Consider the following 57,671-nt stretch of genomic DNA (forward strand, 5'->3'; position numbering starts at 1 on the left):
AGCAATGGGACTGATTCAGACAACAAGATCAGGTGATATGGACAATCCTGAGAAATCTACAGTTGTGGGCAAGGTTGGATTCTACAGCTCTCCATCAATTGAAGAGGGTGGAGCACCTGCTTCGTTGTATGCAACAGCTGGTTATTCAATATCTGCATTTACAGAGCAGGATCCGGATCTTGTATTCCAGACAATGTGTAATGCACTTACAGAAGATGTTATGAAAGAGGGTGCATCAACTGGTATGCCAGTCAGAGAATCCCTTTTGAATGATACATTATTTGCAGAAAGACCAGATTATAAAGCTGCATGGGAAGCGATTCAGGTTGGTGCAAAGATGAGACCTGCAATTCCTGAGTTCTCAGAAATTATGGAAATTTCCATGACCGCATTATCTGATGCATTATCTAATGGAACAGATGTACAGGCTGCAATGGACAAAGCAGCAGAAGAATGTGAACAGATACTCTCTGATGCAGGATACTATGAATAATCTTATGAATTAGAATAATGAATTAAAGTGAAAAAGACAATACAGTATAGCCTAAATGTAAAAACATCTGCGTGGTCATGACAGCATGGTGGTGCTGTATTGTCTTTTTTGAATAATATTTAAAGAAAGGGTTGAGGTGATGGATCGAAAAAGTAAATACCTGTTATTTGCATTACCAAGTTTTATTTTGATTTTTACAGTTATGCTTTTTCCGGTAGGCTATGCGATCATATATAGCTTTACGGATTTCAGACTTGGTAAGAGTGCAAAATTTATAGGGCTTGAAAATTATATCAGTATATTCCAGGATTCCGAATTTCTCAGCGCCCTGGGCTTTACACTTATACTTACTTTAGTTGCGGTATTAAGTCAGTTTGTAATAGGAATGATATTAGCATTACTTTTGGATAATATTCATCACTTTAAAAAACCAATCAGTATTATGATCTATATTCCTTATTTCATAACAGCAGCTGCAATGGGTGTTATTTTCAGATGGATGTTTATGTCAAACTGGGGAATTATTGATCAGATATGCCGCATGATAGGAATAAGTACACCAGGATGGTTGGATTCACCGTTCTGGTCACGTGTGGTGATTATTCTGGGCGAAGTATTTCAGAATACACCGTTTTCAGTAATTATTTTATATGCAGGACTTCAGTCAATGCCGTTGGATCAGATTGAAGCAGCTAAAATTGATGGAGCCAATAACTGGCAGTTATTTACCAAAATAAAACTTCCGAATCTGAGACAGTTAATTATTATCATTTTTATGATGAGGACAATGGACGCATTCAGATTATTCGACAGAGTAAATGTAACGACAGGTGGTGGACCGGGAATTTCGACAGAAACTCTTGCAATCTATAATTATACAACTACATTTACAAAACTCAGAGTAGGAAGAGGATGTGCAATTGGTGTTATAACGTTGATCATTCTGGCGGTGATCATAAACGTTATAATGAAAGTTTTGAGAGTTAAGGAGGTGGATTGATGAGAGCGAAAAAAAGAATGATCGTAGTAATCAGTTATGTAGTTCTTATTCTTGTTGCACTCATTTCAATCTTTCCGCTTGTTTACGCAGTTATGATTGCAACAAAAAAACCGGTTGACGCATTTTCCATGTCGTTTAAGTGGATATATACACCTATTTTTGATAATTTTAAAACCCTTTGGATTGAAAAAGGATTTACAAAATATTTGTACAATACAGTAGTAGTTACCGGTTGCTGCGTATTGATTTCAGTACCTACTGCTACGTTGGGTGCATATGGTCTTATCAGAAATGGTGGAAAATTTGCGACCAGGATCTTAAATTCGACATTGTTGTTAAGGATGTTTCCACAGATGTTGTTGGCGATTCCTTATTTTATAATTGCAACTAATTTTGGACTGGCAGATACAAAATTTATTCTGGTTGTGATTGTAGTAGCATCCAATCAGCCATTTGCATTATGGTTGATGAGAGGATTTCTGATAACGATTCCTCCTGAGTTGGACGAGGCCGCACGAATAGACGGTTGTAATATGGTTCAGACGGTTACAAAAGTTATTTTACCGGTTGCTAAACCAGGTATCGCAACTGCATCTATATTTACATTCTTGCTTTCATATAATGAATATTTATTTGCATTGATTCTTACTCAAAAGAAAGCGATGACTCTTCCGGTAGCTATCGGACAGTATGGAGCAGAAGATCTTTCTTATTGGACATTATCGGCAGCGGGTGTTGTAAGCATTGTCATACCGATATGTATTGTAATGATATCCCTTCAGAAATATCTGGTAAAAGGAATGGTAGCAGGAGCCGTAAAAGGATAAGAGAACATACTTGATGGAGGAAAAGATATGAATAGTATTACAGTAAAAGTATTAGAAAAAAGATGCGAATATAAAGAAAATCCATTAGGAATTGATACCCCGAAACCAAGATTTTCATGGAAAATCAAAGCACTGAAAAGGGCTGCCGGTCAGGTGGCATATAATATTCAGGTCTGGGATGAAACAGGAAAGTGCATCTGGGATACCGGAAAATGTGAGAGTGATAATACTGTAAATGTACAGTATGAAGGTCAGCCACTGGAATCAAGAAAAGAATATCGGTGGACTCTGAAGGTCTGGGACAAACAGGGAGACGAATACGAAACAGATGCGGAGAAATTTGAGACTGCAATTTTAGAAGACAGCGAATGGAAAGCTGAATGGATTCGGGGCGGTAACCTTCTGAGAAAAGAGTTTTCAGCAGATAAGAAAATTAAAAAATCCAGAGTATATATATCTGGCCTTGGTTATTATGAGCTTTATATTAATGGAGATAAGATTGGGAATCATGTACTTGATCCGGCGTGGACAGACTTTGATCAGAAGATATATTATTCTGTATATGACGTTACAGAAAGTGTGAAAAAGGGAAAAAATGCTGTTGGTGTTATGCTTGGAAATGGACGTTATTCCCCATATGAGACAACTATTGCGAAGAACTGGCATCCATTAAAAAAATATGGAGAATCCCCGGTACTGTTTTACCAGCAGTATGTATATTATGAAGATGGAAGTGAGGATATCATTGTATCTGATCTGTCATGGAAAGTATCGGATGGTCCGATTGTATTTGATGATATTTATGATGGGGAACGATATGATGCACGTCTTGAAAAAGATGGATGGGATATGCCTGATTATGCTGACAAAGACTGGGCAGATGCCTGCAAAGTAAGTGAAAAGATGGGCAGACTGGTTTCTCAGGGAACATTTCCTGCTGTAAAAGTAATCAAACCGAGAATTCCAGTTTCTATGACCCAGCCACAGGCGGGGGTTTACCTGTATGACTTTGGACAGAATTTTGCTGGCTGGGTACATCTGACCGTACAGGGAAAGCCTGGCGATGTTATTTCTGTACACTATGCGGAGCTGAAAGATGAAAAAACAGGAATGCTTTGTCCGAATACAAACAGAAATGCAGAAGCACTTGATACGTATACATGCAAAGGTGATGGAACAGAAATCTTTGAGCCACATTTTACATATCACGGATTCAGATATATTGAACTTCGAGGATATCCGGGAACACCATCTATAGATAGCGTGCAGGCAAGAGTGGTACATTCTTCAGTAGAAAGAATTGGAAGCTTCAGCTGCGGAAATGAACTTATTAATAAAATCCATTCAAATTATGTGTGGACTCAGGTAAGTAATTTGCATAGTGTTCCGACAGACTGTTGTCAGCGAGATGAAAGAATGGGATGGGTCGGAGATGCACAGATGTCAGCAGAAGCAGCAGCTTATAATTTTGACATGGCACAGTTTTATAGCAAATTTGAAGGTGATATCAGAGAATCACAGCTTGAAACGGGAAGCGTGGCTGGTGTTTCTCCGGCATATTGGAGCTGTTATCCGGCAGATCCTACTTATGCAACAGCGTGCGTTGAATTTCCGTGGGTTGTAAGCAGATATTATGATGATGATAGAATCGTTGAGGAAAGTCTTGAGACAATGACGAAGTGGGTAGATTACCTTGGAAGTCAGGAGGATGAAGATGGTATTGTTTCATTTGGACTCTTTGGTGACTGGTGCCCACCGATGCATGCAAATCCGGTTGATACACCATTTGAGATTACATCTACATGGTATTATTGTCATGATGCTCTGATGGTATCACGTATGGCAGCAAGAATTGGCAAAGCAGATGTAGCAAAGAAATACCGTGAAGTGGCAAATAAAGTAGCAGACGCATTTAACAGACGTTTCCTTAAAGTAGACAGATATTCTGCATCTAAGTTTTCTGATGAAGAACTTGCAGAAAAAATTAAATCTTGGCTGAATGTTCTTCCGGAAGATCAGAGACCGGCAGTTATGAAACGATATGCAACATTGTATTCATCCAGTAGCCAGACTGCAAATCTCCTTCCGCTCTGGTTGGATATTACACCGGAGAAAAATGTAAAAGATGTACTGGAAACACTGGTGCAGGATTTGGAAGTTACGCGGGCATGGCACATTAACACTGGCGTAGTCGGACTTAAGTTTATGTTTGATGTTCTGATTAAATATGGATATGAAGATCTGGCATACAGACTTATTACACAGACTTCTTTCCCGTCATTTGGATATCAGATCGAAAAAGAAGGCGCTACAACACTTTGGGAAAGATGGGAATTCCTCAATAATGATAAATGTTTTAACTCTCACAGTCATCCATTTGCAGGAAGTGTAGATGTATATTTCTATAAAATACTTGCAGGTCTGGGATTGGACGAAGAAGTTTCTGGATTTAAGAAGATTATTCTGAAACCGATTATGTCAGGAGATCTTCCATATGCATCAGCATCAGTGAATACCATTCGTGGTAAAGTGGTATCGGCATGGGAGCGAAATGATGAAGAACTCAGATATAAAGTAGAAGTTCCGGGAAATACAACAGCAGAGTTGTACATTCCGAAAAATGCGTGGGACAAAATTGAGATCACCGAAGGAACAAAGAGCTGTTGGAATGGAGAAAATGCAGTAGATGTTGAAGGAATGACTTATTTAAGAGAAGAAGAAAAATATGTTGTTTATCAGATTGAAGCCGGCAGTTATGAGTTTAAAGTGGCACCAGTGAAATAAAGGAGGGACAGGCTTTGAAGAGAACGGGAAAAAAGCTGCAGGGAATCATTCCTGCTATTGTAACTCCAATTGATGAAGATGGAAAATTAAATTTGAAATTGCTTGAAAAACAGGCGGGATATTTACTTGACGGAGGTGTTCAGGGACTATTTGCCTGCGGTGGAACAGGTGAGGGAGCTTATCTGAAAACAGAAGAGAAAAGACTGGTATTCCATACATTAAAACAGATGCTGCCGGAAGATAAATTTCTGTGTGCTGCCCTGATTAATTCAAATACCAGAGCTGTGGCTGATGAAATCGCAGCTTTGGGAGATCTGGAAGCGGATTATATAGTGGCAACTGCACCTTATTATCATGCAGCGTCCCAGGCAGATATTCTGGAACATTATATGACAATTGCGAAGAAATCACCTGTTCCGCTGATCGTATACAATATTCCGTCTACAACCCATAATTACATAGAACCTGAAACGATCAATAAGCTGATTGCAGTTAAAAATATTGCAGGAGTAAAAGATTCATCAGGAAATTTTATGAATTATACAAGGGGATTATTTGAGAATCAGAATAAAGAATTTGCATGGATACAGGGAGAAGATTATCTTTGCGGGGCAAACTTTCTTGCAGGGGCAGATGGAGTTGTTTCGGGACTGAGCAATGTAAGAATTGAACCGTATGTGGAAATGTATGAAGCTTTTTTGAATAATGATGCGCGGAAAATAAAAGAATGTCAGGTCAAAATCAATAAGTTATATAAGCTGATTCATTTGTATGGAAATGGCAATGCATCTATTAAGGCTGCAACGGAATTATATGGCAGAGGAAGCCGGTGGATGCAGCAATCCAGTATGAGTCTGGATGATACACAGATGGCAGAAATTAAAAAGATTCTGGATGAATACGAGCGATAGGAGGAGCCTATGAGCAAAAACTTCAACAATGGTGTATGGCCGGTTATGCTGACACCATTCACAGACGACAACAGAGTAGACTATGATTCTCTGGAAAAACTGATCAACTGGTATATTGAGAATGGCGTTGCGGGCCTTTTTGCAGACTGCCAGTCCAGTGAGATGTTCTTCCTATCGCTGGAAGAGCGTGTAGAACTTGCTCGTTTTATTAAAGAAAAAGCAGCAGGAAGAGTACCGGTTGTGGCTTCTGGTCATATTTCAGATATGATTGAAGATCAGGCAGAAGAACTGAATGCAGTAGCCGGGACAGGTGTCGATGCGGTGATTCTTCTTACAAACCGCCTGGCGGCAGAAGAGGAAAGTGATGAAGTATGGCTTGAAAATCTGAAAAAACTGCTTGCACTGCTTCCGGAAGACCTGGCACTGGGATTTTATGAATGCCCGTATCCATATAAGAGAGTAATTTCTCCGGAACTTCTGGAATGGTGCGCAAATACCGGAAGATTTTATTTCATTAAGGACACAAGCTGTGATATCCACAATATGGAAGCAAAACTTGCAAAGATCAAGGGCAGCAACCTCAAACTTTTTAATGCGAACTCATCTACGTTATTAGAAACTTTGAAGCTTGGAGGAAGCGGATTCAGTGGTGTAATGGCAAACTTCCATGCAGATCTTTATGTATGGCTGTGTGAAAACTATGAGAAAGAACCAGAGAAAGCAAGAACGGTTGCTGATTTTCTGACAATAGCTTCTATGATTGAAAGACAGGTTTATCCGGTGAATGCAAAGTTCTATCAGAAGAGCATTGGCAATTTTGCATCGATCCATACTCGTACGAAGCCAGCAGAACTGTTAAATGAAACTGCTCGTCTTGAAGTGGATCAGCTTACCAGACTGACTGATTTTATCAGAAAAGAACTTGATGTATAAAGCAGGAGGAAATGCACATGAAGGTACTGGTAACAGCAACGAATTATTCTAAGTATTGTCAGCCAGGTAAAAAGTTACTGGAAGAGGCTGGCTGTGAGATTATTGAAAATCCGCATGGAAGACCATATACGTTTGAGGAGCTTAAGGAAATTGTAGGAGATATTGACGGCGTAGTCGTTGGAGTTGATACATGGAATGAAGAGGTATTCCGTCTTGCACCGAAATTAAAAGTTCTGGCAAGATTTGGCGTAGGCGTGGATAATATAGATCTGAAAGCGGCAGAAAAAAGAGAAATTGTTGTCTGCAACAGTCCGGGAATCAATTCATCGGCAGTTGCGGAGCAGGCTGCAGCATTGATCCTTTCTTCAATGAGACAGATTCCGCAGATGAACAATGCAGTGAGAGATGGAAAATGGCCTCGCCCGATGTTTCATGAACTTAAGAGCCGTACAATTGGATTTCTGGGATTTGGAGCAATTGCAAGAAATCTTGCAGAACGTCTTGCAGGATTTCATCCGGAAATGATCGCATATGATAAGTATCCGAATCAGGAGATGGCAGATAAGCTTGGAGTAAAGTTGGTTTCACAGGAGGAAGTTCTGAAAAAGGCAGATATTATTTCGATTCACCTTCCGGCAACGGACGAGACAAAACATCTGATCAACCAGGAAACTCTTAATAAGATGAAAGATGGTGTTTATGTAGTAAATACAGCAAGAGGCAGTATCGTTTCTGAAAAAGATATGGCAGAAGCGTTAAGAACAGGAAAAGTAGCTGGATTTGCATCGGATGTATTTGAAACGGAACCGATCGATCTTTCTGGTTCGCTGTTTGGCTTTGAAAACTATATTGCAACCCCTCATGTTTCAGCAGAGACATATGAAAACTGTGAGACGACTTCTGTGGTGACAGCGAAAGCAATCCTAGCAGTTTTTGATGGAAAAGAACCAGAGCATAAACTTGTATGATCGTACAAAATAAAGGCAGAGGATGACCTGTTTACCGGGAAAATCTATTGATGAAAAAATTTATTGATGCTATACTATTACTATTAACAGTAACGCTATATTTGTTATATTGTTATATAGGTTTTGACCAGCTAAATGGTAAAATAAAATCTATGAGGAGGGGTAATGGATGACAATAATGAAATTAAAGTAAAGAGTCTTCAGAAGGCTTTGGAAATTCTGAATCTTTTTACTGTGAAACCTGTTTTGGGAGTGACGGAAGTCAGTGAGTACTTTGGATGGTATAAGAGTACGGTACATAATATTCTGTGTACCCTTAAATCTATGGAGTATCTGGAACAGGATGAAGAAACAGGAAAGTATCGGTTAGGGATTCAGGTTTTCAATCTGAGTAAAGCTCTGGGAGATAATTATTCTATTACTAAAATTGCCGGACCTTACATGCAGGAGTTATCAAATATTACCAGAGAAAGAGTTTATCTGGCGGTTCCATATCGAGAGGAAGTATTGTATTTGGATGCAATGTATCCAGCAGAATCTGTTGAGCTGATGCGTTCGATCCTTGGAGAGAGGGCTCAGATGTATTGCACTGGTATCGGTAAAGCGATGCTGGCGAATATGAATGATCGTTCAATTGACGAATACCTGACTGTACATGAACTGAAAGCATTTACAGAGAACAGCATTACAGATAAAGACGTGTTCAGACAGGAACTTATGCGTACTCGTCAGAGAGGATATGCGATTGATGATATGGAGCATGAATTTGGGATAAAATGTGTTGCAATGCCGATATTTGACCGTAACAGAAATCTGTATGCGGCAATCAGTATCAGCGGGCTTGCAAGTCATTTTACAGAAGAGAAAATGTCTGAATGGGCGATTCTTCTGAAAAAATATGTTACCAAAATTGAGAGCAGATTATAAAAAGAAATAAAAAACTGTCATTGCATATGCAGTGGCAGTTTTTGCGTGAGGTAAGAGCAGGACAGGAGAAAATAAAGACAAGAAAAAAGACAGTCACTGACGGTTGTGACTGTCTTTTTAATTATAAGCTTATAATTAAAAATGTATATTTCCTGAATTAGCCAATGCTGTTGACAGCTTTAGACAGACGGGAAATTTTTCTTGCACAGTTATTTTTGTGATAAACACCTTTAGATGTTGCTTTGCTGATTGTAGAGATAGCCTCTGTAAGAGCAGCCTGTGCAGCAGCTTTATCGTTTTTCTGAACTGCAGTTTCTACTTTTTTGATGGAAGTTTTAACAGCAGAACGGATAGATTTGTTTCTAGCAGCTTTAGTTCTGTTTACTAAAATTCTTTTCTTTGCAGATTTGATGTTAGCCAATTGGTACACCTCCATTTCAGATTTATAATAATGTGTCGTTGTTACAGAAACAGACACGGGCGCTTCTGTAAACATGCTTATATATGATAGTATATTTATTTTTACTTGTCAATAGTAAAATGCGGAAATGTTAAAAAAATATAAACATAATATTACTGTGAGAAAAATCTTCCATACATAATATAGGCTTAAAACAGAGACATTAATGATAAAGTGAAATATTGTAGACAGATAAGAAACAAAATTTTACAGATGATAATCGGATATCAATAATTCAGATGATCAGGAGGAAGAGAGATGGCAGTCAGCAAAAGAATCAGAACAGACCTTGCACTGGAAACAACAGAACGTTTTAAAGAAGAAAACACAGAGATTCGTGGTGTAGAGATTCAGGAGGACTATGATGAAGAAAAGGATGTACGAACGACTGTCGTCAGGATCGTGACAGAAAACGGTGCAAAGGCGATGGGAAGACCGCAGGGAACTTACATTACAATAGAAGCTCCGGATCTGTCTGTACCGGATGAAGATTATCATCGTGAGATATCAGAGGAGATTTCCAAACATCTGAAACAACTCATTGATCTGAAAAAGGAAAAATCCATTCTTGTGGTGGGGCTCGGAAATGCAGGAATCACTGCTGATGCACTGGGACCGCATGTGGTAGAAAATTTAAGGATGACCCGTCATATCATAAGGGAATACGGCCTTCGAGGAATTGATCATGAAAAAATGCACCGTGTCAGTGGAATTGTGCCGGGAGTGATGGCACAGACCGGTATGGAAACTGCAGAGATCATACAGGGAGTGGTTGCGGAAACGAAACCGGATGTAGTAGTTGCAATTGATGCACTTGCGGCCAGAAGTGTCCGCAGACTGAATCGAACGATCCAGATTACAGATACAGGAATTCATCCTGGGTCAGGCGTGGGAAATCACAGAAATGGACTAACGGAGGACAATCTGCAGGTAAAGGTGATTGGAATCGGTGTTCCGACGGTTGTGGATGCGGCAACGATCGTTCATGATTCGATGGCACATCTTCTGGATGCACTGGAAGAAGCGGAGCAGAAAGAATTTTTGGAAGAAATGATTGCTCCGAATCTCTACAGCATGTTTGTGACACCAAAGGATGTGGATGAGACGGTAAAATATCTGAGCTTTACAATATCTGAAGGATTGAATACAGCGTTCGGTGAAATCTGATATAAAAATATGGAAGTTGTTTTTTCATATTTAAATGGATATTTTGTGGGGAATAATCCGGAAAAATTTATCATAGGATACTTTGAAAGGGGTGATCCTGTGACAAAATTCCGGAAAATACTGTATTTGGTAGTGGAAGGCTGTGTGCTTGTGACGCTATCCGTGACAGCGGGCATTCTTGTGATGCACGAAAATGTATTTCGCCAGCTTCCATTGTACTGTTTTCTGGAAGAGAAGGCACAGGAGCGTTCAGCTGGACAGGACCGTGAGACTTATGAAAAGCTGATGGAGAGCAATGCACGTTATCTTGGCAGGATGGTTGTGGATGAAAATAAAGAAGTTGGCAGTAAAGAAACTGATAGAGAGACTGAGGACAAGCAGTCAGAGCGTGAAGAGGATGTTGAGAAGGATGAACGACCGGAAAAGCCAACGATAACTTCAATTGAGGAACCAGAGATTACAGCGACTCCAATAACTCAAAATACAGAAGAGCAGAAAGCAAAAAATGCAGATAAACAGACAGAGCCAGAAGAAAATTTAGCCGAAGAATCTCCCGGGGAAGAGGAAGTTACTACGGCAGCCGCTCAGGTACAGCCGATGCCGGAAATTGACCTTGCACCGGAAAGACTGGCAGATTACGATTATCTGATGAATCATTTTTTTATTCTTGATCCTAATACAGAAACCAGTGCGCAACAGTTGAATGCGGCTGCTCTTCTTGGGGAGGATCTGACGCTCCGTAAGGAAAAAGCGGAGCCACAGATTTTGATCTATCATAGTCATTCGCAGGAGACTTTTGCAGATTCCAGAGAAGGAAAGACAGAAGATACGATCGTGGGGGTGGGGGATTATCTGGCTCAGCTTCTGACAGAAAATTATGGCTATCAGGTTATGCATGTAACGGAAGCATTTGATCTGGCTGGAGGGGAACTTGACCGGAGTAAAGCATATGACTATGCAAGAGCGTGGCTGGAACCTGTTCTGGAAGAGAAGCCATCTATACAGATTCTGATAGACCTGCACCGGGATGGCGTACCGGAAGACCGCCATCTGGTCACCGAAATTAACGGAAAACCGACAGCGCAGATCATGTTTTATAATGGCTTGAGTCATACAATAAACAGCGGTGATCTTTCATACCTTCCAAATCCGTACATACAGGATAATCTGGCATTTTCTTTCCAGCTTGAGTATCAGGCGGCTCTGTACTATCCTGAATTGTACCGTGGCATTTATCTGGCAGGATTACGTTATAATCTGCATCTGCGTCCACGAGCCCTGCTTTTGGAGGCAGGGGCTCAGACAAATACTGTCCAGGAGGTAAAAAATGCAATGGATCCTTTTGCGGATATCCTGAACCGGGTGCTGCAGGGGGAAAATTAAAAAAATAACGCTTGCAATTCAGAACAAATGTTCGTATAATGAAAACACAGATCAGCAATACAGACGTGAACCGCGTCATAACGGTGTGTCAGCAGAAATATCCCTTTACAAGAACTGGACTAAAGGTAAAAAGCTATGCTATAATGCCTCGTAGTATGATTTTCTATACTTTATTATATAAGGAATAGTTTTTTGGAAAATAAAGAGAAGTACATAAGGAGGAATTTCGCAGAATGATAGACCAGAGCAAAATTCGTAATTTCTGCATTATTGCACATATAGACCATGGCAAGTCCACTTTGGCTGACCGTATTATTGAGAAGACGGGTACACTGACAGAACGTGAGATGCAGTCTCAGGTGCTGGATAATATGGAGCTTGAGCGTGAGAGAGGTATCACGATCAAGTCTCAGGCTGTACGAATCGTTTATAAGGCTAATGATGGAGAAGAATATATTTTTAACCTGATCGATACACCAGGACATGTCGATTTTAATTATGAGGTTTCCAGAAGTCTTGCTGCCTGTGATGGGGCGATTCTGGTCGTAGATGCAGCACAGGGTATCGAGGCGCAGACACTGGCGAATGTTTATCTTGCACTGGATCATGATCTGGATGTTCTTCCGGTCATTAACAAGATCGATCTCCCAAGTGCAGATCCGGAGCGCGTTGTCAACGAGATTGAGGATGTGATCGGACTTGAGGCACACGATGCACCGAGAATTTCTGCCAAGACAGGATTGAATGTTGAAGAGGTTCTGGAGCAGATCGTTACGAAGATCCCAGCACCGCATGGCGATGTAAATGCTCCGCTGAAGGCATTGATCTTTGACTCTGTTTATGATGCTTATAAAGGCGTCATTGTTTTCTGTCGTGTTATGGACGGCCGTGTTAAGAAGGGTACACAGATCCGTATGATGGCAACAGGATTTACGACAGAAGTTGTGGAGGTCGGGTATTTTGGAGCCGGACAGTTTATTCCATGTGATGAGCTGACAGCCGGTATGGTTGGATATATTACCGCAAGCATTAAGAATCTTGGTGATACCAGAGTTGGTGATACAGTTACCGATAATGAAAGACCGTGTGCAGAAGCGCTTCCAGGTTACAAGAAAGTACAGCCAATGGTTTACTGTGGACTGTATCCGGCTGATGGCGCCAGATATGGTGATCTTCGAGATGCTCTTGAGAAACTGCAGCTGAACGATGCTTCTCTGTTCTTTGAACCGGAGACATCTATTGCACTTGGCTTTGGTTTCCGTTGTGGATTCCTCGGACTTCTGCATTTGGAAATCATTCAGGAACGCCTGGAAAGAGAATACAATCTTGATCTGGTAACGACAGCACCAGGTGTTGTTTACAAAGTATATAAGACGAATGGAGAAGTAATCGAACTGACAAATCCATCTAATCTCCCGGATCCATCTGAGATTGAATATATGGAAGAGCCAATGGTAAATGCTGAGATTATGGTAACGACTGAATTTATCGGTGCAATCATGGATCTCTGCCAGGAACGCCGTGGTCAGTATAACGGAATGGAATACATGGAGGAAACCAGAGCACTTCTGAAATATAAACTTCCACTGAATGAGATCATTTACGATTTCTTTGATGCATTGAAATCCCGTTCCAGAGGATATGCATCTCTGGATTATGAGCTCTGCGGTTATGAACGCAGTGAACTGGTTAAACTTGATATCCTTGTTAATAAGGAAGAAGTTGATGCACTTTCTTTCATCGTACATGCAGATACTGCTTATGAGCGTGGACGTAAGATGTGTGAGAAGCTGAAAGAAGAAATTCCGAGACAGCTCTTTGAAATCCCGATCCAGGCTGCAATCGGAAGCAAGATCATTGCCCGTGAGACTGTCCGCGCTATGCGAAAGGATGTTCTTGCCAAATGCTATGGTGGTGATATTTCCCGAAAGAAGAAACTTCTTGAGAAACAGAAGGAAGGTAAGAAACGTATGCGCCAGGTCGGAAACGTAGAGATTCCACAGAAGGCATTTATGAGTGTACTGAAACTGGACGATAAATAATTGACGGGAGAGACCGTGAATATGGAATGCATATTGTTGTGAACGGCGGACTTACAGAAGGGAGGCAGGGCCATGAAAAAAGGAACTGCAAAAGCTATGAGATATATTGTTGCGGGGAGTGCATTGACACTCTGTGTGATTATGACGGGATGTGGCTGCGGGCAGAAAAAGACAGATCCTGCTTCGGAACAGGTACTGAAGATCAGTATCACACCGGAACCATCACCAACACCGGCACCGGATACGGTAGATGCGGCAGCAGTTACTTCGAATGGAGATATCAGTATGGTGAATCTGTATCTGGCAGAAAATCCATCAGCGGTGACAAACAGTACAGATACGGGTGCGGGTGATGCGAATACTACAGATGCTTCGAATATGCAGAGCCAGGATCAGGATCAGTCGGAAGATACATCGGGTTCTTCTGATGAGGGTGGAGACAATGAAGAATAAGAATCGTATCCCACTGGAATTATATATTCATATACCGTTCTGTGTGCAGAAATGTCAGTACTGCGATTTCCTCTCCGGTCCATCGGATCAGGAGACAAGAGACAGATATATAAAGGCTCTGCGTGCTGAGATTCAGGCGGTGCAGGGTGTTGAAGCGTATGAGATCGTTTCTGTTTTTATCGGAGGGGGGACTCCTTCCGTACTGAAAGCAGAAGCGATTGCTTCTATTATGGAGACAATTCAAAAGAAATTCTGTTTCTCGCCGGATGCAGAAATAACAATAGAATCAAATCCTGGCACAGTTGATCTTGCGAAACTTAATGCTTACCGAGAAACAGGAATCAACCGTCTGAGTCTGGGACTGCAGTCCACGGATTCGAAAGAGCTGAGGATGCTTGGAAGAATTCATACATATGAAGAATTTCTTCAGAGTTATCAGTGGGCAAGAGAAGCAGGGTTTCAAAATATTAATATAGATCTGATGTTTGCAATCCCCGGACAGTCAGGAGAGGCATGGCGTGCTCACCTTCGTCAGGTCGCGGAGCTGAAACCGGAACATATTTCTGCCTATAGTCTGATCATCGAGGAGGGAACTCCGTTTGCGGAGTGTGAACTGGACCTTCCGGATGAAGATACGGAGTATCAGATGTATGAGGACACAGCGGGGATTCTTGCAGAGTATGGATATCAACAATACGAAATATCCAATTATGCAAAAGACGGATATGCATGTCGGCATAATATCGGTTACTGGAAACGTACAGAATATCTTGGCCTGGGGCTGGGAGCATCTTCTCTTTATGGGGAAAACCGTTTTTCCAATACGAGAGATATGCAGGAATATCTGGGATTTTCCGAAAACACAGAACGAATTCGTAAAGATGTTCTGAAACTTTCACTTAAAGACCAGATAGAAGAATTTATGTATCTGGGGCTTCGTATGACGGAAGGGATTTCAGAGATCGATTTTGAACAGAATTTCGGACAGAAGCTTGAGAATATTTATGGTTCTGTCCTGCAAAAATATAAAGAGACCGGATTCCTGGAGAAGACTGGTGCGAACTGGAGATTTACAAGAAAAGGAATTCATGTGAGCAATCATATCCTGGCAGAGTTTCTGTTGGATGAAGAATAAGTGCGAACATGCAGCGGATAAGAGGAGAAAAGATGTCTGAACGAACAACTGGAAAAAAGTTTATTAAGATTCGAGGAGCAAATGTCAACAATCTCAAGAATCTGAGTGTGGATATTCCGAGAGATGAATTTGTGGTTCTGACGGGAGTCAGCGGATCAGGAAAGTCTTCTCTGGCATTTGATACGATCTATGCAGAGGGGCAGAGACGTTATATGGAATCTCTGTCATCTTATGCAAGGCAGTTTCTGGGCCAGATGGAGAAACCGGATGTAGAGTCGATCGAAGGACTGCCACCGGCAATTTCCATCGATCAGAAATCTACCAACCGCAATCCGCGTTCAACGGTTGGAACAGTTACAGAAATTTATGACTATTTCCGACTTCTTTATGCACGTATTGGTATTCCGCATTGTCCGAAGTGCGGAAAGGAAATCAAAAAGCAGACAGTCGATCAGATGGTTGATCATATTATGGCACTTCCTGAAAGAACAAAGCTGCAGCTTCTGGCACCGGTAGTTCGTGGTCGAAAGGGAACACATGCAAAGCTTCTGGATCAGGCGAAACGCAGCGGTTATGTACGTGTACAGATTGATGGAAATCTGTATGAGCTGTCTGAAGAAATTAAACTGGATAAAAATATCAAACATAATATAGAAATTATCGTAGACCGTCTGGTAGTAAAACCGGGAATCGAGAAACGATTGTCTGATTCCATTGAGACAGTTCTGAATCTTTCGGATGGGTTGCTTATGGTAGATACGATGGATGGTACTGTGAAGACATTCAGTCAGAGCTTTGCCTGCCCGGATTGTCAGATCAGTATTGATGAGATCGAGCCGAGAAGCTTTTCGTTTAATAATCCGTTTGGAGCCTGCCCGGATTGTTTTGGTCTGGGATATAAGATGGAATTTGATATTGATCTGATGATTCCGGATAAATCTCTGAGTATTTCCCAGGGAGCTATTGTGGTCATGGGCTGGCAGTCCTGCACAGATAAGGGCAGTTTTACAAGAGCAATCCTTGATGCACTGGCGAAAGAATACCATTTCAGCCTGGATACTCCGTTCCAGGATTATCCGGATGATGTTAAGAATGTTCTGATCCATGGTACAAATGGACATGCTGTTAAAGTATATTATAAAGGTCAGCGTGGAGAAGGCGTTTATGACGTTGCTTTCCCGGGTCTGATCAAAAATGTGGAACAGCGATACCGCGAAACAGGATCCGATGCGATGAAACAGGAGTATGAGTCGTTTATGCGGATCACACCGTGTAAGACCTGCAAAGGCCAGCGATTAAAAAAAGAATCTCTGGCGGTGACGGTAGGAGATCGCAATATTTATGAAGTGACTTCTCTTTCTATAGAAAATCTGAAGAAATTTATGAGTGAGCTGAAACTTACTGAACAGCAGGAACTGATCGGTAAGCAGATTCTGAAAGAAATCCGTGCAAGAGTTGGTTTTCTGTCTGAGGTAGGTTTGGATTATCTGTCTCTGAGCCGTGCAACAGCGACGCTGTCCGGTGGGGAAGCACAGAGAATCCGTCTGGCAACACAGATTGGTTCCGGACTGGTGGGAGTCGCTTATATTCTGGATGAACCGAGTATCGGACTTCATCAGAGAGATAATGATAAGCTTCTTCGTGCACTGATGCGTCTTCGTGATCTGGGTAACAGTCTGATTGTGGTTGAACATGATGAAGATACCATGCGCGCAGCGGACTGTGTTGTGGATATCGGTCCGGGAGCCGGAGAACATGGTGGAGAACTGGTGGAAATTGGTACGGCAGAGGCGCTGATGAAGAATGAACGTTCAATTACAGGTGCTTACCTGAGCGGACGTTGCAAAATTCCGGTGCCGACAGAACGTAAACAACCGACCGGCTGGCTGAAAATCCGTGGAGCAGCAGAAAACAATCTGAAACAGGTAAATGTAGATGTGCCGCTTGGCATTATGACTGCGGTGACGGGAGTCAGCGGTTCTGGCAAAAGTTCCCTGATCAATGAAGTTCTGTATAAGACGCTTGCGCGAGACCTCAACAGAGCTAGAGTGATTCCGGGAAAACATAAAGAAATTCAGGGACTGGATCAGCTGGATAAGGTAATCAGTATCGATCAGTCACCGATCGGACGTACACCGCGTTCCAATCCTGCAACCTATACAGGTGTGTTTGATCAGATCCGTGATCTGTTTGCATCTACAGCTGATGCCAAAGCACGTGGCTATAAGAAAGGACGTTTCAGTTTTAATGTCAAAGGCGGACGCTGCGAAGCCTGCAGTGGTGATGGTATCATCAAGATTGAGATGCATTTCCTTGCAGATGTTTATGTACCATGTGAAGTCTGCAAAGGCAAACGATATAATCGTGAGACACTGGAAGTAAAATACAAAGACAAGAGTATTTACGATGTTTTGAATATGACGGTGGAAGAGGCTCTTGCTTTCTTCGAGAACATTCCTTCCATTAAGAGAAAGATTCAGACACTCTATGATGTAGGACTTTCTTATATCCGTCTTGGACAGCCATCTACCGAACTTTCGGGTGGAGAAGCGCAGAGAATCAAGCTTGCGACTGAACTCAGCAAACGCAGTACCGGTCGTACCATTTATATTCTGGATGAGCCGACGACAGGACTTCACTTTGCGGATGTTCATAAGCTTGTTGAGATCCTGCAGCGCCTGACAGAGGGCGGCAATACAGTTGTAGTCATCGAGCATAATCTGGACGTGATCAAAACTGCAGATTATATCATAGATATGGGACCGGAAGGCGGTGAACGTGGAGGTACTGTTATTGCAACAGGTACACCGGAAGAAATTGCTGTCTGCCCGGATTCCTATACAGGCCAGTATGTGGCAAAATATTTAAAGTAAACGGCCGGTTATTGTGCGTGTTAATATCCGCAGGTGTTTTGTTATGAATAAGGGACTTTTCAATTGCTGAAAAGTTGTTTATAATAAGCGTGATTATATGTATAACGAAAGAATATCAGATTTTTACAGGAAGCATATGGAAGGGAGATCTTATGCCTGCAAATGATATAGGAATAGATCTGGGAACGACAAACAGTCTGGTATATTCTACGGGCAGAGGCCTTGTTTTGAGCGAACCATCTGTAGTAGTATATGATAAAGATACAGAGAAGATCAAAGCAATTGGTGAAGAAGCCCGGCAGATGGCTGGGCATGTTACTTCCAATATGGAAGTAATCTGTCCGATTCGTCAGGGAATGATCATAGATTTTGTCGTTATGGAAAAAATGTTGAAATATTTTATCGCCAAGGCGATGGGGCGGCGGGCGTTCCGCAAACCACGGATCAGCGTGTGTGTGCCGAGTGGTATCACGGAGATTGAACGTAAGGCAGTGGAAGAAGCAACTTATCAGGCAGGAGCGAGAGAAGTGTTTCTGGTTGAAGAACCAATCGCTGCTGCAATCGGTGCCGGTGTGGATATTACCAAGCCTTTTGGCAATCTGATCGTGGATATTGGTGGCGGCACAACGGATATTGCTGTTATTTCGATTGGCGGTGTTGTTGTGTCATCAACGATCAAGGTTGCGGGAGATGCGTTTGACCAGGCAATCATGAGTTATATACGAAAGACGCACAGTTTGTTTATCGGATCGGATACTGCAGAAGCAATCAAAATAAAAATCGGCACAGCTATCGAAGAAGCGAATCCACAGGTGATGGAAGTAAAAGGACGAAATGTACTTACAGGACTTCCGAAAAAAGTAAAACTGACTTCCGAAGAAATCCGTGAGGCACTGAAAGATGCGACAGGACAGATTGTAGAAGCAGTCCATGGAGTGCTGGAAAAGACACCGCCGGAACTGGCCGCTGATATTGTGGACAGAGGAATTGTCCTGGCGGGCGGAGGAGCACTGCTTCGGGGAATGGATGCACTGATCGAGCAGAGGACAGGGGTAAATACTCTGACTGTTCAGAATGCGATGCATGTGGTAGCTGTTGGAACCGGCAAATATGCAGAGATAATGAGCCGTATGGAATCTTAATAACTGCAGACAGGAGCCAGGAATATTTATGATAGATCATAGATATCCTGGTTTTGCTGTTATAAGGCTGAAAAACAGTAGCAATTTTGGGGCCGGAAGAAAGAGGAAGAAATGAGCGAGAGCATTACAGGATATATTGATCATATTATTTTTCGAAATGAAGATAATGGATATACGGTTATGGTATTAAAAGGGGTCAGCGAGGAAGATGAGCTGACCTGCGTTGGAAGTTTTCCGGTGGTCACACAGGGAGCATCTGTAGAACTGGAGGGGAATTTTACACAGCATCCGGTTTATGGAAAGCAGTTTCAGGCAGTGCGGCTGACTGAAAAAATGCCGGAAGATGCACTGGCTATGGAAAGATACCTCGGTTCGGGTGCGATTAAAGGAATTGGCGCGGCGCTGGCGGGAAGGATCGTACGTCATTTTGGAGATGATACGTTTCAGATAGTAGAAAATGAGCCTGAAAGACTGTCTGAAGTTAAGGGAATCAGTGAAAAAAAGGCAAGAGAGATTGCCATGCAGATCGCGGAAAAGTCCGATATGCGGAAGGCAATGATGTTTTTGCAGAAATATGGGATTTCACTGAACCTTGGTGCCAAAATCTACCAGAAGTATGGAGACTCTGTTTACAGTGTTTTGCAGGAAAACCCGTATAGACTTGCAGATGATATCAGTGGTGTGGGATTCAAAATTGCAGATGAGATCGCCTATCGCATTGGAATTCATACAGATTCAGATTACAGAATAAAAAGTGGAATGGTATATACTCTTCTGCAGGCAACCGGGGAGGGACATGTGTATCTTCCGAAAGACGAGCTCTTTCAGCGTGCAGCAGAACTGCTCGGTGTAGATTCTTCTTATATGGAGAAGCATCTGGTCGATCTGGCGATGGACCGTAAGATCGTTCAGAAGGAACAAGGAGATCAGATACTGATTTATCCGGCTCAATATTATTATCTGGAGTTAAATACGGCAAGAATGCTTCGGGAACTTGATGTTTTCTGCCCGGAAGATGAGAAAATAGTGGAACGAAGAATTGTCCAGATAGAGAAAGAAACGGGAACGGTTTTGGATGAAATGCAGAAAAAAGCAGTGCAGGAAGCTGCCGGGCATGGCCTGCTTATTCTCACCGGCGGTCCCGGTACCGGAAAAACAACGACAATCAATGCGATCATCCGATATTTTGAGGGCGAAGGTGCAGAGATCAGGCTGGCGGCTCCAACCGGAAGGGCAGCGAAGCGTATGACAGAGGCTACCGGCTATGAGGCGCAGACGATCCATCGTCTTCTCGAACTTTCGGGAATGCCGGAAGATGACAGAGAAGGCCAGCCCATTCATTTTGAACGAAATGCAGAAAATCCTCTGGAAACGGATGTCATTATCATTGATGAGATGTCGATGGTGGATATACATCTCATCCATTCGCTTCTTATGGCAGTTACGGCAGGAACGAGACTGATCCTGGTAGGAGATGAAAATCAGCTTCCAAGTGTGGGACCGGGGAATGTACTTCGCGATATTATCCGAAGTGGACAGTTTCCGGTAGTTGAACTGAAGAAAATCTTCCGACAGGCATCAGAGAGTGACATTGTTGTGAATGCACATAAGATCAATAAAGGTGAGCAGGTGGAAATCAATAACAAGAGCCGGGATTTCTTTTTTCTCAAAAGATACGATGCGGATATCATCATTCGCGTAGTGATTGCACTGATTCAGGAAAAACTTCCCAAATATGTGGAAGCAAAACCGTTTGAAATCCAGGTTCTGACACCAATGCGAAAAGGACTTCTCGGTGTGGAACGTCTGAATCAGATCCTGCAGAGATACCTGAATCCGCCGGACGCTTCCAAGAAAGAGAAAGAAATAGGACAGGGACTTTTCCGTGAGGGTGATAAGGTCATGCAGGTTCGCAATAATTATCAGCTGGAATGGGAAATCCGCGGAAGATATGGAATACCGATCGAAAAAGGTGTTGGAGTTTTTAATGGGGACACCGGCATCATCAAAACAATCAATGAATTTGCAGAAACAGCAGAAGTTGAGTTTGAAGATGGCCGATGGGCGGAATATTCATTTAAACAGCTGGATGAACTGGAACTTGCTTATGCAGTAACCATACATAAATCACAGGGATCAGAATATCCGGCAGTGATCATTCCACTGCTTTCCGGTCCGAGAATGCTGATGAACAGAAATCTTCTTTATACAGCAGTAACACGTGCGAGAAAATGCGTTACTGTTGTGGGAAGTGAGGAGACTTTCCGTGATATGATCCGAAATGAGAAGCAGCAGAGAAGATACAGCTCGCTGGATCAGCGCATTCAGGAAACCGAATAAATCTCTGCAAAAGAACTCGATAACAGGAAAAGAGAGCATATCATCGGGGAGAAAGGCTTTCTTTGAAAAAAATAAAAGAAAAATGTCTGGATGTACTGTACCCTCCCAGATGTCCTGCATGCGGCGGTATTCTGGAGGATAAACAAAGAAGTATCTGTCCGCAGTGCGAATCGATTTTTCACCCTGTTTCAGAATATTATTGCATGAAATGTGGAAAACCGGTAAATGAGACGGAAGAATATTGTAGTGAATGTCGGCACAGAGAACGGAAATTTATTCGTGGAAGAAGTGTGTTTCTGTATAATGCGCAGATGAAGAATTCTCTTCTTCGGTATAAATATTACGGGAGTCGTGAATATGGGAAATATTATGCGGAATCGATGTGCAGATATGTGGGAAGAGATATAAAAAGCTGGAGACCGGACGTAATCATTCCGGTGCCGCTTCACAGGCGCAAAAAGAGAATGAGAGGGTTTAACCAGGCGGCCGATTTGGCAGAGCGCATTGGGAAAATCCTTGGAATTCCGGTTGCGGAAGATGTTATTTATAAGTCCAGGGAAACACGGTCACAGAAAAAACTGGACGCTGAAGAGCGAAAGAAAAATCTCAGAAATGCGTTTCAGGCAGCAGGGCCGGTAACAGGCCTGAGAATTCTTGTGGTCGATGATGTGTATACGACAGGGAGTACAGTGGAAGCCATGGCAGAATGTCTGCTGGAAAATGGAGCGAAAGCCGTATTTTTTGTAACTTTGTGTACGGGAAACATCTGAATGGGTACATCTTTGAACGAAGGTTGGACGGAAGCGGAAAAAATACTTTTCATGATTCGGGATATATGATACAATCAATCTATGTATGATTATTTCTGGTATTTTCAGGAAATATGGTTTGAACAAGTTACTGTGTACAGTAACAATGATTGTGAGGAGCAGGATATGATCAACGAAGAGAAGGTTAAGATTATGACAAAACTTGCCATGTATGAGCAGGGCAAGGGCAGAAAATATCTGCCGGTCAGCAAGTATTACCGAAGCGATTATATAGGGCTGGCACTGATCAAGAATTTTTTTCTGGTCACAATTGGATATTGTCTGAGCGTTGCAGCTGTAGCGGTTTATTTTGGAGAATATCTTCTGGAGAATATACACAAAATGAATCTGATAATGCTCGGTGTATATATTGTGATCGGCTATCTGATCGTACTTGTGGCATATTCAGTCCTGACGTATATACAGTACTCGGTTCAGTATTATCGGGCAAAAAAGAGTGTCAGAGAATACTACAGTCAGCTTACTGAACTGAATAAGATTTATGCCAGAGAAGAAAAAAAATCTTCCGGCAGAGGAAACGCAGGAGGGTATCGTAAATGACAGCATTACTGGAATTCAAACAGAAAATAAAAGGAATTTATGCACAGTACGAAATGTACCTGCTTCCTTTATTGAAATTTGTCCTTGCACTGGTTTATTTCATCTGGATCAATACCAACATGGGATATATGACTGCACTGGATAATATTTTTGTTGTATTGATCTTATCGCTGATCTGCTGTATTCTTCCATCCGGAATGATGATCTTCGCAGGATTTGCACTGATGGTGGGACATTGTTATGCACTTGGAATCGAAGTGGCAGCTTTTCTTCTGGTACTGATTCTGTTCATGATGATCCTTTTCCTGCGTTTCAGCAGCGGTAAAAATATCGTGCTTGTGTTTACACCACTCGCATTTGCATTTGATATTCCGGTGCTGCTTCCAATCGGATGCGGACTTCTCAGCAGTGCGGTATCAGCACTTCCGGCAGCTGGCGGCGTGATCATCTATTATTTTGTCCGTACAGTACGTATACAGTCGCAGGCTCTTCTTGGCATGGACTCAGACATTGTCGGTAAACTGACACTTCTGTCAGACAGCCTTATGAAGAATGGTGAAATGTGGCTTACACTGATTGCTTTTATTGTAGTGGTTCTTGCTGTGAATCTGATTCGTACCCGCATGTTTGATTATGCATGGAGAATTGCAATTGTTGCCGGTGGAGTGATCTATATTGTGATCATGCTGGCAGGAAGTATGAGTCTTGGAATTTCAATTTCCGTATTTTCACTGATCATTTATACTGTGGTTGCGGTACTGGTTGGAATCATACTGGAGTTCTTTGTGTTTGGTGGAGACTATACAAGAACGGAACGTCTGGAATATGAAGATGACGATTACTATTATTATGTGAAGGCTGTTCCGAAGGCACTGGTTGCTACTTCTGAAAGAAGTATCAAAAAGATCAACGGAGAATCTGCAAGAGAAGAACGAAAATCGGCAGAGCGCGTGGTAAATTATTCCACCCCTCTTTTTCAGGGGGAAGAGCCACCGAAAAAGAAAAAAAGAGTTCAGGAAACAGAAGCGGCGTCTGTAGTACAGAAGGCTGATATAGATGATATTGATTTTGAGAAAAAGCTGGAGGAATCCCTGAAGGATCTGTGATCCGGCAAAAGTAACCTGACAACAGCAACAGAAGGAGAGGAGAGTTTATGCGGAATATTACAGACATACTGGCAAGATATTTATCAGATATCAATCTGCCGTCTGTCAGTATTATCGATATCATTGAAATAATCCTGATTACATTTTTTGTATATCAGTTCATGGTGTGGATCAAATTTACACGCGCATATACTCTGCTTAAGGGACTTCTGGTCATTGGCGCATTTCTTATTATTGCTTATATATTTAAGATGAATACGATCCTGTGGATCGTATCAAAACTGGCCAGTGCACTGATCACGGCGATCGTTGTAATATTTCAACCTGAATTGCGAAAGGTCGTGGAACAGCTGGGACAGAAAAAAATCATGGCATCCATTTTTCCTTTTGATTCCGGCAAAGAAGTAAAAGAAAGATTTACAGATAAGACGGTCAATGAACTGATCAAAGCATGTTTTGATATGGCTGAGGTTAAGACAGGCGCACTGATCGTGATCGAACAGGAGATCAGACTTGATGAATATGTCAGAACGGGAATCAATGTGGATGCTCTTTTGACCAGTCAGCTGCTGATCAATATTTTTGAACACAATACACCACTCCATGACGGTGCAGTGATCGTAAGAGGAAATCGTATTGTTGCTGCAACCTGTTATCTTCCACTGTCTGACAATATGGAACTGAGTAAACAGCTTGGAACCAGACATCGTGCAGGTGTTGGAATCAGTGAAGTGACAGATTCTGTTACGATCATTGTTTCAGAGGAAACAGGACAGGTTTCTGTGGCACAGAACGGTCGGCTGTTGAGAAATATCAGCAGCAGTCAGCTTCGTGAAGTACTGGAAAAAGCACAGAATAAGAAAATTGTGGATAACAACAAACTGAGACAGTTGTTGAAGGGAAGAGTGAAACATGAAGAAAAAAATAGGAAATAATCTTTCTTTGAAAATTCTGTCTCTTGCAATTGCTATTCTGGTATGGCTTCTGGTTGTCAATATAAACAATCCGATCAGTACAAAGTCATTCATTGTGTCAGATGTGGAATTGCTGAATGAGGCATATATCGATGCAGACGGAAAAATGTGTATGCAGGATGAAGAACAGGTTCCCATCCGTGTGACGATCAAAGCTCAGAGAAAGATCCTGGACAGGATCTCACTCAATGATATTCGTGCGGTTGCGGATCTTCAGCAGGCGGTGAGCCTGAAAACAGATCCGGTCATGGTTCCGATCACTGTATCCTGTGGGCGGATTTCAGCAGACAATATTGAAGTGAGTCCGCAGAATATGAGCCTTCATCTGGAGGATAAAGATACACAGGAGTTTGTAGTAAATGTGAATACAAACAACACAAAACCTGACAGGGGCTATGAAATTGGAGCGCTGACTTCCAATCCGGAGAAAATCAAAATTACAGGTCCGGTGTCTCTGATCAATAAAATAGATAAGGTAAATGCTTCCATCGATGTAGATGGAGCAATGGAAGATGTGACTCAGGAGACCGATGTCAAGATCATTGATAAGAACGGTGAGGAATTTACCGATACAGACATGGGTTATCTGAATGTTTCGAAAGTATATGTAACTGCAAAATTATGGAAAGTTCAGTCGAATGTCAGAATCAGTGCAGAGTATTCCGGTACTCCGGCAGCAGGATATCAGGTGGAGAGTATTATGACAACACCGAATGTGATCAGTATTGCCGGAAGTGAAGATGCACTGGCATCACTGAAAGAGCAGAATAATACGATCTGGCTGCCGGGTTCTGTGGCAGATATTTCGGATCGAAACAGTGATTTTGAAGAGAAAATCAATATTTCAGATTATCTTCCGGATGGCCTGAAGCTTACCAGCGATTCCAGTGAAGATGTATTTGTCAGAGTAAATATTCTTCCGGAGGGAAGCAATGTATGTGAGGTTCCGACAAAGAATATAATTGTGAATGATTCACCTGAGGGAATGCAGGTTTCATTTGATACTGCAAAGATAGAAATTCGTGTTAAGAAAACTTCCGATGATCTTGCAGATCTCACAGAAGGCGATATTAAAGCGTCAATAGATCTTAAGGGAATGAGCGAAGGAAGTTATGAAGTGCCTGTCAGCATAGAAATACCGAAGGGATATGAGCTGGTAGACGAAGTAACGACAGGGGTGGAGATTTCCAAAATTTCTACAGCAGATGAAAGCAATTAACAGGAGATTTCAGAATGGTAAGTCAGAAGATAACAGTCAATAATCCATCGGGACTTCATTTGCGCCCGGCTGGTATATTGTGTAATGAAGCTATAAAATACAGTTCCGCGATCACATTCACTTTTGAAGGCGGTACAGCAAACGCGAAGAGTGTATTGAGTGTACTGGGAGCATGTGTAAAATGCGGAGATGAAATTGAACTGGTCTGCGAAGGGGCAGACGAACAGGAAGCATTGAAAGCTTTGACCGATGCGATCAGCAGTGGTCTTGGTGAATAGAAACATATGTAAAGAAGTTTAAGGAGGAGTAGTCGTGAAAAAACAAGTTGTGGCAGTAATGTTGAGCCTTGCAATGTGCGCATCTACCGGTGCAGAAGCAAGTATTGTCAGTGCAGCCGAATTTTCTTCTGAGGTGTCAGCAGCAGAGGAAACGGAATCTGATGAAGCGTCCGTTGCGGACGAGAACGATGGTTCTGCAGTAGTAGATGATTCCGCAGTAGTAGATGATTCTGCAGTCGATATCAATTCAGATGCGGCAGCAGATGATGCAGATCAGGCAGAAGATAGCGTTCCGGCAGATACGGAAAATCAGGCAGATGTTGATTTCAGTTCCGGTGAGGAAGAGGTTGTGACTGAAGAGGCAGAGGATGAGGCTCCGGCAGTGACAGAAGAAACTGCAGAAGAAGCTGGTAAAGCAAATGAATCATCTGATGCTAATGGTAAAGTAGCTTCCCTTGAGTATACAAGATGGAAATTTGTAAATGGCAAATGGAAACTGGAAAAGTACTCACCTTCCAGAATACAGGAAACTGCAGCAGCTGTCGGAACAGAAGAAACTGCAGAAGCAGCAGGAACTGATGAGAATGCAGCTGTTGATACAGCAGCAGAAACTACAGAAGCTGTAGCAGATGAATCACAGGCGGCTGTTGATACAACTGCAGAAACTACAGAAGCTGTAGTAGATGAATCACAGGCAGCTGTTGAGACAGCAGTAGAAACACAGCAGACAGATGAGACACAGCCGGCTGCAGATGAACAGCAGGCAGAGGAAGCAGGTGCAAGTGCTTATTATACATCAGCAGATGGCCTGGTAAAGATTACAACATTGAATGTTAATAACAGTGTTCTGGCTTCAGGATATTATGCATTTGATAAAGATGGATATCTTCTGACAGGAAGAAATGCTGTTGGAAATGATTTCTATTATTTCCGTACAGAAGGCGATGTTCAGATTGTGAATGCACTTTCTGCAGATAAGAAGACACCTTATAATTCTCAGCTCGGTCAGGCAATTTCCGATACATGGATCTGGGATGCAGGTCAGGGAGCATTTAACTATTATGGTCATGATAATGGTAAACAGGTAAATCTTGAAGCAAACAAGATTTACAGTATCAATGGAGCTTCTTACTATCTTCTGAATGGTGGTAAGCCATACGTAGGAGATCAGAAGATCAGCGGAGGCATCTGCTATTTCCAGCCCGCAGCATCTGCAGGAGATATTCCTGGTAAGATGGCAGTCAACGGATGGTTTGGAAAGAGTACCAATAAGGGTACACAGTGGCGTTATTTTAATGCAAACGGAGATTACCAGAAAAAAGGAATCGGAGCATACAAGCTTCTGAGTAACAGCGACAATCTTTATCTGCTGGATGCAAATGGTTACCTGATCAGAAACAGAAAACCAGTCAAGGGTGCTGACAGATATTATTATATGGCTGACGGTAATGGTGTTGCATACAGAAACAAACTGATCAAATACGGTAAATACAGATACTATTTCACCGGCAATGGACGTCGCGCTACCTGGAAAAATCGTTGGGTGAAACTTTCCGGAGCAGGAAACCGCTATTATTATTTCGGAAAAGTAGCAGGACGTGTTCAGGAACAGAAGGGAATCAAGAAAGTTACTGTCAATGGTAAATTTGTCGGATGGTTCTATTTCTCTTCCAAAGGTAACTCTTTTATAAACTGCTGGAAGAGCGGAAGATATTATCTCGCAGACGGACGTATGGCAAGTGGTGTTACCAAAATTAATGGTAAATATTACTTCTTCCAGAGATCCAGTTCCAAATCATATAGAGGTAAAGTATACAAAAGCAAATGGGTTAAGTATAATGGCAGATACTATTATGCTTCCAAAAGCGGTGTACTTGCAGAAAATGGCTGGAAACGTATCAAGACAGACGGAAGATTCTATTACTTCTATTTCAAGAATCTGACAGCTGTAACAAATAAAACCGGTGTAGAACACAATGGAACTTACGGAAGCCTGGATGGCAGAGGTCGTTTCATTGAGGCTGGCTGGGTTGTTGTAAATAACAACAGAAACTATGTACGTTATATCGATCCGAAGACTGGTAAATATGTCAAGAATACAACCAGATGGATCAATGGTATGCAGTACAGATTTAACAGCAGAGGATACAGAGTCAACGACAGAACAAATGAGTTCAGACGCAGCAGCTATTATCTGACCTGTGATCGTGTGAACGGAGTGCTGACTGTTTACACAGACAGCACCATGAGAATTCCGATCAAAACAATCCGCGTTTCTGTTGGTAAAGCCGGTACAGAGACACCTACCGGTACATGGACAATGCACAGAGCAGGACGCTGGCAGGAACTGATGGGACCATCCTGGGGACAGTATGGAACACATGTTGTGAATGGTATTTTTGTTCATTCCGTAGCATGTGGTCAGGCAAACAGTTATAATCTTCCGGTTGGAGAATACCTGAGACTTGGAAATCCGGCATCTCACGGATGCATCCGTGCCTGTGTAGCTGATGCAAAATGGGTTTGGGACAACTGCAATGGTTCCAAGATCCATATCTTTGATGGCACATATACATCCAATGAAGCACTCAAAGGACCTCTGGGCAGAAAAGCACTCACACCTTTAAGAGGCAGCAAGAACTTTGACCCGACGGACCCGGCTTGTAAGTAAATAATAAAATACAGCGCTCTCCCAAATGGAGGGCGCTTTTCAGGAGGAAAGTAAAATAATGAGAACATACCTTGTAACTGGTGGTGCAGGATTTATCGGATCCAACTATATTCATTATATGTTTAAAAAATATGACAACGAGATCCGTATTATCAATGTAGATAAACTGACTTATGCAGGAAATCTTGAAAATCTGAAAGATATTGAAGACCGTGAAAATTACACATTTGTGAAAGCTGATATTTGTGACAGCGAGGCAATCATGAAGATCTTTGATGAAAATGACATTGATAGAGTCGTTCATTTTGCAGCAGAGAGTCATGTAGACAGAAGTATCCGTAATCCGGAAGTTTTTGTTAAGACAAACGTACTTGGAACTCTGGTTATGCTGAATGCAGCAAAATCTGCATGGGAACTTCCGGACGGAACATTCAAACCGGACAAAAAATTCCTGCATGTATCAACGGATGAGGTATATGGATCTCTGGAAGAGAACGGCGGATTTTTCTATGAGACAACTCCATATGATCCGCACAGTCCGTATTCTGCAAGTAAAGCATCCTCTGATATGCTGGTAAAATCCTACATGGATACTTACAAATTCCCGGCAAATATCACAAACTGCAGTAATAACTATGGTCCATACCAGTTCCCGGAAAAACTGATTCCGCTGATCATCAACAATGCACTTCAGGGAAAGAAACTTCCGGTATACGGAGATGGAAAAAATGTTCGTGACTGGCTTTATGTTATGGATCATGCAAAAGGAATCGATATGGTACAGGAAAAGGGAAGACTTTTCGAGACATATAATATCGGTGGTCACAACGAAAAACAGAACATTCAGATCATCCATATCATTCTGGATACTCTGCAGGAGATGCTCCCGGAAGGGGATCCTCGTAAAGAACTTGTCAGTGAGAACCTGATCACATATGTAGAAGATCGTAAGGGACATGACCGTCGTTATGCGATCGCACCGGACAAGATCAAAGAGGAAGTTGGCTGGTATCCGGAAACCTGTTTCGAAGATGGTATCCGTCTGACAATCCAGTGGTTCTTTGAGCATGAAGACTGGATGAAAAATGTTACCAGTGGTGACTATCAGAAATATTACGAAGCAATGTATAAAACAAAATAATATCTCATAAAAGATGAGATCAGAAACGCTGTATATTTTAGGAATTCTCCTGATCTGTACAGCGTTTTTTTATGCACAGAGATATGGAAAAAGATTTTAGCGAAAATAGGCATTGAATTTACAGAGCGATTGTGAGAAAATAATATGAGATATGTCTAGCTTTAAAAAGCAGAATCTGACAGGCTGTATAAGATAGCAGCTTATAACAATGGAGGTAAATAGATGAACAAAGGAATATACCGGATTGCGGCTGGTGTTGGTGCGGCAGTGATTCTGGTGTCTTCTGCGACAGCACAGGCAGCAACCGTAACTGCAAATGGAACTCCTGCACCGGTAGCGAGTGACAGCATTGCAGGTTGGCCGGCAGCTCCCGCTGTCACGTCAGAAACAGCAGTTCTGATCGATGCAGATACGGGAGCGGTTTTGTATGACAAAGGAATGGACGAATATCGTTATCCTGCCAGCACGACAAAGCTCATGACGCTGTTGGTTGCAATCGAGAACAGTTCCCCAAAGGATATTGTTACTTTTACAGAAACAGGAATCAGGGATGTCACCTGGGACAGCAGTAACATCAACGCACAGCTTGGTGAAACGATGACGATGAAGGACTGCTGGATGGCTGCATATATTAAATCAGCCAATGAAGTCTGTGCACAGATTGCTGAGACGGTAGGTGGGACAGAAGCAAATTTTGTTGAAATGATGAACCAGAAGGCAAAAGAACTTGGATGTACACATACACATTTTGCCAATGCCAGTGGGCTGCCGGATGAAAATCATTATTCCAGTGCTCATGACCTGGCAAAGATCATGCGTGCATGCCTTCGAAATAAACGTTTCCGTCAGGTGATGAAATGTTCGAATTATAAGATCCCGGCAACGAATTTAAGCGAAGCAAGGGTTATGCATACGCATATGCCGCTTATGGCAAAAGAGTCCAATCTTTATTATGCAGACTGCATAGGCGGTAAGACCGGATTTTCAACGGATGCACAGCATACACTTGTGACAGCTGCTGAACGAAACGGACGTACGTATATAGCGGTTACCATGCGTGCAGCGGATCTTGGAATCAACTGTACCGACAGCACATCATTATTTAATTATGCATTTGATAATTTTGATACAATTGATGTGGACGGAACAGCAATGACAGTGCCAAAAGGCGTTACGGTCAATGATCTGACAACCGATACAGCAGAACGAAATGGAAAGATACTGACCAGATATTACTATAGCGGGCAGTTTGTAGGCTATGTGGCAGAAGCACAGCCGACAGAAACTCCGGCCGTGGAAGAGACAGCTGAAACAGTAGCAGAATCTTCAGAAACAGAGGCGGCTGAAACTGTGACAGATTCGCTGGAGACGACGGAAAATGATTCTCAGGCAGAGGTTCAGACTGGACAGAAATCTATGTCCGAGCAGATTCAGGAGATTCGTACCGAGGGATTATCCGGTATGATGAAAGCTCTTTTGATCGCAATGGGAGTCATGGCAGTGATCCTGATCGCATTATTGATCGCACTTTATATAAAGAATGGATGAAAATAAATAAAGAACTTGAAATAAAGGAGGAAACATAATGAAAGGTATTATTTTAGCAGGTGGTTCAGGAACCAGATTATATCCATTAACAAAGGCAATTTCCAAACAGATCATGCCGGTTTATGACAAACCGATGATCTATTATCCATTGTCTACACTGATGCTTGCCGGAATCCGTGAGGTTCTGATCATTTCTACACCAAGAGATCTTCCGGTTTTCCGTGATCTTCTGGGAGATGGAAGCCAGCTTGGAATGAGATTTGAATATGCAGTACAGGAACAGCCGAGAGGACTGGCAGATGCATTTATCATTGGTGCAGATTTCATTGGCAATGATGCAGTTGCCCTGGTACTTGGAGATAATATTTTCTACGGACAGAGCTTTTCCAGAGTCCTTCAGAATGCTTACAGACGCACAGAAGAAGAAAAAGGTGCGACTATTTTCGGTTATTATGTAAGAGATCCTAGAGAATATGGTGTTGTAGAATTTGATGAGAACGGCAAAGCTCTTTCTATTGAAGAAAAACCGGAACATCCGAAGTCAAACTATGCAGTACCGGGCCTGTATTTCTATGATAATGATGTTGTAGAAATCGCCAAAAATGTAAAACCGTCTGCCCGTGGTGAGATTGAGATCACCAGCATCAACAACGAATATCTGAGAAGAGGAACTTTGAAGGTAGAGACTCTGGGACGTGGATTTGCATGGCTGGATACAGGAAATCATGATTCTCTGCTTGATGCAGCAGATTTTGTTGCAGCATTCCAGAAACGTCAGGGACTGTACATTTCCTGCATCGAAGAGATTGCATACAAACGTGGATTTATTACAAAGGAGCAGCTTGTTGAACTGGCACAGCCTCTTCTTAAGACTGCTTATGGAAAATATCTGATTGAAATAGCGGAGGGATTATAAAATGGGAAAAATTACAGTAGAGACATGTCATATTGAAGGCCTGAAAGTGATCACACCGGCAGTATTCGGTGATGAACGCGGATATTTTATGGAAACATATAACTACAACGATTACAAAGCAGCCGGAATCGATATGGAATTCGTACAGGATAACCAGTCCAGTTCCCGTAAAGGCGTACTTCGTGGACTTCATTTCCAGATCAACTATCCACAGGATAAACTTGTTCGTGTAGTGAGCGGAGAAGTTTTTGATGTTGCGGTCGATCTGCGAGAAGGTTCCCCGACATATGGACAGTGGTATGGAGTCCTTCTTTCTGCAGAGAATAAGAAACAGTTCTTTATTCCGAAGAATTTTGCTCACGGATTTGTTGTTCTTTCTGATTCTGCAGAATTTGCTTATAAATGTACCGATTTTTATCATCCGAATGATGAGGGAGGTCTTGCATACAATGACCCGGATATCGGAGTAGAATGGCCGATTCCGGAAGGTATGGAACTGATCCTCTCTGACAAAGACCAGAAATGGGGAAGTTTTAAGGAATATACTGCCAACAGGAGTAAAAAGGATTGAAAAAAGAAACATGGCTGCCTGGGGAAATCTACAAAAACCGCAAATTAGTGTTTTCTCTGGCAAAAAATGATTTCAAAACAAAATATGCGGGTTCCTATTTTGGAACAGTCTGGGCATTTGTTCAGCCGATCGTAACGATCTGTGTTTACTGGTTTGTATTCGGACTGGCGCTTCGCAATGGTTCGGATAAAGGTGTTCCATTTGTACTTTGGCTGATCGCAGGTCTTGTCCCCTGGTTCTTTATTCAGGAGGGCCTGACCGGAGGAACGAATGCACTTCTGGAATATAATTATCTGGTAAAAAAAGTAGTATTTAACATTCGGATCCTTCCGGTAGTGAAAGTATTTTCAGCGGTATTTGTACATTGTTTTTTTGTTGTGATCGTACTGGTGATCTATACCTGTATGGGATATCCGCCGAGTCTGTATGCACTGCAACTGGTATACTACAGCTTCTGCATTTTTATGCTGATCCTGGCAGTCACATATATGACAAGTGCGGCGGTTGTATTCTTCAGAGATCTGAGTCAGATCATCAACATTATGCTCCAGGTTGGTGTATGGGTTACCCCGATCATGTGGGATTTTAATGATCTTGGTCTTGGAGGACTTCTGGCAAATATATTGAAACTGAATCCGGTATTCTATATTGTGCAGGGATACAGGGATTCTCTGATCAACAAAGTAGCAATCTGGGAGCATCCGGTGCTGACACTTTACTTCTGGGGATTTACCCTGATCGTATTTGTGCTTGGAACCAGACTGTTTAAAAAACTTCAGGTACATTTTGCAGATGTACTGTAAGCGGAGAGTAGAATGAGTGAATTTGCAATTCAGGTAAAACATCTGGATAAGATGTATAAATTATATAATAAGCCGTCTGACCGGTTGAAAGAGGCTCTGGGAATGAAAGTTCCTGTAAGAGAGCATTATGCACTACGGGATGTCAGCTTTGATGTAAAAAGAGGAGAAACAGTGGGAATTATCGGGACAAATGGTTCCGGTAAATCCACGATCCTCAAGATCATTACCGGTGTATTGAATCCTACTGGCGGAGAAGTCACAGTAGATGGGAGAATTTCCGCTCTGCTGGAACTGGGAGCCGGGTTTAATATGGAGTATACCGGGATTGAGAACGTATATCTCAATGGAACTATGATGGGTTTTTCCAAAGAGGAGATTGATGCCAGACTGCAGGATATTCTGGATTTTGCAGACATCGGCGATTTTGTACATCAGCCGGTCAAAGCATATTCCAGTGGTATGTTCGTTCGTCTGGCTTTTGCCGTTGCAATCAATATCGATCCTGAAATTCTGATCGTTGATGAGGCACTTTCTGTAGGGGATGTGTTCTTTCAGGCAAAATGTTATCGTAAATTCGAAGAATTTAAGAAAATGGGTCGGACAATCCTTTTTGTAAGCCACGATCTGAGCAGTATTTCCAGATACTGTGACAGAGTTATCCTTCTGAATAAGGGTGTGAAGCTGGAAGAAGGTTCTCCAAAGCAGATGGTAGATATGTACAAGCAGCTTCTGGTAGGCCAGGATCCGACCAGGAAAGTGGAAAAAGAAGTAAAGAAAAAGGAAAACTGGAGTGAAAAATTCCAGGTAAATCCGAATATGCTGGAATATGGCAGCAAACTTGCTGAGATCACAGATTTTGTTGTGATGGATGAAAAGGGCCGTTATACCAATACCATCGACAAGGGAACAACCTTTACGATCAAGATGAGGGTTGCATTTCATGAGAATATTCAGGAACCGATCATGGCATATACATTTAAGGATATTCGTGGAACAGAAATTACAGGAACCAACACGATGTTTGAAAAAATGCATATTGAGCATTCTGAAGCCGGAGATGTATGTACCGTAACCTTTACACAGGATATGTTCCTGCAGGGTGGGGAGTATCTGCTTTCCTTTGGATGTACCGGCTATAAGGATGGTGACTTTACGGTATTCCACAGATTATATGATGCATGTAATATTACGGTGATCTCAACGCAGAATACCGTAGGATTTTATGATATGAATTCAAAAGTAGAAATTCAGTACGGAGAGGAATAATGGAAAAAATCGGACAGGTAATTCTGGATGATACACTATATCCGGGCAAAGATTTGTATACAGATGGTGCAATTGAGGATGAGATGCTGGAAATAGCACGCAATTACCGGGAAAAACAATGGAACGGAGTTATTGCAGAGCGGGCGAGCTGGCCGATTCTCTATCATTTTTCTCATATCAGGGAAAATATACTGAGCTGGATTCCGTTTACAGGTGAAGAGAATGTTCTTGAAATCGGTTCCGGATGTGGTGCTGTGACCGGCGCTCTCTGCAAAAAAGCCAAAAAGGTTACCTGTATTGAACTTTCAAGAAAGCGAAGCCAGATCAATGCATGGAGACACAGAGACTGTGACAATCTGAAGATCCTTATGGGGAATTTTCAGGAAGTCGAGAAGACGCTTACCGAAAAATATGATTATATTACATTAATCGGTGTGTTTGAATATGGAGAAGCCTATATACAGAGTGAGACTCCTTATGTGGATTTCCTTAAGATCATATCCAGACATCTAAAACCGGATGGTAAGATCGTTCTTGCAATCGAAAATCGTCTGGGGCTGAAGTACTGGGCAGGATGTACGGAAGATCATTTTGGAACTCTCTTTGAAGGTCTGGAAGGTTATCCGACAACGAGTGGCGTTAAGACATTTTCCAGAAAAGAAATGTCAGCAATCCTGAAAGAGGCAGGAAATCTTAAAGCATCCTGGTATTATCCATTTCCGGATTACAAATTACCAATGACGATCTATTCAGACCGTCGCCTTCCTTTGAAGGGAGAACTGAATCGTCTGGAAACAAATTATGACAGACTGCGTTTGCAGCTTTTCCAGGAATCTGCGGTATATGATTCACTTCTTGCGAATGATATGTATCCGGATTTTGCCAATTCTTTTCTTCTTCTGATCGGAAAAGAAAAGAAAGAAGCAGAAACCATTTATGTAAAGTTTTCCAATGAAAGAGATCCGGCATTTTCTGTGCGTACGGAAATCTGTGAAAACTCTTCAGGGAGAAGATATGTCCGTAAGTTACCGACAGAAAAAACTTCTGAAGAACATGTGAAGAATCTGGAAAAAATCTCCAGGGAACTGGGAACCTTTTACGGAAGAGAAGGTCTGGAACTGAATACCTGTACAGTTGAGAATGATGGAGTACGTCTGGAATATCTGCAGGGAGAGACACTGGAAGGAAGACTGGACGAACTTCTGGAGGCAGGAAAGACAGAAGAGCTTGAGAAGCTGTTTTTCAGCTATATCAAAAAGATCCGTCGTATCCATGAAGGAGAGATGTTCTTTAAAACACCGGAATTCGTGCAGGTCTTTGGTGATGCAGAAATCAGTGAAAGCTGTCGTTGCAGCGGCATGTCCAATATCGATCTTGTGCCAGCTAATATTCTGCTTCAGGATTCCGGAGTGTCCGTAATCGATTATGAATGGACCTTCCGCTTTCCGATTCCGTGCAATTTCATCCTTTACAGAATGATCCATTACTATCTGGAAAGTGATGGCAAGCGTGCTGTACTGCGTGATCTTGATTTCTATAAAAAGGCAGGAATCAGTGAGAAAGAACTGGAAATTTATGCAGAGATGGAGCGTAATTTCCAGAAATATATGGAAGGCGGTCATGTGCCTCTTCGGGAAATGTATGATGAGGTTTCACCTGGCAAGGTAGATATCATGGCATATTATGACCGGATCCGTGCCGCATGTGCAACGAGAAGACTGCAGGTATTTTATGACCGAGGAAATGACTTTTCGGAAGCGGATTCAGATATCTATCCAATGACAAAACATGGAATTGATTTCGGAATCACTGTTCCGCAGAATGTGCGCCGACTGCGTCTGGATCCCGGGGAAGCTGCCGGGGGACTGGTCCTTAAAAAACTTGTATTTGAAAACGGAAAAGAGGCGGATTTTTCTTCTAATGGTTTTCCGATAGGAAACGGAAGATACTATTTTGGAGGCGGAGATCCGCAGTTTGTAATAGAGAGTCTGCCAAAGAATACAGGCAAACTTTATATAGAGATTGAAGTGATGAAGGAATCTGAAGCACAGGAGGCGTTCTGGATGAGTTTTTCACGGATCTCAGCAGAAAAAGACAAAGAGATTCAGAAACTAAAACATCAGATTTCTGAAATGAAAAATACAAAGGCATGGAAGCTGTACCGGAGTATTAAAAAGAAATAGGGGAATATTTATGGACAAACTTTGTTTCAGCATTGATGAAGAGAGATACGATGACAGACATGGACATGTGCTGAGCCTTGTAGGTTGGTATATGCATCCTGAAAAAAAGAAATGCATCTTTCAGTTGCTTGGGGATGGTTATGAAGTAATCGATATACCGGAAATCGAGAGATATGAACGCCCGGATGTGGCGCAGTCTCTGGATGTGGAGACAGAAGGATTTCTTCCGGGTTTTACTGTGACGATTCCAGAGGTACTGGAACTTCGCAGAAAATACGATCTGTTAGAACTTCTTTTGCTGGACGGAGAAGAAAAAACACTGCTTTGGGAGTGTGCGGGTGATGACCTGGATGAACTGGTCAAGGATAAACTGGTAGAATTTCATATTGACCGTGTAGAGGTACTTTATGGACTGATGCTGGAAATCCAGGGATGGACAACGGACCAGAGAGGAAATGTGGAAGTGACGGTTCACAAAGAAAACACGGAACTTCTGGACTGCAAGATCACAAGAGGACGCAGACCGGATGTTGTGGAACGTCGTCATCTCGATGATGATTACAAAAATCAGGAGATCGGATTCAGTATTTCAGCAGCTTTTCTGGAAATTCCGGGGAATCGTATCGTACTTCATTTTTGTGGAGATTCCACAACAAAGACTTATGAAATCGATATTAAAGCACTTCGTAAAGAGCAGAAATCCAAAGGATTCTGGGGACGCCTTTTTCATAAAGACAAAGATGGAGAACACAAGGAAGACTATGAAGAGTGGTTCAAACGCCATAAAGCTGACCGGCGTACACTCAGAAAACAGAGACATACACATTTTGAGCAGAATCCGCTGATCAGTATTGTGATTCCGCTGTACTGTACTCCAACCCCATATCTAAAGGAATTGATCGATTCTGTTCGGGCACAGAGTTACACAAACTGGCAGCTTTGTCTGGCAGATGGAAGTCCGGATCAGAAAGTAGAAGAATATATTCAGAAGCGTTATGGAAAAGACAGCCGTATCCTGTACAAACATCTGGAGGAAAATGGCGGTATTTCCATTAATACAAATAAAGCGATTGAGATGGCGACGGGGGAATATCTGATGCTCAGTGATCACGACGATACGCTGGAACCGGATGCGTTATATGAAATCGTCAAAGCCATCAATGACCATCAGGGGCCGGAGATTGTTTATACAGATGAAGACAAGCTGAGTATGGATGGGGAATTTTATTTTGAACCCCATTTTAAATCAGATTATAACCTGTTTCGTTTAAGAGATAATAATTATATCTGCCACATTTTTGCAGTCAAAAAAGCCCTGGTAGATCAGGTAGGCGGTCTGAGACAGGAGTATGACGGTTCTCAGGATTATGATTTTATCCTGCGTTGCTGCGAACAGGCAAAACAGGTAATCCATATTCCGAGAGTACTGTATCACTGGAGATGTCATATGAATTCCGTTGCGGCAAATCCAGAGAGTAAGACGTATGCGTATGAAGCCGGATGCCGTGCAATTCAGGAACATTACAGAAGAGTTGGTATTGAGGCTGAAGTGGAGATGACGAAACATCCGGGCTGGTATCGCAGTCATGTGAAGATTCAGGGTGAGCCGCTTGTTTCCATCCTTATTCCAAATAAAGACCACATTGATGATCTTGAAAAATGTCTTTCTTCCATTTATGAGAAATCAACATGGAAAAATTACGAGATACTGGTAGTTGAAAATAACAGCGAAAAGCCAGAAACATTTGAGTATTATAAAAATCTTTCCTGGCGTTATCCAAAAGCAAGGGTGCTCACCTGGAAAGAGGGATTTAATTATGCCGCAATCAATAATTTTGCAGCAAAGGATGCAAAGGGCAGTTATCTGCTGTTCCTGAATAATGATGTAGAAGTCATTACTCCGGGATGGATCGAAGAAATGTTGATGATCTGCCAGCAGCCAGATGTCGCAATCGTTGGTGCTAAACTTTATTATCCGGATAATCTGATCCAGCATGCAGGTGTTGTCCTGGGAATGGGCGGAATTGCAGGACATATCATGTGCCAGGCATCATGCGAAGATAAAGGATATTTCGGAAGAGCCGTAAATGTTCAGGAAATCAGTGCGGTAACGGCGGCATGCATGCTTATGAAAGTCGAAGATTTTGAAGCTGTGGGTGGTTTTGACGAAGAGTTTGTGGTTGCATTTAATGATATTGATCTTTGCATGAAAGAGCGGGCAGCTGGAAAGAAAGTTGTATTTACACCATATGCGGAACTTTATCACTATGAATCCAAGTCAAGGGGAATGGAAGACACACCGGAAAAACAGTTCCGTTTCGAAAAGGAAACAAAACATTTCGAAGAGAAATGGGGCGAACAGATGAGCAAGGGAGATCCGTATTATAATCCGAATCTGTCACTGAAAGAAGCAGACTGTTCCCTGAGAGAAGACTGAGAAATGAGGTAGGATAATTCTATATGGCAAGAGAAATTTTTGAGGTAACAAAGGACCGATTCCATCTGCAGGATCCATGTTGTTATATTCTGCAGGGCACATGGCCCAAAGAGGCCAAAATGCGTGCGAAACTGGACGGATCTGAGGTAAAGGCAGAAATTCAGCGACTGGAAGTCGTCAGTGCACTGGAACGATTTAAAGATCCAGACCTGATGCGGGGCGAGCGGATCACAGCGGCTGTACAGCTTCCGGAATCTCTGGAGGGATACCAGAAACTTAGTATTTATGCGGAGATGCCGGAAAAAACATTTTGCTGGTTTTCGATTTCAGTAAAGAATCTTGAAAAAAGAAGGGGAAAACCACAGTTTTACATTGAAGAGGAAAAAGTGCAGCAGGGATTTCTGCGTGTCCGGGGATGGGCAGTGGCAGCAGAACCAGTACGTATCCAGATCTTTGATGAAAATAAAGAAAAAATCCAGGCGGAAGTACTTCGAACGGAGCGTGTGGATGTAGAACAGCTTTATGAAGAGATGGAACAGATGGAAAACAAAGACAAATCAGGATTCTTTGTGGAGCTGACAAATCTAAAAGGCAAAGTTGTTTACATTGTTTTTTATGCCGGAAATACAAAATCTGTGCATGTGGTTCCGTTGCAGCAGACGGTGGTGATCCGGAAAAAAATCGAAAAATATGCAAAAAAAGGAATCCGTTACTGGAAAACACAGGGAAGTGCCGCTCTTGTCGGAAAAGTTGCAGCTAAGGTCAGAACGGCATCTACCAGGGAAATTCCATATCAGAAGTGGATCGTCAGACATCTTCCGGGACCGAAGGAACTGGAACGTCAGAGAAGAGAAAAATTTGATTTTCAGCCAAAGATTTCCATTGTGATCCCACTGTATAAAACACAGGAAAAATATCTTCGACAGTTGGTTGAGACGATCAAAGAGCAGACATATCCGAACTGGGAGCTTTGTCTGTCAGATGGAAGTGGGGCAAATTCACCAATCGCCGGTTTGCTTGAATCACTTGCAGCATCGGATGAGCGGATTAAAGTAGTGTCTCATGAGGAATCACTGCAGATTTCTGAAAATACAAATGCTGCGATTGAGATTGCAACGGGTGATTATATTGCGTTTGCAGATCATGATGATGAACTGACACCAAATGCGCTGTTTGAATGTGTGAAGGCACTGAATAAAAACAGAGATGTGAAGGTCCTTTATTCTGATGAGGATAAGATGTCGATGGATGGACATAAATTCTTCCAGCCGCATTTCAAACCAGACTACAATCCGGATCTTCTGTGCACAGTAAATTACATCTGTCATTTATTTGTTGTTGACAGAAAAGTTATTGAACAGGTCGGAACTCTCCGTAAGGAATTTGACGGAGCGCAGGATTATGACTTTATTTTCCGCTGTATAGAGGCTGTCAGCCCGGAAGAGATCTGTCATGTACCGAAGATCCTGTATCACTGGAGATGTCATGAGGAATCCACCGCGGAAAATCCGGAGAGCAAAACTTATGCATTTGAATCCGGGAAGCGTGCGATTGAAGAACACTACAGAAGAACGGGTATTGACGCAGAAGTATATCAGGGAGAGTTTCTGGGGCTCTACAGGACAAGATTTCACAGAGACCATGATCCACTGATTTCCATCATTATTCCGAATAAAGATCATATTGATGATTTGAAACGGTGTATGGATTCCATTGATCAGAAATCTACTTACAAAAATTATGAATATATCATTGTTGAAAATAACAGTACAGATGATGCTACTTTCCAGTATTACAAAAAACTGGAAGCAGAGAATCCAAAAGCCCATGTGGTTTACTGGGATAAGGAGTTCAATTATTCTGCAATCAATAATTATGGAGCTGCTTTTGCAAAAGGTGAATATCTCCTTCTGCTGAATAACGATACGGAAATCATTAATGAGGATTGTCTGGAAGAACTGCTTGGCTACTGTATGCGCAGTGATGTTGGAGCTGTCGGTGCCAGAATGTATTATGAGGATGATACGATTCAGCACGCAGGTGTAGTCATTGGTTTCGGCGGAATTGCAGGGCATTGTTTTGTTCTGCAGCCGAGAGGAACGACAGGCTACTGCCACAGAATCATCTGTGCACAGGATTACAGTGCAGTTACTGCTGCATGTATGATGGTGAAGCGCGAAGCTTTTGACAAAGTCGGAGGGCTTACAGAAGAACTTGCAGTTGCATTTAATGACATTGATTTCTGTATGAAACTGCGAGAAGCCGGTTATCTGATCGTATATAATCCATACGCAGAACTGTATCATTATGAATCCAAGTCCAGAGGATTGGAGGATACACCGGAAAAAGTAGCACGATTTAATAAAGAAATTCAGATTTTTGAAAGACGCTGGCCGGATATCATGCGTGATGGGGACCCATATTACAACCCGAATCTGACATTAAAGAGCCAGGATTTCTCACTGAAACGGATATAGGAGGATTTTGTATGAAAGTATTAGTAACAGGTGTAAAAGGACAGTTGGGTTATGATGTTATGAATGAGCTGGCCAAAAGAGGTTATGAAGGCGTTGGAGTGGATGTGGATGAAATGGACATCACAGATAGAGCTGCTGTTGAGCGTGTGATCGGAGAAGTACATCCGGACAAAGTTGTTCACTGTGCTGCATGGACAGCAGTAGATGCAGCTGAGGATAATCAGGAAGTTTGCCACAAAGTCAATGCAGAAGGTACGGAAAATATTGCCAGAATGTGTGGAAAACTTGATATTCCGATGGTGTATATCAGTACAGATTACGTATTTGACGGACAGGGAACACGTCCGTGGGAGCCGGATGATCCGGTTGTAAAACCATTGAACGTTTATGGCCAGGCAAAATACGATGGAGAGGTTGCCGTAGAAAAATATGCTCCAAAACATTATATTGTACGTATTGCATGGGTATTTGGACTTAATGGCAAGAACTTTATCAAAACTATGCTGAATCTTGGCAAGACGCATGATACTCTGACAGTTGTTGATGACCAGATCGGAACACCTACTTATACTTATGATCTTGCGAGACTTCTGGTGGATATGCTCGAAAAAGAAGAGTATGGTAAATATCATGCAACAAATGAAGGTGGATACATTTCCTGGTGTGATTTTGCAAAAGAAATTTTCCGTCAGGCAGGTATGGATGTAAAAGTACTTCCGGTAAGTTCAGCAGAATATCCGGCAAAGGCAAAACGTCCGACAAACAGCCGTCTTGAAAAGAAAAAACTGGAAGAACATGGTTTCACAAGACTGCCAGACTGGAAAGATGCACTTGGTCGTTATCTGAAAGAAATTCAGTAAAATAATTGAGAAGCAGAGAATAAAAGATAAAAAGAACCGGCTGCTGTCTGAAAAGACAGTGGCCGGTTCTTGCATGTTCGTAAGTTTGACAGGAATCAGGATTTCGCAACCTTTACGATGCGGAAAAGGATCAGGAGAAGCAGAAGAAGTCCGATACCACCGATCACAAAGTATGGAACAGAAGTATGACTGACTGTATAATCCTGGGCATTTGTCAGATTCTGTGTGCTGGCTTCAATAACAGCAGTATCTTCTTCCGGTGAAGTTACAGACATAACCGCAGTGCCGACCGGAGTTCCATTAAAGAGAAACTGACGGTTGTACTGTCCATCCTGAACTTCGCCATCCTGTGTTGTAAGTGCATCAGCAGTAGTACCGTTTGGTACAAATACGTTTCCACCGGATGCCATATCAAAATCATTATCTCCAAGAGAAAGGAGCTGGAAGTTGTCAAATCCATAGTTGAGAAGACTGACTGCTTCGGCAGCAGTTGTGCCGGATGCACCCTGGAGAATAACGGCGATCAGAGAAACTCCGTTTTTTTCTGCTCCGCAGACCAAAGTACTTCCGGAAGCTTCTGTGTATCCCTCGCGTCCACCGAGACAATACTGATAATAAGAAGCATTTGTATTGTTCAGCATAGAGAAGTTGTTGGTCAGTACACGTTCACCGCCAGATACATTGGTGGCCGGAATCGTATAGGAAGTGGTTTCTGCAATGGCTCGAAAAGATTCGTTGTCGATAGCCGCTTTTGTGATCAATGCCATATCATGAGCGGTTGTATGCTGATTTTCGTCAGGAAGTCCGGTAGGATTAGTGAATACGGTATTGGTACATCCAAGTTCGACAGCACGGTTGTTCATCATCTGAACAAATCCGTCAACGGAACCACCGATCTGTTCTGCAATCTGAAGAGCAACATCATTGGCAGATGCAAGCATGATCGCATACAGACATTGTTCTACAGTAAAGACTTCATCCAGCTGAGCGGAAATACTTGCACCGCCGTCCGTGACACCGGAAACACCGGTCGCGGTCATAGTAACCTGATCGCTCAGCTGTGCATTTTCCAGAGTCAGAAGCGTGGTCATAACTTTTACTGTAGCACCGGGGTAAAGAACCTGGTCCATGTTTTTGGCATAAACGGTAGTCTGTGTACTGTCTTCCATGATCATTGCAGCTGTGGAGGTTATATCCGGACCCTGTGGCCAGCCGGAGATGCTGTTGGTCGAAATGGAAGAGGTCTGCGTTTCGGCCGTTTCTTCGGCTGCCAGGACAGGTGTCTGGAATATCAGTGTACATGCAAGCCCAAGAGCCATCAGACCACTATATAATCTTTTTGATTTCATAAATCTGTACTCCCATTATATTTCTTATCTTAAGGTTTCAATAGAATCTATCATATCCCATTTTAGCGCTTAATTCAAGCAGAATGACATACGCCCTTGCAAAAACAGGGGCAGGATGATAAAATGATATCCGATTATATATAAAAACAAAGAAAAATAACCTGAGGGTATCAATAAAATATGAGTAAAAATAAAGATGTGGCAGGGCATATCGAATGGGGAAGGATGCTGAAAAAATTAAACCCTTATACGATCAAAAAAGGACTGCGTTATTTTAAGCATTACGGACCAAAAGAATTCTGGATACGCCTTCATGAACGTTTTGAACCGGAAGAAGTACCATATGGCCCCTGGTATGAGGCCTATATACCGGATGAGGCAGAGCTTGAGAAACAGCGTCATCACAGATTTTCAAGTGCTCCACTGATCAGTGTGGCGGTTCCGGCATACCGGACGCCGGAAACATTCCTGCGTCAGATGATCGATTCACTTCTGGCACAGACTTACGGCAACTGGGAGTTGTGTATTGCAAACGGCAGCCCGGATGATGAACAGATGAAACAGGTACTTGCTGAGTATACACAGAGGGACAGCCGCATACGTGTACAGGAATTAAAAGAGAATCTTGGAATTGCAGGGAACACAAATGCAGCACTTGCAATGACGGAAGGTGAGTTTGCCGGAATACTGGATCATGATGATCTGCTTGCACCAAATGCACTTTATGAGATTGCGCTTGCTCTGGAAAAAGATCCGGAACTGGACGCTGTTTATACGGATGAAGATAAGGTGACTACAGATCTGAGCGAGCATTTTCAGCCGCATCTGAAGCCGGATTTTAATCTGGACCTTCTGCGCTCCAATAATTATATCTGTCATTTTTTTGTTGCCAGACAGTCTGTTATACGTAAAGCCGGCGGATTCAGGCAGGAATTTGACGGTGCGCAGGATCATGATTTTATTTTTCGCTGTGTAGAGGAGGCCGGCAAGATCGGACATGTTCCGGAAATCCTTTATCACTGGCGGACGCATAAAGCATCTACTGCAGATAATCCTGCAAGCAAGATGTATGCATTTGAAGCAGGCAGGCGTGCGATTGAAGCACATCTGAAACGCACCGGTACAGAGGGAACAGTAACACATACACCGGATCTCGGATTTTTCCGCGTACAGTATCCGGTCCATGGAGAGCCGCTTGTTTCGATCATCATTCCGAATAAAGATGAGAAAGAAGCACTTCATGCGTGCATTGCATCCATAAAAGAAAAAACAAAATATCAGAATTATGAGATCATCATTGTAGAGAATAACAGCACTTCTCAGGAAATTTTTGCATATTACGAAGAACTGAAGAAAGATCCGAAGATTCGAGTCATTCGCTGGGAAAAAGAATTTAATTATTCTGCGATCAACAATTATGGAGCACGTTATGCAAATGGGGAGTATCTTCTGTTCCTGAATAATGATGTGACAGTTATTACAGAAGGCTGGTTGACAGAAATGCTTGGAATGTGTCAGCGCAGGGAGGTCGGAGCAGTAGGTGTAAAGCTGCTTTATCCGGATGATACGATCCAGCATGCAGGCTGTGTAATTGGAATTGGCGGAATTGCCGGACATATGTTCGTGAATATGCCGGCAAATCGTACCGGATATCTGCATAAGGCTTCAATCCTTCAGGACATGAGTGCAGTGACTGCAGCATGCATGATGATGAAAAAAGCAGCTTTTGAGGAAGTTGGTGGATTTACCGAGGAACTGTCCGTTGCATTCAATGATGTAGATCTTTGTCTGAAGGTCAGAGAGACTGGCAGACTGATCGTTTATGATCCATATGTACAGCTGTATCATATGGAATCAAAAACACGAGGTGCAGAAGACAGCCAGGAGAAGGTACGGCGTTTTCAGGAAGAAATCGAGTATATCCGGTGTCACTGGATCGATATTCTGAAAAAAGGAGATCCGTACTATAATAAGAACCTTTCTCTTTCAAAATGGAATTATTCTCTTCGTCCATTGAAAGGAATGGAGTTAAAAGAGAAAGAAAACAGATAGGAGATAATATGGAAGTATCGGTGATCATACCGAATTTTAATGGAATCGCATTTCTGGACAGCGTTTTGGGAAGTCTGGAAGGGCAGACACTGAAAAATTTTGAAGTGATCCTGGTGGATAACGGATCCGCAGACGGAAGCTGTTCGTTTGTAAGTGCAAATTATCCATGGGTGCATATTATTGAGCTGCCGGATAACTTTGGATTCTGCCGGGCTGTCAATGAGGGAATAAAAGCATCAAAAGCACCATATGTACTGCTTCTGAATAATGATACGGAAGTAAAGGAAGATTTTGTGGAGCAGATGCTGCTGGCGATAAGAAGACATAAAAATGCTTTTTCGTGTGCGGCACGAATGGTACAGTATCATGACAGAGATAAGCTGGATGATGCAGGAAATTATTACTGTGCGCTGGGCTGGTCTTTTGCGCGGGGAAAAGGAAAAAATATTGATATGTATCAGAAAGAAGAAAAAATTTTTTCAGCCTGCGGAGGTGCAGCTATTTATCGTAAAAAGATCATGGAAAAGATCGGATATTTTGATGAGGAGCATTTTGCATATCTGGAGGATACGGATATCGGATACCGTGCCAGAATTTATGGATATGAAAACTGGTATGTACCGGATGCAGTCGTATATCATGTGGGAAGTGGTACGAGTGGCTCCAGATATAATCATTTCAAGACCAGATATTCTTCCAGAAATAATATTTATCTGATCTATAAAAATATGCCTCTCCTTCAGATCATCCTGAATCTGCCGTTTCTGGCAGCGGGTTTTCTGATCAAGTTTCTGTTCTTTGCACTAAAAGGAATGGGAAAAGAATACCTGGCCGGTATCAAAAACGGATTTTCTATCAGCATGAATCACAGGAAAGTTCCGTTTTCGGTCAAACATCTTCCCAATTACTGTAAGATACAGCTTGAATTGTGGGAAAATATGTTCCGCAGAATTCGGGCATAAAGTCATTTTTACAGTGGTTTATGGAAATTTAATATAATAAAAGATAAGATTTTATTGATTTTGAAGGACAACTATTATAATATAAACGTGTCTGTCCAGACATGGGATTCAGAATGTACGGACAGAGATGCTTAAAACACAATGAAATGGATAGAGGTGGCAGAGATTGATTCAGGACAATCAGAAGAATTTCAGTCGTCTCCAGATGTTAATTGATGCCATTGTCATTGCTGTGACCTATGTACTTGCCTGGATGATCCGTTTTATCGGTCCGTTTGCATATTCAGCAGTCCGGGCACTTGCGTTTGAAGAGTACATGTTTGCATTGATATTTATCATACCGGGGTATCTGCTTCTGTATCAGGCATTTACTTTATATGAGCCTTTGCATATGCAGGGGCGCAGACTGGTTCTGGCAAATATCATCAAGGCAAATGTACTCGGACTTCTGCTGATCGTATTCAGTCTGTATATGATGGGAGAGTCTGATTTCTCCCGACTGACGGTTTACATTTTCTGTGTGATCAACATCTTTGCAGAATGGGGAGTAAGGCTCTTTATTTTCTCCATGCTGAGAAAAATGAGAAAGCGCGGACTGAATCAGAAGCAGATGATACTGGTAGGTTACAGCCGGGCAGCGGAAGAATATATTGACAGAATTCAGCAGAATCCACAGTGGGGTTATGTTGTCAGAGGAATCCTTGATGATAATGTTCCGGCAGGAACTGCTTATAATGGAATCAAGGTTATCGGACGAATTGCAAATCTTTCTGTGATACTTCCTGCAAACAGGCTGGATGAGATTGCAATTACACTGGGACTGAGTGAATATTACCGACTGGAGGAAATTGTCGGAATGTGTGAGAAATCTGGTGTTCATACCAAATTTATACCGGATTATAATAAGATCATTCCTACGAAACCATATACGGAAGATATACTGGGACTTCCGGTGATCAACATCCGTTATGTTCCATTGAGTAATACATTTAATGCAATGGTCAAACGCTTGATGGATGTTGTTGGGGCGATCATGGCGATCATTGTTTCTTCACCGGTCATGCTGCTGATGTGCATACTCATCAAATTGACATCACCGGGACCACTTATATACCGACAGGAGCGTGTCGGGCTTCATAATAAGAATTTCTGGATGTACAAATTCCGTTCTATGGAAATTCAGCCGGAGGCCGAAGAAAAGAAGGCCTGGACAGTTAAGAATGATCCGAGGGTAACCGGAATCGGTAAATTTATGAGAAGGACCAGCATTGATGAACTGCCTCAGCTGTTTAATATTCTGAAGGGTGATATGAGTCTGGTGGGACCGAGACCGGAGAGACCGTTTTTTGTTGAGAAATTCCGTGAGGAAATTCCAAGATATATGGTGAAACATCAGGTGCGTCCGGGACTTACCGGCTGGGCACAGGTAAATGGTTACCGGGGAGATACCTCTATTCGTAAACGTATTGACTGTGATCTCTACTATATAGAGAACTGGTCGATCGGATTTGATATAAAGATATTGTTCCTGACGATTTTCAAAGGGTTCATTAATAAAAATGCATATTAAAGATAAGGGGAGAGAAGATGGCAAGACCTAAGTCAAAAACAAAAAAGATACTATTTGCTGTTGAAATTATTGTTCTTCTGCTGTTTATCGGTGGTCTGTATGTATATGGACAGCTGAATTCAAAACTGGACAAGATCAATCAGCCAGTTCTGGATGACAGTAAGATCAAAGTAAACCAGGAAGTACAGGATTCTATTGATTCACAGGAATCAACTCTGACAGGTTATACAACATATGCTCTGTTTGGTATTGACCACCGTGATAAAAATACTGCACTCGGCGGTGAGAACAGTGATACAATTATTATTGCAAGCGTAAATAATGACACAAAAGATGTGAAGCTGGTTTCTGTATATCGAGATACCCTTCTCAATCTTGGTAACGATACTTATTCCAAGGCGAACGCAGCGTATGCTTACGGTGAAGCCGAACAGGCGATCACAATGCTGAATACAAACCTCGACCTGAACATCAGCGAATATGCAACCGTAAACTTCAATGCGCTGACAACGATCATCGATGACCTTGGTGGACTGGATATGGATATGTCTTATGCCGAGATTGTTCATATGAATAACTACTGTGTAGAGACATCCGAAGAAACAGGTAAGGATTATACACCGATCGAACTTCCGGACAGACCGGATGATATCGAGGCAGTTCAGTATCATTATCATCTGAATGGTGTACAGGCAACTTCTTACTGTCGTATCCGTTATACAGCAAGCCTTGATATGGGACGTACAGAGAGACAGAGACGTGTGATCCAGATGATCGTCAGCAAGGCAAAATCTGCCGGTCTTGGCAAGATCTTCAAGATCATGGACGATGTATTCCCGATGGTTACAACTTCTATGACAAAAGACGAAATCCTGCAGCTTCTGCCTACTCTGATCGGTTACAGTGTAGACGATACGACAGGATTCCCGTCCTCTTTCAAATTCGCTAATGTTAAGGGAAGTATTATTGTACCGACGACACTGGAAAGCAATGTTATCGAACTGCATAAATTCCTTTACGGAGATGAGGCATATACACCGTCTGCAACTGTACTTGCAAACAGTGAAAAGATCCTTGAGATCGTTGGCGGTGAGAGCAGTCTGGATGACAAACAGGCTACAGTAGAAGAGAATACTGCAAATGATACAGTCATTTTCGAGAATAACGGAAGCGGATGGTCTGATACAAGCAGCAATTATGACTCCGATGACAGTGGAAGCGCTGACAGCAGTTCTGACAACTCTGACAACAGTGACGGAAGTTCCGGCGGTGGAAATACGGATTACGATTCTGATAATAGTGGCGGAAGTTCCGGCGGTGGAAATACGGATTATGATTCTGATAATAGTGACGGAAGCTCCAGCGGTGATGATTCCAGCGGTGATGACGGTTCTGGCGGAGATACTACAGGCGGAGATACTACAGGCGGAGACACCACAGGCGGAGACACCAGTGGTGGTGATGACGGTTACGTTGATGAAGGAAGCGGTGATGATGGCGGAGCTTCGTCAGAAGCAGCTGCAGAGGCCGATCCAAGTGCAGCATAAATAACTATGATAAAAGAAGGGAATTTCTCGTTGAAGAAATTCCCTTCTTCTGTTACCATACATTCATACGAAAAACCAGCAGCGAAGAATGACGCAAAGGGAGAAAGCATGGAAAATATAAAAGTAGATGTGATCATTCCGGTGTACCATCCGGGAAAAGAATTTTCTGTACTGCTTGAACGGCTCACAGAGCAGACAGCAGTGATCCATCGTATTATTGCAATGAATACAGAGGAAAATTACTGGAATAAAGAATTAGAACAGAAGTATCCACTTCTGGAAGTACACCATTTGAAAAAATCTGAGTTTGATCATGGCGGAACACGTGCATGGGCAGCAGAATTGTCGGATGCAGAGATTATGGTATTTATGACACAGGATGCTGTTCCGGCGGACAGAAATCTGATAGAAAATCTTGTAAAGGCACTGGAAAAGGAAAAAATGATCGCAGCAGCATATGCCAGACAGCTGCCGAATGAAATGTGCAGTTTTGCAGAACGTTATACGAGATCATTTAACTACCCGGAGAAATCTTATGTAAGAACCCAAAGAGACCTTTCCTTATATGGAATAAAAACTTTTTTCTGCTCTAATGTGTGTGCTGCATATAAAAAAGAAATTTATCAGGAACTGGGAGGCTTTGTCAGAAAGACGATTTTTAACGAAGATATGATCTATGCAGGAAAACTGATCCAGATGGGATATGGAATCGCTTATGCAGCGGATGCAAAAGTGATACATTCTCACAATTACTCCTGCATGCAGCAGTTCCACAGAAATTTTGATTTGGGTGTATCACAGGCAGAACATCCGGAAATTTTTGCAGGAGTGCCGTCAGAGGGAGAAGGAATAAAACTTGTAAAGAAAACAATAAACTACCTGATCCAAAAAAGAAAAATATGGCTGATTCCGGGAGTAATACTTCAGTCGGGCTGTAAATATGCCGGCTATCTGAGTGGTAAAAACTATCGTAAACTTCCTCGAAAAATGATTTTATGGTGTACAATGAACCGCGAATACTGGAATGTGTAAAAATACAGACGGCTGTCAATGAAACAGCTATAAGCACACGGTTTTTTAAAGGAGTTGTCACATTTTGAACACAATTGATTGTTACACTGTTTTCATAGGATAAAAAAGATAGAAAGAAAGGAGCACAGGCATGGATGATGAAAAAAAATGGAATCTGAATGCTCCGCAGAATGATACAGAAAACAATCGACAGAATGAGCCACCAAGATATGAACATTATTGTATGCATCAGAATACAGAATCAGATACAGTGAAGGAATTACCTGAAAAGAAAAAAAACAAAAAACGTGGCGGAAAAAAACTTGCAGAAACGATTTCGCTGGCAGTTGTATTCGGTCTGGTAGCAGGTGCTGTATTTCAGGGAGTGAATTTTGCGTCCGAGAAATATCTGGGATCAGACGGGAAGGACAGTCAGATAGAGACAGCACAGCTTGCAGGAGATTCTTCGGCAGATAGAAGTGATTCGAATGAAAGTGAAGGAGCTGCTTCAAATGAAACGGTCGCTTCGGAAACAGCAGCTGCTGTGTCACAGACGGGTTCTGTTGCAGAAGTTGCAGATACAGCAATGCCAACGGTAGTCGCAATTACATCTGTAAGCGTACAGGAAATCCCCAATTATTTCCGGGCATTTGGATTTGGTTATGGTACACAGCAATATTCCAGTGAAGGAAGCGGTTCTGGAATCATTGTCGGAGAAAATGACGATGAGCTTTTGATCGCAACAAATAATCATGTGGTATCCGGTGCGACAACACTCAGTGTATGCTTTGTCGGAAATGATGTAGTCAACGCAGAAGAGGAAACGGTGGATATGTCCGGCAGCGATGGTGATGTCAATGTGGAAGATGCAGTCAGTGCCAAGATAAAAGGTACGGATGAATCAAATGACCTGGCTGTGGTTGCAGTTCAGAAATCAGATATACCGGAAGACACACTCTCGCAGATCAAAATAGCGCAGCTTGGCAATTCCGATGACCTTCAGGTTGGGGAACAGGTTGTGGCAATTGGAAATGCACTTGGATATGGACAATCAGTTACCTCCGGATGGATTAGTGCATTGAACAGAAACATTTCGACAGATGATGGTACCAGTTCAAGCCTGATTCAGACAGATGCGGCGATTAATCCAGGTAACAGTGGTGGAGCACTGCTGAATATGCAGGGAGAAGTGATCGGCATCAACTCTGCAAAGTATGCGGACAGTGCGGTAGAGGGAATGGGATACGCAATTCCAATATCCAAGGCACAGCCGATTCTTGAGGAACTGATGAACCGTCAGACAAGAGATAAAGTTGAATCAGAGAATGCAGCTTATCTTGGGGTCGTTACGGCTGATCTTTCCACAGAGGCAATACAGATGTATGATATGCCGGAGGGAGCTTTTGTTATCCGTGTGGAGAAAAATTCCGCTGCAGGGAAAGCAGGTATCCAGAAAGGTGATATTATCGTAAGTTTTGATGGACAGACGGTCAGCGGCAAAGATGATCTGGAGAGTAAGCTTGCGTATTATGCATCCGGTGAGACGGTGGATGTTGTTGTATCAAGAGCAGATAACGGAGAGTATGTTCAGAAGACAATTTCAGTCACGCTCGGAAGCAAAAATTAATTTATAAAAACTTTAGTTTACAGTTTTACTGGTTATGTTATAATGAACGCATAGATTCGAAGATGCAGAATGCACTTTTGATCTGTGCGTTCTTTATATGAGACAGATAACAACTATGCAGAAGGAGTTTACAGATATATGGCAGATAAATACGAGGATGAGATTTTAGAGGGAGAGGTCAGCGATGACGATGATCAGGAAGAAAACAAGAAAGAACCTGAGAAGTACTGTACGCTCTGTCATCGGGCAGAGAGTCAGGTTGGTAAGATGATCGATCTTCCTAATAATATACATATATGTCCGGACTGTATGCAGAGAAGCTTTGACAGTATGAATCAGCAGATGCAGACAGGAAATTTTAATTATGGTGATCTGCTCAATATGCCAAATGTCAGCATGATCGATCTAAGCAGTTTCCAGAATCAGATGGGACAGCAGAAGAAACCCAAAAAGAAAAAAGCAGAAAAGAAAGAACCAGTCCTAGATCTCAAGAAGATTCCGGCACCGCATAAGATCAAGGCTACCCTGGATGAATATGTGATCGGTCAGGAATATGCCAAGAAGGTAATGTCCGTTGCCGTTTACAACCATTATAAACGTGTAGCAACAGATACCATGGATGAGATCGCAATTGAAAAATCCAATATGCTGATGATCGGACCTACCGGATGCGGAAAGACCTATCTGGTCAAAACACTGGCCAAACTGCTTGATGTTCCGCTGGCGATTGCCGATGCGACTTCTCTTACAGAAGCAGGATATATTGGTGATGATATTGAAAGTGTTGTTTCCAAATTGCTTGCAGCGGCTGATAATGATGTGGAGAAGGCTGAGCATGGAATCATCTTTATTGATGAGATTGACAAGATCGCAAAGAAGAAAAATACCAATCAGCGAGATGTCAGCGGAGAAGCTGTACAGCAGGGTATGCTGAAACTTCTGGAAGGAGCAGATGTGGAAGTGCCGATCGGAGCCAACAGCAAGAATGCAATGGTTCCATTGACAACGGTAAATACAAGAAATATTCTGTTTATCTGTGGAGGCGCTTTCCCGGATCTGGAAAATATCATTAAAGAACGTCTGAATAAGCAGGCGTCTATTGGATTTTATGCAGATCTGAAAGACAAGTATGATGACGATCCACATATTCTGGAGAAGGTGACGGTGGAAGATCTTCGAAGTTTTGGTATGATTCCGGAGTTTATCGGACGTCTGCCGATCATATTTACCATGAATGGGCTTACAGAGGATATGATGGTACAGATCTTAAGCGAGCCACGCAATGCGATCCTGAAACAATATCAGAAGCTTCTGGCACTGGACGAGGTAAAACTGGAATTTGAAGAGGGAGCACTGCATGCCATTGCAGCCAAAGCAATGGAAAAACACACAGGAGCCAGAGCTCTTCGGGCAATTCTGGAAGAATATATGCTGGATATTATGTATGAGATTCCGAAAGATGATAATATCGGTCAGGTTACGATCACAAGAGAATATATAGAAGGCAATGGTGGCCCGAAGATTCTTCTCAGAGGACAGGAAGTTCCGCTGCTGGAAGGAAATCACTAAATACAGAGTATATATAACATGGCTTTTTATAAAGAAAGAGAGGTAACTTATCATGGCAAAAGATTTTTTTGGAAGTCTTGGAGAAACACTTACAAAAACTGCGAAGGAACTGAGCGGACGTGCAGAGGAGGTTTATGAGACCCAGAGACTTAAAAACAAAATCTCCGGTGAAGAACGACAGATAGAAAAAGCAATGGCCGACCTCGGAAGAATCATTTACAAACGTTATAAAAAGGAAATTCCGGTAGATGATGCACAGAAAGCACTTTGCGAACAGATTGACCAGCGCATGGAACAGATCGAGAAATATAAAACAGATATATCTGAACTGAAGGTAAAAAATAAACGTTTTTGTCCATCCTGCGGAAGTCCGCTTGCAAAAGATGATGCGTTCTGTTCACAGTGTGGCGCAGCATGTCCGACTGTTGAACCGGAAGAAGATGCCGGAGATGATGTGATCGAGGGAACAGCAGAAGAAGTTGCTGAAGAGACTGCAACAGAGGAAACAGACGAAACTGTTGAGGAAGCAAATGCAGATACTGCTGAAGATGCGGTAACAACAGAAGAAACAGTAGAGGAAGCTGCTGAGGCAGAGGAAGCAGCACAGACAGATGCAGAAGAGCAAACGGAAGCAGAGGGCGAAAAAGAAGAATAATGTCAGTGAAATAAATGATCTGAACAAATAAAAAAGAACAGGCTGAAATGCAACATCATACAGATGCAGCGTTTCAGTCTGTTCCTTTTATTTGTGAAAAACTCTGCCTGGATTGTGGATAACTGATGGCGTCTGGCTTTTACAATGTGTATACAAGGATGCCGGCAATGATGATCAGATTACCGATCAGTTTCCCCTTTGTGATCTTTTCGTTCAGGATGAAACGAGAAAGCAATAATACGAATACATAAGCGGCAGTATCGATCACAGGCCCATAGCGCATGTCTACTTTGGTATAACACCAGGTGTTCAGAAGAAGAATACCGAAGAACATCACATAGGCGAGGATGACACGCCAGTTGAGATATTCTCTTAAAGGATTGTCATATTTTATATTTGCACTTTGCTTCAGAAGAATCTGGGAGATTGCGGAAAAGAAAGTTCCTCCCAGCATGATCAGGATAAAAGTTCTATTCATATCTCTGCACCGTCCATACTCCGAATAATACGATCAGGATTCCGATGATGTTCTGTACGGAAAGCTGTTCATGAAAAATTGCGACTGCCCAGATCTGTGACCACAGAAGATAGACACTTTTGTTGGCATAGGCGGTGGACAGTGAGAATTTTTTGATGACCTGTTGCCAGGCGATCGCGTAGATTCCGCAGTTGGCAATCATCAGGAACAGGAATACATATAGAAGCGGGGCATGCAGTCCGTTTTTATTGTACTGGATCGAGGCAAGTTTTGAAAAAACACTTGTCAGAGAAAACAGCAGAATATTCAGATGGAGCTGCAGATAGTTTCTGAAATTTTTCATAATTCCTCCACAATATTATTTTTTGACCAATATTTATTAATTTTACACCATATACTAATTGTTTACAATGGATTATGAAAATGATATGATAAAAAAGAATGCATAAATTTATTGCGTATTTAGAAAGAAAGGGAAACCTATGAGTTTGTATTCCGTTGTTGTTCCTGTATACAATTCCGAACACACCTTACAGGAACTTTATACACGCCTGGAAAAAGTATTCCGGGAAGTAATAAAAGAAGAGTTTGAACTGATTCTTGTGGATGACGGTTCCAAAGACCGTTCCTTTGAAGTCATGCAGGAACTTCGTGCAAAGGACAATAGAGTTCGCATCATACAGATGGCAAGAAATTTTGGACAGCATCCGGCGCTTCTGTGTGGATTTGCACATGTGAAAGGTGATTTTGTTGTAACCATGGATGATGACCTGCAGCATCAGCCGGAAGAACTTCCGAAGATGATAAATGTTATGAGAGAACGCGATGATGTTGATGCGATCATTGCGAGCTATGAAGGCAGACAGCATGGATTTATCCGCAAACTCGGAACGAAATTTTCTGTGTGGGCAACTTCTAAGATGCTTGGCAAAGACCCGGATCTTCAGATCACCAGTTACCGTCTGATCCGTCGCTTCCTTGTAGATGCAATGGTGAAGACAAATACATACCTGCCTCAGATCGGAAACCTTCTGGTGCTGACATCCAACAGAATCATCAACGTACCAGTACAGCATGCGGCAAGGGTTTATGGAAAGAGCGGCTATTCTTTCAAACGTCTTGTGAAGGATCTGATCTATGATATCACCGCACATACAGCATTTCCGCTTCTTATGGTGAGAAATATCGGAATT

The 57,671-nt window shown here is 42.3% G+C and carries 46 protein-coding genes (2 of these 46 cut by a window edge); 42 read left to right on the plus strand and 4 right to left on the minus strand.

The window, feature by feature from the left end:
* From LI112_RS04200 to LI112_RS04235, 8 genes are all read left to right on the plus strand, one after another.
* Nucleotides 1–493 carry the final stretch of an ABC transporter substrate-binding protein gene (locus tag LI112_RS04200; protein ID WP_117592042.1) on the plus strand. The gene continues 782 nt to the left of window position 1, outside the view, so 493 of the gene's 1,275 nt are visible here — the last part of the coding sequence; its start codon lies beyond the left edge, outside the window; its stop codon occupies nucleotides 491–493.
* A 139-nt stretch (nucleotides 494–632) separates the two neighbouring features.
* Nucleotides 633–1,493 carry a carbohydrate ABC transporter permease gene (locus tag LI112_RS04205; protein ID WP_117592040.1) on the plus strand — a complete coding sequence of 287 codons (861 nt, stop codon included), beginning with the start codon at nucleotides 633–635 and terminating at the stop codon, nucleotides 1,491–1,493.
* Nucleotides 1,493–2,320 carry a carbohydrate ABC transporter permease gene (locus LI112_RS04210; protein WP_227190283.1) on the plus strand — a complete coding sequence of 276 codons (828 nt, stop codon included), beginning with the start codon at nucleotides 1,493–1,495 and terminating at the stop codon, nucleotides 2,318–2,320. Before LI112_RS04205 ends, LI112_RS04210 begins: the two co-directional genes overlap by 1 nt.
* A gap of 27 nt (nucleotides 2,321–2,347) precedes the next feature.
* On the plus strand, nucleotides 2,348–5,104 hold the full coding sequence (locus LI112_RS04215) for a family 78 glycoside hydrolase catalytic domain (protein ID WP_117592036.1): 2,757 nt from the start codon (nucleotides 2,348–2,350) through the stop codon (nucleotides 5,102–5,104).
* A 14-nt stretch (nucleotides 5,105–5,118) separates the two neighbouring features.
* On the plus strand, nucleotides 5,119–6,015 hold the full coding sequence (locus LI112_RS04220; protein ID WP_161283388.1) for a dihydrodipicolinate synthase family protein: 897 nt from the start codon (nucleotides 5,119–5,121) through the stop codon (nucleotides 6,013–6,015).
* A 9-nt stretch (nucleotides 6,016–6,024) separates the two neighbouring features.
* A complete protein-coding gene (locus LI112_RS04225) occupies nucleotides 6,025–6,948 on the plus strand; it encodes a dihydrodipicolinate synthase family protein (protein ID WP_117592031.1) in 924 nt (307 codons plus the stop codon).
* A 17-nt stretch (nucleotides 6,949–6,965) separates the two neighbouring features.
* Nucleotides 6,966–7,916 carry a phosphoglycerate dehydrogenase gene (locus LI112_RS04230; RefSeq protein ID WP_022388433.1) on the plus strand — a complete coding sequence of 317 codons (951 nt, stop codon included), beginning with the start codon at nucleotides 6,966–6,968 and terminating at the stop codon, nucleotides 7,914–7,916.
* Nucleotides 7,917–8,081: 165 nt separating this feature from the next.
* Nucleotides 8,082–8,843, plus strand: a complete 762-nt coding sequence (locus LI112_RS04235) for an IclR family transcriptional regulator (protein ID WP_227190284.1) — start codon at nucleotides 8,082–8,084, stop codon at nucleotides 8,841–8,843.
* 157 nt (nucleotides 8,844–9,000) lie between these two features.
* Here LI112_RS04235 and rpsT read toward each other — a convergent pair whose 3' ends face one another.
* The gene (rpsT, locus tag LI112_RS04240; RefSeq protein WP_070100264.1) at nucleotides 9,001–9,279 is read right to left on the minus strand and encodes a 30S ribosomal protein S20; all 279 of its coding nucleotides are present in this window, start codon (nucleotides 9,277–9,279) and stop codon (nucleotides 9,001–9,003) included.
* Nucleotides 9,280–9,561: 282 nt separating this feature from the next.
* Between rpsT and gpr the strand changes: the two genes are divergently transcribed.
* From gpr to rfbD, 25 genes are all read left to right on the plus strand, one after another.
* Nucleotides 9,562–10,470 (plus strand): GPR endopeptidase, encoded by a 909-nt coding sequence (gene gpr / locus LI112_RS04245; RefSeq protein ID WP_118197893.1) that lies wholly within the window; start codon nucleotides 9,562–9,564, stop codon nucleotides 10,468–10,470.
* Nucleotides 10,471–10,569: 99 nt separating this feature from the next.
* A complete protein-coding gene (locus LI112_RS04250; protein WP_227190285.1) occupies nucleotides 10,570–11,853 on the plus strand; it encodes a stage II sporulation protein P in 1,284 nt (427 codons plus the stop codon).
* Between the two features lie 233 nt (nucleotides 11,854–12,086).
* Nucleotides 12,087–13,895 carry a translation elongation factor 4 gene (lepA, locus tag LI112_RS04255; RefSeq protein WP_005422675.1) on the plus strand — a complete coding sequence of 603 codons (1,809 nt, stop codon included), beginning with the start codon at nucleotides 12,087–12,089 and terminating at the stop codon, nucleotides 13,893–13,895.
* A 72-nt stretch (nucleotides 13,896–13,967) separates the two neighbouring features.
* Nucleotides 13,968–14,348 carry a hypothetical protein gene (locus LI112_RS04260; RefSeq protein WP_173899726.1) on the plus strand — a complete coding sequence of 127 codons (381 nt, stop codon included), beginning with the start codon at nucleotides 13,968–13,970 and terminating at the stop codon, nucleotides 14,346–14,348.
* Nucleotides 14,338–15,483 (plus strand): radical SAM family heme chaperone HemW, encoded by a 1,146-nt coding sequence (hemW, locus tag LI112_RS04265; protein ID WP_173899725.1) that lies wholly within the window; start codon nucleotides 14,338–14,340, stop codon nucleotides 15,481–15,483. The genes LI112_RS04260 and hemW overlap by 11 nt, the downstream gene beginning before the upstream one ends.
* Before the next feature lie 32 nt (nucleotides 15,484–15,515).
* Complete coding sequence (uvrA, locus tag LI112_RS04270) at nucleotides 15,516–18,356, plus strand: excinuclease ABC subunit UvrA (RefSeq protein ID WP_227190286.1); 2,841 nt, start codon at nucleotides 15,516–15,518, stop codon at nucleotides 18,354–18,356.
* A gap of 152 nt (nucleotides 18,357–18,508) precedes the next feature.
* Nucleotides 18,509–19,498 carry a rod shape-determining protein gene (locus LI112_RS04275; protein WP_005422681.1) on the plus strand — a complete coding sequence of 330 codons (990 nt, stop codon included), beginning with the start codon at nucleotides 18,509–18,511 and terminating at the stop codon, nucleotides 19,496–19,498.
* Between the two features lie 111 nt (nucleotides 19,499–19,609).
* Entirely contained in the window at nucleotides 19,610–21,838 is a 2,229-nt protein-coding gene (locus tag LI112_RS04280) for an ATP-dependent RecD-like DNA helicase (RefSeq protein ID WP_227190287.1), read from the plus strand.
* A 62-nt stretch (nucleotides 21,839–21,900) separates the two neighbouring features.
* Nucleotides 21,901–22,608 carry a ComF family protein gene (locus tag LI112_RS04285; RefSeq protein ID WP_022388424.1) on the plus strand — a complete coding sequence of 236 codons (708 nt, stop codon included), beginning with the start codon at nucleotides 21,901–21,903 and terminating at the stop codon, nucleotides 22,606–22,608.
* Nucleotides 22,609–22,773: 165 nt separating this feature from the next.
* The gene (locus LI112_RS04290) at nucleotides 22,774–23,208 is read left to right on the plus strand and encodes a hypothetical protein (protein WP_022388423.1); all 435 of its coding nucleotides are present in this window, start codon (nucleotides 22,774–22,776) and stop codon (nucleotides 23,206–23,208) included.
* Nucleotides 23,205–24,314, plus strand: coding sequence for a hypothetical protein (locus LI112_RS04295; protein ID WP_022388422.1), 1,110 nt, complete (start codon nucleotides 23,205–23,207; stop codon nucleotides 24,312–24,314). Before LI112_RS04290 ends, LI112_RS04295 begins: the two co-directional genes overlap by 4 nt.
* 47 nt (nucleotides 24,315–24,361) lie before the next feature.
* Entirely contained in the window at nucleotides 24,362–25,249 is an 888-nt protein-coding gene (cdaA, locus tag LI112_RS04300; RefSeq protein WP_022388421.1) for a diadenylate cyclase CdaA, read from the plus strand.
* On the plus strand, nucleotides 25,227–26,507 hold the full coding sequence (locus LI112_RS04305) for a YbbR-like domain-containing protein (protein WP_022388420.1): 1,281 nt from the start codon (nucleotides 25,227–25,229) through the stop codon (nucleotides 26,505–26,507). Before cdaA ends, LI112_RS04305 begins: the two co-directional genes overlap by 23 nt.
* Nucleotides 26,508–26,521: 14 nt before the next feature.
* Nucleotides 26,522–26,785 (plus strand): HPr family phosphocarrier protein, encoded by a 264-nt coding sequence (locus tag LI112_RS04310; protein ID WP_005422704.1) that lies wholly within the window; start codon nucleotides 26,522–26,524, stop codon nucleotides 26,783–26,785.
* 34 nt (nucleotides 26,786–26,819) lie between these two features.
* Nucleotides 26,820–29,456 carry a L,D-transpeptidase family protein gene (locus tag LI112_RS18320; RefSeq protein WP_227190288.1) on the plus strand — a complete coding sequence of 879 codons (2,637 nt, stop codon included), beginning with the start codon at nucleotides 26,820–26,822 and terminating at the stop codon, nucleotides 29,454–29,456.
* 58 nt (nucleotides 29,457–29,514) lie between these two features.
* Nucleotides 29,515–30,597, plus strand: coding sequence for a dTDP-glucose 4,6-dehydratase (rfbB, locus tag LI112_RS04320; protein ID WP_055055674.1), 1,083 nt, complete (start codon nucleotides 29,515–29,517; stop codon nucleotides 30,595–30,597).
* Between the two features lie 222 nt (nucleotides 30,598–30,819).
* Complete coding sequence (locus tag LI112_RS04325) at nucleotides 30,820–32,145, plus strand: D-alanyl-D-alanine carboxypeptidase family protein (protein ID WP_138343634.1); 1,326 nt, start codon at nucleotides 30,820–30,822, stop codon at nucleotides 32,143–32,145.
* A 37-nt stretch (nucleotides 32,146–32,182) separates the two neighbouring features.
* Complete coding sequence (rfbA, locus tag LI112_RS04330; RefSeq protein ID WP_005422710.1) at nucleotides 32,183–33,061, plus strand: glucose-1-phosphate thymidylyltransferase RfbA; 879 nt, start codon at nucleotides 32,183–32,185, stop codon at nucleotides 33,059–33,061.
* 1 nt (nucleotide 33,062) lies between these two features.
* Nucleotides 33,063–33,632, plus strand: a complete 570-nt coding sequence (gene rfbC / locus LI112_RS04335; protein WP_005422711.1) for a dTDP-4-dehydrorhamnose 3,5-epimerase — start codon at nucleotides 33,063–33,065, stop codon at nucleotides 33,630–33,632.
* Nucleotides 33,629–34,435, plus strand: coding sequence for an ABC transporter permease (locus LI112_RS04340; RefSeq protein ID WP_022388415.1), 807 nt, complete (start codon nucleotides 33,629–33,631; stop codon nucleotides 34,433–34,435). The genes rfbC and LI112_RS04340 overlap by 4 nt, the downstream gene beginning before the upstream one ends.
* Before the next feature lie 12 nt (nucleotides 34,436–34,447).
* Nucleotides 34,448–35,701 (plus strand): ABC transporter ATP-binding protein, encoded by a 1,254-nt coding sequence (locus LI112_RS04345; RefSeq protein ID WP_022388414.1) that lies wholly within the window; start codon nucleotides 34,448–34,450, stop codon nucleotides 35,699–35,701.
* Nucleotides 35,701–37,884, plus strand: coding sequence for a class I SAM-dependent methyltransferase (locus LI112_RS04350; RefSeq protein WP_055066507.1), 2,184 nt, complete (start codon nucleotides 35,701–35,703; stop codon nucleotides 37,882–37,884). The genes LI112_RS04345 and LI112_RS04350 overlap by 1 nt, the downstream gene beginning before the upstream one ends.
* A 10-nt stretch (nucleotides 37,885–37,894) precedes the next feature.
* On the plus strand, nucleotides 37,895–40,321 hold the full coding sequence (locus LI112_RS04355) for a glycosyltransferase (protein ID WP_022388412.1): 2,427 nt from the start codon (nucleotides 37,895–37,897) through the stop codon (nucleotides 40,319–40,321).
* 23 nt (nucleotides 40,322–40,344) lie between these two features.
* Nucleotides 40,345–42,798: a glycosyltransferase gene (locus tag LI112_RS04360; protein ID WP_055066506.1), complete on the plus strand. Its 2,454-nt coding sequence runs from the start codon at nucleotides 40,345–40,347 to the stop codon at nucleotides 42,796–42,798.
* A gap of 11 nt (nucleotides 42,799–42,809) precedes the next feature.
* The gene (rfbD, locus tag LI112_RS04365; RefSeq protein ID WP_055066505.1) at nucleotides 42,810–43,658 is read left to right on the plus strand and encodes a dTDP-4-dehydrorhamnose reductase; all 849 of its coding nucleotides are present in this window, start codon (nucleotides 42,810–42,812) and stop codon (nucleotides 43,656–43,658) included.
* 95 nt (nucleotides 43,659–43,753) lie between these two features.
* Here rfbD and LI112_RS04370 read toward each other — a convergent pair whose 3' ends face one another.
* Complete coding sequence (locus LI112_RS04370; protein ID WP_022388410.1) at nucleotides 43,754–45,007, minus strand: D-alanyl-D-alanine carboxypeptidase family protein; 1,254 nt, start codon at nucleotides 45,005–45,007, stop codon at nucleotides 43,754–43,756.
* 180 nt (nucleotides 45,008–45,187) lie between these two features.
* On the opposite strand from LI112_RS04370, the gene LI112_RS04375 reads away from it, so the two are divergent.
* From LI112_RS04375 to LI112_RS04410, 8 genes are all read left to right on the plus strand, one after another.
* Nucleotides 45,188–47,059: a glycosyltransferase family 2 protein gene (locus LI112_RS04375; protein ID WP_022388409.1), complete on the plus strand. Its 1,872-nt coding sequence runs from the start codon at nucleotides 45,188–45,190 to the stop codon at nucleotides 47,057–47,059.
* A gap of 8 nt (nucleotides 47,060–47,067) precedes the next feature.
* The gene (locus LI112_RS04380) at nucleotides 47,068–48,021 is read left to right on the plus strand and encodes a glycosyltransferase family 2 protein (RefSeq protein WP_227190289.1); all 954 of its coding nucleotides are present in this window, start codon (nucleotides 47,068–47,070) and stop codon (nucleotides 48,019–48,021) included.
* Nucleotides 48,022–48,187: 166 nt separating this feature from the next.
* Nucleotides 48,188–49,591, plus strand: a complete 1,404-nt coding sequence (locus LI112_RS04385) for an undecaprenyl-phosphate glucose phosphotransferase (protein WP_055055670.1) — start codon at nucleotides 48,188–48,190, stop codon at nucleotides 49,589–49,591.
* A 17-nt stretch (nucleotides 49,592–49,608) separates the two neighbouring features.
* Nucleotides 49,609–51,138, plus strand: coding sequence for an LCP family protein (locus LI112_RS04390; protein WP_195967021.1), 1,530 nt, complete (start codon nucleotides 49,609–49,611; stop codon nucleotides 51,136–51,138).
* A gap of 108 nt (nucleotides 51,139–51,246) precedes the next feature.
* The gene (locus LI112_RS04395) at nucleotides 51,247–52,170 is read left to right on the plus strand and encodes a glycosyltransferase family 2 protein (RefSeq protein ID WP_118045509.1); all 924 of its coding nucleotides are present in this window, start codon (nucleotides 51,247–51,249) and stop codon (nucleotides 52,168–52,170) included.
* A 130-nt stretch (nucleotides 52,171–52,300) separates the two neighbouring features.
* On the plus strand, nucleotides 52,301–53,776 hold the full coding sequence (locus tag LI112_RS04400) for a S1C family serine protease (protein WP_227190290.1): 1,476 nt from the start codon (nucleotides 52,301–52,303) through the stop codon (nucleotides 53,774–53,776).
* Between the two features lie 138 nt (nucleotides 53,777–53,914).
* The gene (clpX, locus tag LI112_RS04405; protein ID WP_005422736.1) at nucleotides 53,915–55,345 is read left to right on the plus strand and encodes an ATP-dependent Clp protease ATP-binding subunit ClpX; all 1,431 of its coding nucleotides are present in this window, start codon (nucleotides 53,915–53,917) and stop codon (nucleotides 55,343–55,345) included.
* A gap of 52 nt (nucleotides 55,346–55,397) precedes the next feature.
* Nucleotides 55,398–56,000, plus strand: a complete 603-nt coding sequence (locus LI112_RS04410) for a zinc ribbon domain-containing protein (protein WP_055055667.1) — start codon at nucleotides 55,398–55,400, stop codon at nucleotides 55,998–56,000.
* Nucleotides 56,001–56,139: 139 nt separating this feature from the next.
* Here the strand turns inward: LI112_RS04410 and LI112_RS04415 are convergent, their stop codons facing one another.
* Nucleotides 56,140–56,478: an EamA family transporter gene (locus LI112_RS04415; RefSeq protein ID WP_005422742.1), complete on the minus strand. Its 339-nt coding sequence runs from the start codon at nucleotides 56,476–56,478 to the stop codon at nucleotides 56,140–56,142.
* Nucleotides 56,471–56,821, minus strand: coding sequence for a hypothetical protein (locus tag LI112_RS04420; protein ID WP_005422744.1), 351 nt, complete (start codon nucleotides 56,819–56,821; stop codon nucleotides 56,471–56,473). The genes LI112_RS04415 and LI112_RS04420 overlap by 8 nt, the downstream gene beginning before the upstream one ends.
* Nucleotides 56,822–56,960: 139 nt before the next feature.
* Here LI112_RS04420 and LI112_RS04425 point away from each other — a divergent pair, with 139 nt between their 5' ends.
* Nucleotides 56,961–57,671: the 5' portion of a glycosyltransferase family 2 protein gene (locus tag LI112_RS04425; RefSeq protein WP_005422747.1), read on the plus strand. 222 nt of this gene lie beyond the right edge of the window; only the first 711 of its 933 coding nucleotides appear in the window; it begins with the start codon at nucleotides 56,961–56,963; its stop codon lies beyond the right edge, outside the window.

Origin of the sequence: Blautia sp. 210820-DFI.6.14, from assembly GCF_020558815.1 — a bacterium.
GTDB lineage: Bacteria > Bacillota > Clostridia > Lachnospirales > Lachnospiraceae > Blautia_A > Blautia_A obeum.

Coding starts and splice junctions, on each gene's coding strand:
- LI112_RS04205 (WP_117592040.1), top strand. CDS start 633: ATGGATCGAAAAAGTAAATACCTGTTATTTGCATTACCAAGTTTTATT.
- LI112_RS04210 (WP_227190283.1), top strand. CDS start 1,493: ATGAGAGCGAAAAAAAGAATGATCGTAGTAATCAGTTATGTAGTTCTT.
- LI112_RS04215 (WP_117592036.1), top strand. CDS start 2,348: ATGAATAGTATTACAGTAAAAGTATTAGAAAAAAGATGCGAATATAAA.
- LI112_RS04225 (WP_117592031.1), top strand. CDS start 6,025: ATGAGCAAAAACTTCAACAATGGTGTATGGCCGGTTATGCTGACACCA.
- LI112_RS04230 (WP_022388433.1), top strand. CDS start 6,966: ATGAAGGTACTGGTAACAGCAACGAATTATTCTAAGTATTGTCAGCCA.
- LI112_RS04235 (WP_227190284.1), top strand. CDS start 8,082: ATGGATGACAATAATGAAATTAAAGTAAAGAGTCTTCAGAAGGCTTTG.
- rpsT (WP_070100264.1), bottom strand. CDS start 9,279: ATGGAGGTGTACCAATTGGCTAACATCAAATCTGCAAAGAAAAGAATT.
- gpr (WP_118197893.1), top strand. CDS start 9,562: ATGGCAGTCAGCAAAAGAATCAGAACAGACCTTGCACTGGAAACAACA.
- lepA (WP_005422675.1), top strand. CDS start 12,087: ATGATAGACCAGAGCAAAATTCGTAATTTCTGCATTATTGCACATATA.
- LI112_RS04260 (WP_173899726.1), top strand. CDS start 13,968: ATGAAAAAAGGAACTGCAAAAGCTATGAGATATATTGTTGCGGGGAGT.
- hemW (WP_173899725.1), top strand. CDS start 14,338: ATGAAGAATAAGAATCGTATCCCACTGGAATTATATATTCATATACCG.
- uvrA (WP_227190286.1), top strand. CDS start 15,516: ATGTCTGAACGAACAACTGGAAAAAAGTTTATTAAGATTCGAGGAGCA.
- LI112_RS04275 (WP_005422681.1), top strand. CDS start 18,509: ATGCCTGCAAATGATATAGGAATAGATCTGGGAACGACAAACAGTCTG.
- LI112_RS04280 (WP_227190287.1), top strand. CDS start 19,610: ATGAGCGAGAGCATTACAGGATATATTGATCATATTATTTTTCGAAAT.
- LI112_RS04290 (WP_022388423.1), top strand. CDS start 22,774: ATGATCAACGAAGAGAAGGTTAAGATTATGACAAAACTTGCCATGTAT.
- LI112_RS04295 (WP_022388422.1), top strand. CDS start 23,205: ATGACAGCATTACTGGAATTCAAACAGAAAATAAAAGGAATTTATGCA.
- cdaA (WP_022388421.1), top strand. CDS start 24,362: ATGCGGAATATTACAGACATACTGGCAAGATATTTATCAGATATCAAT.
- LI112_RS04305 (WP_022388420.1), top strand. CDS start 25,227: ATGAAGAAAAAAATAGGAAATAATCTTTCTTTGAAAATTCTGTCTCTT.
- LI112_RS04310 (WP_005422704.1), top strand. CDS start 26,522: ATGGTAAGTCAGAAGATAACAGTCAATAATCCATCGGGACTTCATTTG.
- rfbB (WP_055055674.1), top strand. CDS start 29,515: ATGAGAACATACCTTGTAACTGGTGGTGCAGGATTTATCGGATCCAAC.
- LI112_RS04325 (WP_138343634.1), top strand. CDS start 30,820: ATGAACAAAGGAATATACCGGATTGCGGCTGGTGTTGGTGCGGCAGTG.
- rfbA (WP_005422710.1), top strand. CDS start 32,183: ATGAAAGGTATTATTTTAGCAGGTGGTTCAGGAACCAGATTATATCCA.
- rfbC (WP_005422711.1), top strand. CDS start 33,063: ATGGGAAAAATTACAGTAGAGACATGTCATATTGAAGGCCTGAAAGTG.
- LI112_RS04345 (WP_022388414.1), top strand. CDS start 34,448: ATGAGTGAATTTGCAATTCAGGTAAAACATCTGGATAAGATGTATAAA.
- LI112_RS04350 (WP_055066507.1), top strand. CDS start 35,701: ATGGAAAAAATCGGACAGGTAATTCTGGATGATACACTATATCCGGGC.
- LI112_RS04355 (WP_022388412.1), top strand. CDS start 37,895: ATGGACAAACTTTGTTTCAGCATTGATGAAGAGAGATACGATGACAGA.
- LI112_RS04360 (WP_055066506.1), top strand. CDS start 40,345: ATGGCAAGAGAAATTTTTGAGGTAACAAAGGACCGATTCCATCTGCAG.
- rfbD (WP_055066505.1), top strand. CDS start 42,810: ATGAAAGTATTAGTAACAGGTGTAAAAGGACAGTTGGGTTATGATGTT.
- LI112_RS04370 (WP_022388410.1), bottom strand. CDS start 45,007: ATGAAATCAAAAAGATTATATAGTGGTCTGATGGCTCTTGGGCTTGCA.
- LI112_RS04375 (WP_022388409.1), top strand. CDS start 45,188: ATGAGTAAAAATAAAGATGTGGCAGGGCATATCGAATGGGGAAGGATG.
- LI112_RS04380 (WP_227190289.1), top strand. CDS start 47,068: ATGGAAGTATCGGTGATCATACCGAATTTTAATGGAATCGCATTTCTG.
- LI112_RS04390 (WP_195967021.1), top strand. CDS start 49,609: ATGGCAAGACCTAAGTCAAAAACAAAAAAGATACTATTTGCTGTTGAA.
- LI112_RS04395 (WP_118045509.1), top strand. CDS start 51,247: ATGGAAAATATAAAAGTAGATGTGATCATTCCGGTGTACCATCCGGGA.
- LI112_RS04400 (WP_227190290.1), top strand. CDS start 52,301: ATGGATGATGAAAAAAAATGGAATCTGAATGCTCCGCAGAATGATACA.
- clpX (WP_005422736.1), top strand. CDS start 53,915: ATGGCAGATAAATACGAGGATGAGATTTTAGAGGGAGAGGTCAGCGAT.
- LI112_RS04410 (WP_055055667.1), top strand. CDS start 55,398: ATGGCAAAAGATTTTTTTGGAAGTCTTGGAGAAACACTTACAAAAACT.
- LI112_RS04415 (WP_005422742.1), bottom strand. CDS start 56,478: ATGAATAGAACTTTTATCCTGATCATGCTGGGAGGAACTTTCTTTTCC.
- LI112_RS04420 (WP_005422744.1), bottom strand. CDS start 56,821: ATGAAAAATTTCAGAAACTATCTGCAGCTCCATCTGAATATTCTGCTG.